This is a genomic window from Dermacoccus sp. SAI-028 (genome assembly GCF_004346775.1).
Classification (GTDB): domain Bacteria; phylum Actinomycetota; class Actinomycetes; order Actinomycetales; family Dermatophilaceae; genus Dermacoccus; species Dermacoccus nishinomiyaensis.
In genome coordinates this window covers 2,468,539-2,526,209 of record NZ_SMFS01000001.1, presented here as the reverse complement: position 1 = coordinate 2,526,209, position 57,671 = coordinate 2,468,539, and the positions used below count along the sequence as shown (strand labels likewise).

General features: G+C 70.0%; 49 protein-coding genes, 1 tRNA gene and 2 riboswitches (2 of these 52 only partly in view). Of the genes, 30 read left to right on the top strand and 20 right to left on the bottom strand.

The window, feature by feature from the left end:
- The 9 genes from EDC82_RS11455 to EDC82_RS11415 form a co-directional block, all read left to right on the top strand.
- Positions 1-297 carry the 3' portion of a CarD family transcriptional regulator gene (locus EDC82_RS11455; RefSeq protein ID WP_006946459.1) on the top strand. Its footprint begins 186 nt before the window's first position, so only the last 297 of its 483 coding nucleotides appear in the window; its start codon lies beyond the left edge, outside the window; its stop codon occupies positions 295-297.
- Positions 294-1,022 (top strand): 2-C-methyl-D-erythritol 4-phosphate cytidylyltransferase, encoded by a 729-nt coding sequence (gene ispD, locus EDC82_RS11450; protein WP_115297153.1) that lies wholly within the window; start codon positions 294-296, stop codon positions 1,020-1,022. Before EDC82_RS11455 ends, ispD begins: the two co-directional genes overlap by 4 nt.
- Complete coding sequence (gene ispF / locus EDC82_RS11445) at positions 1,019-1,549, top strand: 2-C-methyl-D-erythritol 2,4-cyclodiphosphate synthase (RefSeq protein ID WP_074045662.1); 531 nt, start codon at positions 1,019-1,021, stop codon at positions 1,547-1,549. The genes ispD and ispF overlap by 4 nt, the downstream gene beginning before the upstream one ends.
- Positions 1,550-1,747: 198 nt before the next feature.
- Positions 1,748-2,833 carry an S-(hydroxymethyl)mycothiol dehydrogenase gene (locus EDC82_RS11440; RefSeq protein WP_131941599.1) on the top strand — a complete coding sequence of 362 codons (1,086 nt, stop codon included), beginning with the start codon at positions 1,748-1,750 and terminating at the stop codon, positions 2,831-2,833.
- The gene (locus EDC82_RS11435; RefSeq protein ID WP_074040786.1) at positions 2,830-3,489 is read left to right on the top strand and encodes an MBL fold metallo-hydrolase; all 660 of its coding nucleotides are present in this window, start codon (positions 2,830-2,832) and stop codon (positions 3,487-3,489) included. Before EDC82_RS11440 ends, EDC82_RS11435 begins: the two co-directional genes overlap by 4 nt.
- A 10-nt stretch (positions 3,490-3,499) precedes the next feature.
- Positions 3,500-4,864: an Ig-like domain-containing protein gene (locus EDC82_RS11430; protein ID WP_074040787.1), complete on the top strand. Its 1,365-nt coding sequence runs from the start codon at positions 3,500-3,502 to the stop codon at positions 4,862-4,864.
- A gap of 86 nt (positions 4,865-4,950) precedes the next feature.
- Positions 4,951-6,402 carry a cysteine--tRNA ligase gene (cysS, locus tag EDC82_RS11425; protein ID WP_038569313.1) on the top strand — a complete coding sequence of 484 codons (1,452 nt, stop codon included), beginning with the start codon at positions 4,951-4,953 and terminating at the stop codon, positions 6,400-6,402.
- Entirely contained in the window at positions 6,402-7,376 is a 975-nt protein-coding gene (gene rlmB / locus EDC82_RS11420) for a 23S rRNA (guanosine(2251)-2'-O)-methyltransferase RlmB (RefSeq protein WP_062256400.1), read from the top strand. The genes cysS and rlmB overlap by 1 nt, the downstream gene beginning before the upstream one ends.
- A gap of 85 nt (positions 7,377-7,461) precedes the next feature.
- Complete coding sequence (locus EDC82_RS11415; protein ID WP_160126244.1) at positions 7,462-7,986, top strand: DUF4282 domain-containing protein; 525 nt, start codon at positions 7,462-7,464, stop codon at positions 7,984-7,986.
- Between the two features lie 98 nt (positions 7,987-8,084).
- Here EDC82_RS11415 and EDC82_RS11410 read toward each other — a convergent pair whose 3' ends face one another.
- The 4 genes from EDC82_RS11410 to EDC82_RS11395 all read right to left on the bottom strand — a co-directional run bounded on the left by EDC82_RS11410 (position 8,085) and on the right by EDC82_RS11395 (position 12,129).
- Positions 8,085-8,786, bottom strand: coding sequence for an RDD family protein (locus tag EDC82_RS11410; protein ID WP_062256405.1), 702 nt, complete (start codon positions 8,784-8,786; stop codon positions 8,085-8,087).
- Positions 8,787-8,827: 41 nt separating this feature from the next.
- A complete protein-coding gene (locus EDC82_RS15180) occupies positions 8,828-9,610 on the bottom strand; it encodes an RDD family protein (RefSeq protein WP_062256407.1) in 783 nt (260 codons plus the stop codon).
- A 50-nt stretch (positions 9,611-9,660) separates the two neighbouring features.
- A complete protein-coding gene (locus EDC82_RS11400) occupies positions 9,661-10,938 on the bottom strand; it encodes a DUF4032 domain-containing protein (protein ID WP_235006215.1) in 1,278 nt (425 codons plus the stop codon).
- A gap of 120 nt (positions 10,939-11,058) precedes the next feature.
- Positions 11,059-12,129, bottom strand: coding sequence for an ABC transporter ATP-binding protein (locus tag EDC82_RS11395; protein WP_006946417.1), 1,071 nt, complete (start codon positions 12,127-12,129; stop codon positions 11,059-11,061).
- Between the two features lie 328 nt (positions 12,130-12,457).
- Here EDC82_RS11395 and EDC82_RS11390 point away from each other — a divergent pair, with 328 nt between their 5' ends.
- From EDC82_RS11390 to EDC82_RS11375, 4 genes are all read left to right on the top strand, one after another.
- The gene (locus tag EDC82_RS11390) at positions 12,458-13,795 is read left to right on the top strand and encodes a maltose ABC transporter substrate-binding protein (protein WP_040014906.1); all 1,338 of its coding nucleotides are present in this window, start codon (positions 12,458-12,460) and stop codon (positions 13,793-13,795) included.
- A 178-nt stretch (positions 13,796-13,973) separates the two neighbouring features.
- The gene (locus EDC82_RS11385; RefSeq protein ID WP_131942082.1) at positions 13,974-15,551 is read left to right on the top strand and encodes an ABC transporter permease subunit; all 1,578 of its coding nucleotides are present in this window, start codon (positions 13,974-13,976) and stop codon (positions 15,549-15,551) included.
- Positions 15,551-16,495, top strand: coding sequence for a sugar ABC transporter permease (locus EDC82_RS11380; protein WP_006946432.1), 945 nt, complete (start codon positions 15,551-15,553; stop codon positions 16,493-16,495). The genes EDC82_RS11385 and EDC82_RS11380 overlap by 1 nt, the downstream gene beginning before the upstream one ends.
- A gap of 34 nt (positions 16,496-16,529) precedes the next feature.
- Complete coding sequence (locus EDC82_RS11375; protein ID WP_131941595.1) at positions 16,530-17,585, top strand: LacI family DNA-binding transcriptional regulator; 1,056 nt, start codon at positions 16,530-16,532, stop codon at positions 17,583-17,585.
- Here EDC82_RS11375 and otsB read toward each other — a convergent pair.
- Positions 17,560-18,444, bottom strand: coding sequence for a trehalose-phosphatase (gene otsB, locus EDC82_RS11370; protein ID WP_006943712.1), 885 nt, complete (start codon positions 18,442-18,444; stop codon positions 17,560-17,562). The two genes, EDC82_RS11375 and otsB, sit on opposite strands and share 26 nt — an antisense overlap.
- Positions 18,441-19,856 (bottom strand): trehalose-6-phosphate synthase, encoded by a 1,416-nt coding sequence (locus tag EDC82_RS11365; protein WP_006943725.1) that lies wholly within the window; start codon positions 19,854-19,856, stop codon positions 18,441-18,443. The genes otsB and EDC82_RS11365 overlap by 4 nt, the downstream gene beginning before the upstream one ends.
- Positions 19,857-20,029: 173 nt before the next feature.
- Here EDC82_RS11365 and EDC82_RS11360 point away from each other — a divergent pair, with 173 nt between their 5' ends.
- The 3 genes from EDC82_RS11360 (at position 20,030) to EDC82_RS15175 (ending at position 24,606) form a co-directional block, all read left to right on the top strand.
- A complete protein-coding gene (locus EDC82_RS11360; RefSeq protein WP_160126243.1) occupies positions 20,030-21,904 on the top strand; it encodes a serine/threonine-protein kinase in 1,875 nt (624 codons plus the stop codon).
- Between the two features lie 70 nt (positions 21,905-21,974).
- Entirely contained in the window at positions 21,975-23,522 is a 1,548-nt protein-coding gene (locus EDC82_RS11355; RefSeq protein ID WP_131941591.1) for a threonine/serine exporter ThrE family protein, read from the top strand.
- Between the two features lie 177 nt (positions 23,523-23,699).
- Positions 23,700-23,853: riboswitch (cyclic di-AMP (ydaO/yuaA leader) on the top strand.
- Positions 23,854-23,859: 6 nt separating this feature from the next.
- Positions 23,860-24,606, top strand: coding sequence for a transglycosylase family protein (locus EDC82_RS15175; RefSeq protein WP_006943724.1), 747 nt, complete (start codon positions 23,860-23,862; stop codon positions 24,604-24,606).
- Positions 24,607-24,702: 96 nt separating this feature from the next.
- On the opposite strand, the gene EDC82_RS11345 is transcribed toward EDC82_RS15175, so the two are convergent.
- Positions 24,703-24,775 (bottom strand) — tRNA-Thr (locus tag EDC82_RS11345).
- A gap of 85 nt (positions 24,776-24,860) precedes the next feature.
- Between EDC82_RS11345 and EDC82_RS11340 the strand changes: the two genes are divergently transcribed.
- Together EDC82_RS11340 and EDC82_RS11335 are read left to right on the top strand one after the other, a co-directional pair.
- A complete protein-coding gene (locus EDC82_RS11340) occupies positions 24,861-25,175 on the top strand; it encodes a hypothetical protein (protein ID WP_006943710.1) in 315 nt (104 codons plus the stop codon).
- Between the two features lie 90 nt (positions 25,176-25,265).
- Entirely contained in the window at positions 25,266-26,147 is an 882-nt protein-coding gene (locus EDC82_RS11335) for a phosphatase PAP2 family protein (RefSeq protein ID WP_050786425.1), read from the top strand.
- Here EDC82_RS11335 and EDC82_RS11330 read toward each other — a convergent pair.
- The 6 genes from EDC82_RS11330 to EDC82_RS11305 all read right to left on the bottom strand — a co-directional run bounded on the left by EDC82_RS11330 (position 26,107) and on the right by EDC82_RS11305 (position 31,465).
- Positions 26,107-26,898, bottom strand: coding sequence for an SDR family NAD(P)-dependent oxidoreductase (locus tag EDC82_RS11330; RefSeq protein WP_006943715.1), 792 nt, complete (start codon positions 26,896-26,898; stop codon positions 26,107-26,109). The two genes, EDC82_RS11335 and EDC82_RS11330, sit on opposite strands and share 41 nt — an antisense overlap.
- A gap of 221 nt (positions 26,899-27,119) precedes the next feature.
- Entirely contained in the window at positions 27,120-28,229 is a 1,110-nt protein-coding gene (locus EDC82_RS11325) for an ABC transporter ATP-binding protein (protein ID WP_235006213.1), read from the bottom strand.
- Positions 28,226-29,050, bottom strand: a complete 825-nt coding sequence (modB, locus tag EDC82_RS11320) for a molybdate ABC transporter permease subunit (RefSeq protein ID WP_313956482.1) — start codon at positions 29,048-29,050, stop codon at positions 28,226-28,228. The genes EDC82_RS11325 and modB overlap by 4 nt, the downstream gene beginning before the upstream one ends.
- A gap of 1 nt (position 29,051) precedes the next feature.
- The gene (gene modA / locus EDC82_RS11315) at positions 29,052-29,852 is read right to left on the bottom strand and encodes a molybdate ABC transporter substrate-binding protein (RefSeq protein WP_006943714.1); all 801 of its coding nucleotides are present in this window, start codon (positions 29,850-29,852) and stop codon (positions 29,052-29,054) included.
- A gap of 66 nt (positions 29,853-29,918) precedes the next feature.
- Entirely contained in the window at positions 29,919-30,794 is an 876-nt protein-coding gene (locus tag EDC82_RS11310) for an SGNH/GDSL hydrolase family protein (protein ID WP_131941589.1), read from the bottom strand.
- Positions 30,791-31,465 carry a uracil-DNA glycosylase gene (locus tag EDC82_RS11305; RefSeq protein WP_131941587.1) on the bottom strand — a complete coding sequence of 225 codons (675 nt, stop codon included), beginning with the start codon at positions 31,463-31,465 and terminating at the stop codon, positions 30,791-30,793. Before EDC82_RS11305 ends, EDC82_RS11310 begins: the two co-directional genes overlap by 4 nt.
- Positions 31,466-31,545: 80 nt before the next feature.
- Between EDC82_RS11305 and EDC82_RS11300 the strand changes: the two genes are divergently transcribed.
- The 4 genes from EDC82_RS11300 to EDC82_RS11285 all read left to right on the top strand — a co-directional run bounded on the left by EDC82_RS11300 (position 31,546) and on the right by EDC82_RS11285 (position 36,932).
- Positions 31,546-31,824: a DUF3263 domain-containing protein gene (locus EDC82_RS11300; RefSeq protein WP_006943707.1), complete on the top strand. Its 279-nt coding sequence runs from the start codon at positions 31,546-31,548 to the stop codon at positions 31,822-31,824.
- Positions 31,825-32,136: 312 nt separating this feature from the next.
- The gene (gene groL / locus EDC82_RS11295) at positions 32,137-33,774 is read left to right on the top strand and encodes a chaperonin GroEL (protein ID WP_006943711.1); all 1,638 of its coding nucleotides are present in this window, start codon (positions 32,137-32,139) and stop codon (positions 33,772-33,774) included.
- Between the two features lie 285 nt (positions 33,775-34,059).
- Positions 34,060-34,791, top strand: coding sequence for a PadR family transcriptional regulator (locus tag EDC82_RS11290; RefSeq protein WP_074040797.1), 732 nt, complete (start codon positions 34,060-34,062; stop codon positions 34,789-34,791).
- Entirely contained in the window at positions 34,788-36,932 is a 2,145-nt protein-coding gene (locus EDC82_RS11285; protein ID WP_006943702.1) for an NADPH-dependent 2,4-dienoyl-CoA reductase, read from the top strand. The genes EDC82_RS11290 and EDC82_RS11285 overlap by 4 nt, the downstream gene beginning before the upstream one ends.
- A 53-nt stretch (positions 36,933-36,985) precedes the next feature.
- On the opposite strand, the gene EDC82_RS11280 is transcribed toward EDC82_RS11285, so the two are convergent.
- Positions 36,986-37,282 (bottom strand): WXG100 family type VII secretion target, encoded by a 297-nt coding sequence (locus EDC82_RS11280; protein WP_006943722.1) that lies wholly within the window; start codon positions 37,280-37,282, stop codon positions 36,986-36,988.
- Positions 37,283-37,463: 181 nt separating this feature from the next.
- Here EDC82_RS11280 and EDC82_RS11275 point away from each other — a divergent pair, with 181 nt between their 5' ends.
- Both EDC82_RS11275 and EDC82_RS11270 read left to right on the top strand, forming a co-directional pair.
- On the top strand, positions 37,464-38,210 hold the full coding sequence (locus EDC82_RS11275; RefSeq protein WP_083803167.1) for an ABC transporter ATP-binding protein: 747 nt from the start codon (positions 37,464-37,466) through the stop codon (positions 38,208-38,210).
- 1 nt (position 38,211) lies between these two features.
- Positions 38,212-40,755 (top strand): ABC transporter permease, encoded by a 2,544-nt coding sequence (locus tag EDC82_RS11270; RefSeq protein WP_062258780.1) that lies wholly within the window; start codon positions 38,212-38,214, stop codon positions 40,753-40,755.
- Between the two features lie 12 nt (positions 40,756-40,767).
- Here the strand turns inward: EDC82_RS11270 and EDC82_RS11265 are convergent, their stop codons facing one another.
- From EDC82_RS11265 to EDC82_RS11250, 4 genes are all read right to left on the bottom strand, one after another.
- Positions 40,768-42,882, bottom strand: coding sequence for an AAA family ATPase (locus EDC82_RS11265; protein ID WP_235006212.1), 2,115 nt, complete (start codon positions 42,880-42,882; stop codon positions 40,768-40,770).
- Positions 42,883-42,953: 71 nt separating this feature from the next.
- Complete coding sequence (locus EDC82_RS11260; RefSeq protein WP_235006210.1) at positions 42,954-44,414, bottom strand: S1C family serine protease; 1,461 nt, start codon at positions 44,412-44,414, stop codon at positions 42,954-42,956.
- A 94-nt stretch (positions 44,415-44,508) separates the two neighbouring features.
- Entirely contained in the window at positions 44,509-45,972 is a 1,464-nt protein-coding gene (locus EDC82_RS11255) for a HAMP domain-containing sensor histidine kinase (RefSeq protein ID WP_131941585.1), read from the bottom strand.
- Positions 45,973-46,079: 107 nt separating this feature from the next.
- A complete protein-coding gene (locus EDC82_RS11250) occupies positions 46,080-46,784 on the bottom strand; it encodes a response regulator transcription factor (RefSeq protein ID WP_040014574.1) in 705 nt (234 codons plus the stop codon).
- Positions 46,785-46,894: 110 nt separating this feature from the next.
- On the opposite strand from EDC82_RS11250, the gene EDC82_RS11245 reads away from it, so the two are divergent.
- On the top strand, positions 46,895-47,557 hold the full coding sequence (locus tag EDC82_RS11245) for a hypothetical protein (RefSeq protein WP_006944997.1): 663 nt from the start codon (positions 46,895-46,897) through the stop codon (positions 47,555-47,557).
- A 94-nt stretch (positions 47,558-47,651) separates the two neighbouring features.
- Positions 47,652-48,893, top strand: a complete 1,242-nt coding sequence (locus EDC82_RS11240; protein WP_006944996.1) for an MFS transporter — start codon at positions 47,652-47,654, stop codon at positions 48,891-48,893.
- 107 nt (positions 48,894-49,000) lie between these two features.
- Here the strand turns inward: EDC82_RS11240 and pepN are convergent, their stop codons facing one another.
- Positions 49,001-51,574 (bottom strand): aminopeptidase N, encoded by a 2,574-nt coding sequence (gene pepN, locus EDC82_RS11235; RefSeq protein ID WP_006944989.1) that lies wholly within the window; start codon positions 51,572-51,574, stop codon positions 49,001-49,003.
- Between the two features lie 42 nt (positions 51,575-51,616).
- The gene (serC, locus tag EDC82_RS11230; protein WP_006944995.1) at positions 51,617-52,771 is read right to left on the bottom strand and encodes a phosphoserine transaminase; all 1,155 of its coding nucleotides are present in this window, start codon (positions 52,769-52,771) and stop codon (positions 51,617-51,619) included.
- Positions 52,772-53,308: 537 nt separating this feature from the next.
- On the opposite strand from serC, the gene pdxH reads away from it, so the two are divergent.
- The 4 genes from pdxH to EDC82_RS11210 all read left to right on the top strand — a co-directional run.
- A complete protein-coding gene (pdxH, locus tag EDC82_RS11225) occupies positions 53,309-53,986 on the top strand; it encodes a pyridoxamine 5'-phosphate oxidase (RefSeq protein ID WP_200829300.1) in 678 nt (225 codons plus the stop codon).
- 230 nt (positions 53,987-54,216) lie between these two features.
- Positions 54,217-55,818, top strand: coding sequence for a serine hydrolase (locus EDC82_RS11220; RefSeq protein ID WP_131941581.1), 1,602 nt, complete (start codon positions 54,217-54,219; stop codon positions 55,816-55,818).
- 412 nt (positions 55,819-56,230) lie between these two features.
- Positions 56,231-56,938: a metal-dependent transcriptional regulator gene (locus tag EDC82_RS11215; protein WP_040014453.1), complete on the top strand. Its 708-nt coding sequence runs from the start codon at positions 56,231-56,233 to the stop codon at positions 56,936-56,938.
- A gap of 185 nt (positions 56,939-57,123) precedes the next feature.
- Positions 57,124-57,336, top strand: a riboswitch (cyclic di-AMP (ydaO/yuaA leader).
- Between the two features lie 3 nt (positions 57,337-57,339).
- Positions 57,340-57,671: the 5' end (the start) of a C40 family peptidase gene (locus EDC82_RS11210; protein WP_131941580.1), read on the top strand. The gene runs 1,033 nt beyond the window's last position; only the first 332 of its 1,365 coding nucleotides appear in the window; the start codon lies at positions 57,340-57,342; its stop codon lies off the right edge, out of view.

Genomic DNA, 57,671 nt, shown 5'->3' with positions numbered 1-57,671 from the left:
GACAAGGCCGGCCTCGAGAAGGTGTTCGAGGTGCTGCGCGCCGAGCACACCGAGGAGCCGACCAACTGGTCGCGCCGGTACAAGGCAAATCTCGAGAAGCTCGCCTCCGGTGACGTCATCAAGGTCGCCGAGGTCGTGCGCGACCTGTGGCGCCGCGACCAGGATCGCGGCCTGTCCGCCGGCGAGAAGCGCATGCTCGCCAAGGCCCGCCAGATCCTCGTCTCCGAGCTGGCGCTCGCCGAGCACACGAACGAGGACAAGGCCGAAGCCACGCTCGACGAGGTCCTCGCGTCCTGAACGCCGGAGCCGTCGTCGTCGCCGCCGGGCTCGGCACCCGTCTCAAGGCGGGCCGACCCAAGGCGCTCGTGACGCTGAGGGGGGCTCCCCTCGTGACGCACGCCGTCCGCCGCATCCTCGCGGGGGGCGGCGTGTCGCACGTCGTCGTCGTCACTCCGGCGACGCACGAGAGCGACTTCGACGAGGCTCTCGCCGAGTTCGACCCCACCCTCGTCACGCGCGTCGGCGGCGGCGCGGAGCGCAGCGACTCGGTGCGGGCGGGCCTTGCCGCGCTCGATGCGTCGTGCGACGCCGTTCTCGTCCACGACGCAGCGCGGTGCCTTGCGCCGCCGTCGCTCGTGGCTCGGGTGCTGGCGGCCCTCGACGACGGCGCTGACGCGGTCGTGCCGGGCGTCGCCGTCGTCGACACGATCAAGCTCGTCGAGGCGCGGGAGGCACAGACGGTCGTCGCCTCGACTCCCGCACGCGCCGCGTTGCGCGCGATCCAGACACCGCAGGGCTTTCGGCGCTCGGCGCTGCTCGCGGCCCACGCCTGCGGCGCCGACGCCACCGACGACGCCGCGCTCGTCGAGCTCGCAGGAGCGGACGTCGTCGTCGTCGCCGGTGACGATCTCGCCCTCAAGGTGACGACGCCGCTCGACATGGTGCTGGCCGAGCACCTGCTCGCCGCGGACGATGCCGTCGCCGGTGAGGTCACCGACACCCACCCGAGAGGTCAGTCATGACGCACCCCGTCTCATCGTCCGATCAGCCTGCGTCGCCGGTGTCGATGTCGTTGCCGCGCACCGGGATCGGTGTCGACATCCACCCGCTCGCCGACGACGAGCGGGAGCTGTCCCTCGCAGGTCTGACATGGCCGGGGGAGCGTGGCATCGAAGGTCACTCGGACGGCGACGTCGCCTCGCACGCCCTGTGCGACGCGCTCTTCTCGGCTGCCGGGCTGGGCGACCTGGGGCAGCACTTCGGCGTTGACCGCCCCGAACTCGCCGGTGCCCGCGGCGCGACGCTGCTCGCCGAGGCGGCGCGCCTCGTGCGCGAGGCCGGGTACGAGATCGGCAACGTCGCCGTGCAGATCGTCGGAAACCGCCCCAAGATCGGATCGCGTCGCGACGAGGCACAGGCCGCGCTCTCGGATGCGCTCGGCGGCGCGGTCGTCTCGGTCAGCGGCACGACGAGCGACGGGCTCGGGCTGACGGGCCGAGGCGAGGGAATCGCAGCCATCGCGACCGCGCTCATCGTGCCGCGCGCCTGAGGCGTCACCCGTTCGAGCTGTGTCACGCCGTGACGGCGGTTTCCTGATTCCCCGCCTCGGGCGCTGAAACCCTTGTGATGACGGGGTTGTCAGCGCCGGGCACTACATTGGAACCAAAGTCGGGCACATGCGCCGAGGCCACCTCGAAGCGGTGCACCGACCCGTCGAGCCACCTTCCACACGAGGAGATCTTTCGATATGTGCCAGACGGTCAAGGGCGTCATCGCCCGCAGCAAGAACGCCCCGGTCGAGCTCGTCGACATCGTCGTGCCCGACCCCGGCCCCGGTGAGGTGGTCGTCGACGTCGAGGCGTGCGGCGTCTGCCACACCGACCTGTCGTACCGCGACGGCGGCATCAACGACGAGTTCCCGTTCCTGCTCGGCCACGAGGCGGCCGGGCGCGTCGAGAAGATCGGCGAGGGCGTGACGAACGTCGAGGTCGGCGACTTCGTCGTGCTCAACTGGCGCGCCGTGTGCGGCGAGTGCCGTGCGTGCAAGAAGGGTCAGCCCTGGTACTGCTTCGACACGGCCAACGCGACGCAGAAGATGACGCTGGCCGAGGACGGCACGGAGCTGACGCCCGCTCTCGGGATCGGCGCGTTCATCGACAAGACTCTCGTCGCCGCCGGCCAGTGCACGAAGGTCGAGGAGTCCGACGCAGCCGCGGTCGGCCTGCTCGGCTGTGGCGTCATGGCCGGGTTCGGTGCGGCCGCCAACACCGGCCAGGTCGAACGCGGTGAGTCCGTCGCCGTCATCGGCTGCGGTGGGGTGGGGTGCGCGGCCATCGCCGGTGCCGAGATCGCCGGTGCGGCGCGCATCATCGCCGTCGACATCGACGACGCGAAGCTCGAGACGGCGAAGAAGTTCGGCGCGACCCACACGATCAACTCGAAGAACGTCGACGCCGTCGAGAAGATCCGCGAACTCACCGGCGGGTTCGGCGCCGACGTCGTCATCGACGCCGTCGCACGCCCCGAGACGTACGAGCAGGCGTTCTACGCCCGTGACCTCGCCGGCCGCGTCGTCATGGTCGGCGTGCCGACGCCCGATCTGAAGATCGAACTGCCGATGATCGAGATCTTCGGTCGCGGTGGCGCGCTCAAGTCGAGCTGGTACGGCGACTGCCTGCCCGAGCGCGACTTCCCGGCGCTCGTGGCCCTCTACAAGCAGGGCCGCTTCGACCTCGACGCCTTCGTCACCGAGCGCATCGGCATCGACGCCGTCGAGTCGGCGTTCGAGAAGCTGCACGAGGGTTCGGTGCTGCGTTCGGTGGTGGAACTGTGAGCGCCCCCGCGGGCCCGGAAGTCGTCGTCGCCGACGGCGGTCTGCGCATCGAACGCGTCGTCACCTCCGGCACCTTCGAGCTCGACGGCGGTAAGTGGGACGTCGACAACAACGTCTGGCTCATCGGCGACGACGAGCAGGTGATCGTCGTCGACCCGGCTCACGAGGCGGCGCCCATCCTCGACGGCGTCGCGGGCCGCGAGGTCGTTGCCATCGTGTGCACGCACGCCCACAATGACCACATCACGGCCGCCGCCGACGTGCGCGCCGCGACAGGTGCGCCCGTCCACCTGCACCCGGGCGACCGCGTGCTGTGGGACATGACGTACGACTGGGCGCCCGACGAGTCGCTGAGCGACGGGGACGAGCTGCGGGTCGCAGGGGCCACCCTGCGCGTCATCCACACCCCGGGGCATGCGCCGGGCGCGTGTTGTCTGTACCTCGAGGCGCTCGACGTCGTGTTCACGGGCGACACGTTGTTCCAGGGCGGCCCCGGTGCGACCGGTCGGTCGTACTCGGACGAGGACACGCTGCTCGCCTCGATCCGCGCGTCGTTGTTCACGCTGCCGGGCCACACCACCGTCCTGACGGGCCACGGTGAAGCGACGAGCATCGCGGCCGAGGGCGCCACGATCGGAGCTGGGTCCGAGCAGTGAGCATCCGAGGGTGACCCGCGTGTTCCTGCGCGGTGGTTCGACGGACGTGGCGCAGACTGGGAGGATGCGTCGCCCATCGAGTCTGCCCCTCGCCCACACCCGCCCCGATCGTCGCCTCGTGCACACCGGGGCGATCCTGGTCGGCGTCATCACGCTGGGGGCCGTCGGCGCCGGATGCTCCTCGGACGCGAATCACTCGGCGCCCGCGGCGAACGTGTCGTCGGGCGCTGGGGGTTCGGCGTCGGGAACGCACTCGGGCGCTGAATCGCCCGGGTCGTCGACGAGTTCGTCGAGTGCCGCGCCTGCGGCGACCATCACCATCGCCTCGAACGTCGCCCAGGGCTCGCCCCTGGGGTTGTCGCAGCCGGTGACGGTGAGTGCGAAGGGCGCCGATTCGAGCCCGGCACAGGTCACGGACGTCACCGTCACCGACGCGGCGGGCAAGAGCGTCGAGGGCAACTACGACGCGAGCGCGGGCACCTGGACGCCGGCCGGCCTGTTGACCAAGAGCGGCTCGTACACCGTAACGGCCACGGCCGAGACCTCGGACGGGCAGAGCGCGACGAACTCGCGGACCCTCCTCGCCGCCGCAAACGGTGCGAGCACGACCGGCCTCTACGCCGTCACGCCGTTCAAGCGCTCGAACGTCGGCAACGCTCAGCCGGTCGTGCTGACGTTCAGCCAGGCCGTGCCGCAGGCGCAGCGCGCCGAGGTCGCCAAGCGGTTCACCGTGAAGGACACGGCGAACGTGGAGGGCGCGTGGCGTTGGGTCAGCCCGACGCGCCTCGACTACCGCCCGAAGAACAAGTGGCCGGTCGGCGACAGCGTCACCGTCACCGGCTCGATCCAGGGCATGCCGATCGGCCAGACCTGGGGCGCGGGCACGCTCGGTGACGTCGGCTTCGACGTCACCTCCGACCTCGAGGCGGTGTACGACCCCGCGACGCACGAGGTCACCGTCAGCGAGGGTGGCAAGGTCACCCGCGTCATGAAGTCGGGTGGTGGCAAGAAGGGCTTCGAGAGCCTCACCGGCAAGATGGTCGTGACGGGCAAGGAGCGGACGGTACGCATGACGTCGTGCAGCGTCGGCATCTCCTGCACGCCCGGCGAGGCGAACTACTACGACGAGCAGATCAACAACGCCGTTCAGGTCTCCGAATCGGGCACCTACCTGCACGCCGCACCCTGGGACGACCTCATCGGCAAGGCGGACACATCGCACGGATGCTTCCACCTGTCGGCCGCCGACGCGAAGTGGTTCTACGACAAGGTGCTGCCCGGCAACCTGTTCGTCTCCAAGGGCACGAACAACCCCGTCTCCGTGACGAACGGCGAGGGCGACTGGAACCTCACCTGGCAGCAGTGGATCTCCTGAGCCACTGATCGACGCTGCGCCGCTCGATGGTGGGCAGGCGCTCGGGCGGGGCGTCAGGGCTGCGCGTCGCCGATAGACTGTGCGGCGTGAGCCTGCAGATCTTCGACACCGCCACGCGCGAACTGCGCGACTTCGAACCAGTTGAGCCCGGCAAGGTCGGCATCTACATCTGTGGGCTGACGACGCAGGGTTCGCCGCACATCGGTCACCTGCGCTTCGCCGTCGCGTTCGACGTGCTGCGCAACTGGCTGACGCGCGGTCACGGCTACGACGTCACGCTCGTGCGCAACGTCACCGACATCGACGACAAGATCCTGCGCAAGTCCGCGGAGGCGGGGGAGCCCTGGTTCGCGTGGAGCTACCTTCACGAACGTGAGACGAGCGACGCGCTCGACATCCTCGGCGTTCAGCGACCGACGTACGAGCCGCGCGCGACAGGGCACGTCACCGACATGGTCGAACTCATGGAACTGCTCATCGAACGCGGCCATGCCTACCCGGCAGCCGACGGTTCGGGCGACGTCTACTTCGACGTCAAGAGCTTCGACGAGTACGGCGCGCTGACGCGGCAGAAGCTCGACGACATGGAAGACGCCGCTGACGCCGACCCGCGTGCGAAGCGCGACCCCCGCGACTTCGCGCTGTGGAAGGGCCGCAAGGCCGACGAGCCGGCGTCCGCGAACTGGCCGACGCCGTGGGGTGAGGGGCGCCCCGGCTGGCACCTCGAGTGCTCCGCGATGGCGCGTCGTTGGCTCGGTGACACGTTCGACATCCACGGCGGCGGCATCGACCTGCGCTTCCCGCACCACGAGAACGAGCAGGCGCAGTCACGCGCCGCAGGTCTCGGTTTCGCGCGCTACTGGATGCACAACGGCTGGGTGACGCTGAGCGGCGAGAAGATGAGCAAATCGCTCGGCAACACGCTGTCCGTCACGGAGCTGACGAAGACGGTGCGTCCGCTCGTGCTGCGCTACTACCTCGGCTCGGTGCACTACCGTTCGACGATCGAGTACACGTCCGATTCGCTGGCGGAAGCGAATGCCGCCGTCGAGCGCATCGAGGGCTTCCTGCGTCGCGCCCTCGGCGAGGACGCCGTCCTGACGAGCGCCGACCTCGCCGACGTCGAACTGCCCGAGGCGTTCGTCGCGACGATGGACGACGACCTCAACGTCTCCGGCGCGCTCGCAGCGTGCTTCGACGCCATCCGCGAGGGCAACACCGCCATCGACGAGGCCGATGTGCGGCGCGTCGAAGAGCTCGCGCTGCAGGTCGCCGCGATGACCGACGTCCTCGGCGTCAACCCGCTCGACCCGAAGTGGTCGGGCAACGGATCGGCCGGCGGTGACGAGACGAAGCGTGCGCTCGGCGCGCTCGTCGACGCTCTCGTCGAGCAACGCAAGACCGCACGTGCGGCGAAGGACTTCGCGACAGCAGACATCATCCGCGACCAGCTGGCCGACGCCGGCGTCGTGGTCGAAGACACCCCCGACGGCGCCCGCTGGAGCGTGGCGCGTACGGGTCGAAAGGACAACGACTGATGCCAGGCAACTCATCGCGCCGCGGTGCGATCCGCAAGGGAGCGTCGAAGAAGGGCGCGACGACCGGCAGCGGCGGTCAGCGCCGACGCGGGCTCGAGGGCAAGGGCCCGACGCCGCGCGCGGAGGAGCGCCCGAACCACAAGGCGTACAAGTCGGCGCAGCGCTCCGGCGCCGCCAAGAACGCGCCCAACGCGCGACGTTCGAGCGGTGCGCGCCGCGACCGGACGTCGAGCGAGATCATCGCCGGGCGCAACTCGGTGCTCGAGGCGTTGCGTGTCGGCGTGCCTGCCGCGACGCTGTACGTTGCGAGCCGCATCGACTCCGACGACCGCGTGCGCGAGACGCTCAAGATCGCGCAGGAGCAGGGCGTCGCGATGCTCGAGACGCCGCGCGGTGAACTTGATCGGCTCACGGACGGCGCGGTGCACCAGGGCCTCGCGCTGCAGGTGCCGCCGTACGAGTACGCGCACCCGAGCGACCTCATCGACCCCGAACTGCCCGGCACGCCGCTCGTCGTCGCGCTCGACGGCATCACCGATCCCCGCAACCTCGGCGCCATCGTGCGTTCGACGGCGGCGTTCGGCGGCCACGGCGTCGTCATCCCGCAGCGTCGCAGCGCGGGCATGACCGCGTCGGCGTGGAAGACGTCGGCGGGCGCCGCGGCACGCATCCCCGTCGCGCAGGCGAGCAACCTGACGGCCGCGCTCAAGGAGTTCAAGAAGGCGGGCTTCTTCGTCATCGGCCTCGACATGGACGGTGACGTCGACCTGCCCGGCCTCGAGCTCGCCGACCGGCCGCTCGTCGTCGTCGTCGGCTCCGAGGGCAAGGGCCTGTCGCGTCTCGTCAGCGAGACGTGCGACCAGCTCGTCTCGGTGCCGATGAGCTCCGCGGTCGAGTCGCTCAACGCCGGCATCGCGACGTCCGTGACGCTGTATCAGGTGGCCGTCAACCGCGGGCTGGGCTCGACGCGCTGAGCCCCCGGGGTCGGATGCGGGAGGCTCCCAGCCCCGTATCGTGGTACGTCCAGGCACCATAATGAACGAGAGGGAGACCTTCACCATGTCGAACCACGACTCCTACGACGGATACCAGCCCGGCGACGGCCAGAACCCCGGCCACTACGGTCAGCCGAACCAGTACGACCAGACCGGTGACCAGGGGCAGTACGGGCAGTACGGTCAGCCGCACCAGAGCCAGTCGAACCAGTACGGCGCCCACACGTCCTACGACAACCAGACGCAGGCCAACCCCACGGCCGGCGCCCAGGCGTACGGGCAGCAGGTGCCCGCTGATCAGTCCCTGTCGGGCGCCGGGTTCTTCAAGGCGCTGTTCGATTTCTCGTTCTCGACGTTCATCACGCCGAAGATCGTCAAGTTCGCCTACGCCATCTCCGTCGGCGCCCTGGGGCTGTTGTGGGTCTTCATGGTCATCGGCGGCTTCGCGGACAACGCGGCGTCGGGTTTGCTCGCTCTCATCATCGGCCCCGTCCTCATCTTGCTGTACCTCGTCTTCATCCGGATGACGCTCGAGTTCTACGTCGCGATCGTTCGCATGAGCGAGGACATCCACCAGCGTCTGCGCTGACGCGTGCCCTGACGTGAAACGGCCCGGTTCCCTCGGAGAGGGGAACCGGGCCGTTTCACGTCAGGCGAGCTCGAGGCTCGCCCGCGGTGGGGCGGGCGTCAGTCGCCGCGCACCACGATCGTGTGGACGATCTTGTCGTGCAGCGTCTGCTTGGTGTCATCCCACAGCGGCCACAGCAGGTCGACGATGAGCAGGAGTCCGCCGCTGATACCGCCGGCGACGGCTTCGAGCAGGTAACGCCCGAAGCCGACACCGGCGCCCGTCGGCTGACCCGTGCGCTCGTCGACGACCTTGAGGTGCAGCATCTTCTTGCCGAGGCTCTGGCCCGTCCTGCCCTGACGGATGGCGCGGTTCCAGAGGTTGAACAGCAACGCGACGAGCGGACCGAGCAGCGCCAACGCGACACCGCCGCCGGAGACGTTGTGCAGCGTCGAGTTGCCGTTGATGTCTTCCACCGAGTAGCTGTCCTTGAACGCCAGCCACAATCCGAGACCGGAGATGACGATCATCGGGACGGCCGACAGCAGGCTGTCGATGAGGTAGGCGCCCACGCGCGACCCCCACGAACCGTAGGGCGCGGACCCCAGCCGTCGAGCGGGCGCACCGTACTGCTGCCCCTGATAGGGCTGGTTCTGGTACGGCTGGCCGGGCTGCGGCGCACCCTGGTAGCCCTGCGGTTGGTACGGCTGGCCCTGGTACTGCTGATACTGGGGGCCCGGCTGCGACTGCGCGCCGCTGCCGTACCCCTGGGCGCCACCGTGCTCGGGCGGCGGAACGTAGGGGTCGTATCCGTTGCTCATGTCCGTTCCTTCTCGTCAGGCGCCGATGGCGGGTGGGCCGCTCAGGCCGTGCGGACGACGAGCGAGTGGACGGCCTTGTCGTGCCACGTCTGGTTCTTGTCGTCCCACAGCGGCCACAGGTAGTTGAGCAGGGGGATGAAGAACAGCAGCGGGATCAGCTGCGACGGCAGCGAGATCAGGATGTCGACGGCGAGGCGGCCGAGACCACGGCCGACACCCAGGTACTGGCCGGTCCGCTCGTTGATGACGCCGATCTTGAGCACCTTCTTGCCGATGCTCTGGCCTCGCTTGCCCTGCAGGTATCCCTCGTTCCAGAGACGGAACAGCAGACCGAGCAGCGTGCCCGCGCCCATGAACGCCCAGGCCCGGTCCGTGAAGGGATCGGTGGGGTCGGCGCCCGGCGCGTCCCAGCCGTCCTTGAGGAAATCTCCGGTGCCGAGCGCGATGCCGACGCAGATGATGGTCGGCAGGATCGTGATGAGCCAGTCCAGCAACGCCGCACCGACACGCGAACCCCAGCTCGCGAGGATCGGCATGTTCGGCGCGCCCTGACCGTACTGCTGGGCGTAGCCCGGTGCGCCGTAGGCGTCCGGCTGGCCGTAGCCGCCGCCGTACTGCTGGCCCTGCGCGCCGTACTGCGCGTCACCGTACTGCTGGGCAGGCTGGACGTACTGAGGCTGGCCGTAACCCTGCTGGTCATGGCTCGGCTGTCCATAAGCAGGCTGGCCCTGCGGCGCGCCGCCGTACTGGCCCGGCTGCGCGGCGGGGTCGTGCGGATTCTGACCGTACGGCTGGCTGCCGTATCCATTCGTGTTGTTGCTCATGGTGATCCCTCCTGTGTTCCTTCGCACACGAGGTTACCGGGGCGCCGCGCTCAGCGCGCGGTCATCTGCAGGGGCGTTGCGTCGGGGGCGATGACGTTCTGCTCGTCCGGTTTCGTCGGCAGGATGTTCTCGACGTAGTCGGCGACGGCTTCCTCGATCGTCACGTGACGCTGCAGACGCTCCGACATGTACCAGCGGTGCTCGAGCACCTCGTGGAACATCTCGGCCGGTTCGAGCTTCTGACGCAACTGCGGCGGTACCGTGCGGGTGATCGGTTCGTAGATCGTCGCGAGCCAGTCATGCGCGACGGCGCGTTCGTCGTCGCTCTGGCGGTTCTTGCTCGCCGTGAAGCTGACGAGGTCGTTGAGCAGTCGTCGCGCCTGGTTCTCGCCGACCTCGAGACCGGTGAGGTGACGCAGGCGGCGCGTGTGGTAGCCGGCCTCGACGATCTGGGGCTTGATCGACATCGTCGTGCCGTCGATGTCGGTCGTGATGTCGAGCTCGCCGACGTCGAATCCGAGGTCGTTCAGCGAGCGGATGCGCTGTTCGACGCGCCACGCGTCCGAGGCGTCGAAACGCTCGGCCTGCGTGAGTGCCTCCCACAGCTCGTGATAGCGCTCGACGATCGTGTTGCTCACCTCGATGGGGTCCATGTCGTCGGGCACCATGCCGCCGGCCTGCAGATCCATCAGCTCCCCGGCGATGTTGACCTGCGCGATGTCGAGGTCGTGCTCGCGCTGGCCCTTCGACAGCTTCTCGCGCAGCTCACCGGTCTCCGCGTCGACGAGGTAGGCGGCGAACTCGCCCGCGTCACGACGGAACAGGGCGTTCGACAGTGACACATCACCCCACCAGAAACCGACGAGGTGCACCTTGACGAGCAGGACCGCGAGGGCGTCGATGAGGCGGGTCGCCGCGTCCGGGCGCAGCGTCTGGCTGATCATCGCGCGGTACGGCAGCGAGAACTGCAGGTGCCGCGTCAGCAGGCACGCGTCGAGCGGTTCGCCGTGCACGTCGGTGCGTCCGGTGACGACGGCGATCGCCTCGACGCACGGCAGGTGCAGGCGCCGCAGCTGCTTGAGCATCGCGTACTCGCGCAGCGCGATGTCGGCCTTGATCTCCTTGACGGCGAGGATGCGGCCGTCGACCTTCGCGAAGCGGACGATGTGACGCGAGATGCCGCGCGGCAGTGCCGCGAGTTGATCCTCTGGCCACTGCTCGAGGGGCACGCTCCACGGCAGTGCGAACAGCGCGGGGTAGGGGCGTGCTGCCTTGATGTCGAGTGCCACCTCGTCATCCTCCCACCGCGCGGGGGCGGCTGCCTGCATCCGCGTGACGGTGTGTTTCACCCGAAACGGTGCGTCGGCCACCCGTCGATGCGTCGAGCGGACGATGTCCGCTCGCCATCGTCCGCTCGATCGTCATGTCAGCCCCTCGCGGGTGCGCGTTCAGTCGTTGATGCGCTCGCCGGTCTCGACGTCGAAGAGGTGGATGTGATCGGTCTTCGGCGCGAAGTACAGCGTGTCGCCCTTCATCGGGGGGCGGCGGCCGTCGACGCGGGCCATGACCTGCTGGTCCTCGCCCTCAACGGTCGTCTTGCCGTAGACGTACGCGTCGGCGCCGAGCTCCTCGACCATGACGACGTCGACCTCGAGACCCGCGTCGGACGGCGCGAGGTCCTCCGGGCGGATGCCGAGCGTGACACGGTTCGAACCGGGGCGGGCGTCCGCGGGCAGCGGAATCGACGCGGTACCGAGCAGCACCTTGTTGTCCTTGACCGGCACCTCGAACAGGTTCATCGCGGGGCTGCCGATGAAGCCCGCGACGAAGACGTTCTTCGGGTGGTCGTACATGTTGCGTGGCGTGTCGCACTGCTGCAGCAGACCGTCCTTGAGGACAGCGACGCGGTCACCCATCGTCATGGCCTCGACCTGATCGTGGGTGACGTAGACGGTCGTCACGCCGAGGCGACGCTGCAGGTCGGCGATCTGCGTGCGCGTCTGCACGCGCAGCTTGGCGTCGAGGTTCGACAGTGGCTCGTCCATGAGGAACACCTGCGGCTGACGCACGATTGCGCGACCCATCGCGACGCGCTGACGCTGGCCACCCGACAGGTCCTTCGGCTTGCGCTCGAGGTACTGCGTGAGGTCGAGGATCTGCGCGGCCTCCTCGACGCGCTTGCGGATCTCGCCCTTGTCGACGCCGGCGATCTTGAGCGCGAAGCCCATGTTGTCAGCGACGCTCATGTGCGGGTAGAGCGCGTAGTTCTGGAACACCATCGCGACGTCGCGATCCTTCGGCGACAGCGCCGTGACGTCGCGTCCGTCGATGAGGATGCGGCCGCTCGTCACCTCTTCCAGGCCGGCGAGCATGCGCAGCGAGGTCGACTTGCCGCAGCCCGACGGGCCGACGAGGACGAGGAACTCGCCGTCGGCGATCTCGATGTTGAGGTCGCTGACGCTGGGACGATCGGCCCCGGGGTAGGTGAGGGTGACGTTGTCGTACGTGACGGTTGCCATGGGGTTTTCCTTAGCGCTCACCGGCAGGAACGTGCCGGACGATCCGTTGTGAACGGGCGGCGCACGGATGTGACGCCGCACACAGCATGCCTGATGGGAGTGGCTCTTGACCAGCCCTTCTGCACATTTGTTTCAGTAGTGCTCATCTGAGCGTCCCGTCTCGAGGGGTAGGTGGGTCGATCTGCATGCTCGCTCGGCCCTGCCTATCACCCGGTCAACGCTCCTTGATCAAATCGTGACCATGAAAAACTTTGCAGACCCTGAGTACACGCTGCATGCTGTGAAGCAGGCCACACTCGAGGTGTGGCCCTGAACAATCGGAGTACTCATGACCAAGCGCAGTGTGGCTGTCGCATTCGCGGGCGTCCTCGCCCTCTCCGTCTCCGCGTGCGGCGGCGGCTCGTCCTCGTCCGACTCGTCGAAGAGCGACACCTCTGCGGCTTCGTCGAAGTCCGGCGACGCGAAGGCGTCGGGCAGTGCTGCCGCCGGCAGTGACGTCAACGCCAAGGACCCGAAGCGCGACGCCAACGCCGACCTCGTCATCTGGGCTGACGGCACCGCGGCCCCCGTCGTCTCCAAGCTCGCGAAGCAGTTCGCGGACGAGAATGACGTCAAGGTTTCCGTCCAGGTCTCGACGGACGTGCGCGGCAACTACGGCACGGCCTTCAAGGCGGGCCAGGCCCCGGACGTCATCGTCGGCGCTCACGACTGGATGGGTGAGCTCGTCTCCAACGGCTCCGTCGCGCCCGTGCAGATCCCCGCCAACGTCGCTTCCGGCTTCAACAAGGAGGCCATCGCCGCGACGAAGTACAACAACCAGTCCTACGGCGTGCCCTACGCCGTCGAGAACATGGCGCTCGTGCGCAACACCGACATGGTCAAGGACGCGCCGAAGACGATCGACGAGCTCGTCTCCACCGGTCAGAAGGTCGTCGACGAGAAGAAGGCGACGAACGTCCTCTCCCTCGAGATGGGCAAGCAGGGCGACGCCTACCACGGCATCCCGTTCCTCACCGGCTTCGGCGGCGGCATCTTCGGCACGAAGGCCAACGGCGACTACGACGCGAGCAAGCTGCTCGTCAACTCGCCCGAGAGCCTCAAGGGCGCCAACCTGCTCGCCGAGCTCGGCAAGAAGAAGGTGCTGTCGACCAACGTCGACAAGACCAACGCTGATGCCCTGTTCGCCGACAAGAAGGCGCCGTACATCGTCACCGGCCCGTGGTCGCTGCCGACGTTCGACAAGGCCGGCATCAAGTACGAGGTCTCCTCGCTGCCCACCGTCGCCGGTGGCGGAAAGATGACGCCGTTCCTCGGCGTGCAGATGTTCTACGTCAGCTCGAAGGCGAAGAATGCGACCGTCGCTCAGACGTTCACCGCGTCCTTCCTCACCACCGCCGCCGCGCAGAAGGCGCTGTTCGAGGTCGGCAAGCGTCCGCCGGCACTGACGGCGGCGTACGACGAGGTCATCAAGTCCAACCCCGACGTCGCGAAGTGGGCCGAGGCCGGCAAGGGCGCGAAGCTCATGCCGAACATCCCCGCGATGAATGCCGTCTGGGGCCCGATGGGTCAGGCGATGGCCGACGTCATCTCCGGCAAGGCAGCCCCCGACGCCCGCTTCAATGCGGCGCAGAAGGAGATCGAGGCCGCCATCAAGGCCGGCAGCTGACGATCCACCCACGTCGCACCCGTGAGCCGGTGACCACGTCGGTCGCCGGCTCACGGCGCGTCGAGCGTCGACGACGACGCCCATCACGACAGGCCTGACGGCGCCCGCGAGGCGCCTCACGCCCCAGGCTGGTGCGGTGAGCACCGGTGAACGAATTCCCCGAGCGATGGAGAAGGACATGGCGACCCTCGCCGCCCCCGAGCAGACGTCGGGTCTGCCGCCAGCCAAGAGCCCCGTGTGGGCGCCGATCCTCAAGTGGGCGCTCGTCGCGGCCGCCGTCATCCTCTGCATCTATCTCGCGACGCAGCTGGCCGACAAGGGGTACGGCCTCGCCGTCGTCGGTGTCGCGTTCGTCGCGATGGCCGTGCTCGTCGTGTACGGCACGCGCCGCAACGTGCCCGCGAAGTATCTGTTCCCGGGCCTGATCCTGCTGCTCGGGCTGCAGGTGTGGCCCATCGTGTACACGGCCGCGACGTCGTTCACGAACTACGGCCAGGGCCACCTCGTCTCCAAGGAGGAGGCGACGAAGCAGGACATCGCCTACTCCGTCCAGCAGGTCGCGGGGTCGCCGACGTACGGGCTGTCGATCGCCGTCAAGGACGGCCAGGATGTGACGTCCGCGCCGTTGCACTTCCTGCTGACCGACGAGAAGGGCAAGCACTTCGTCGGTGACGCCAAGGGGTTGCAGCCGCTCACGGGCAAGACGGAGATGGGCATCGGCCACCTCAAGTCGGCCGAGGGCTATCGCGTCCTCAAGCTCGGCGAGGCGAACAAGCGCAAGGACCTCGCCAACTTCGCGGTGCCGACGAGTGACGGCCACGGCATCAAGGCCAGTGGCGTCTCGCAGGCGTTCGAGGGCGCGCCGACGCTGAAGTGGGACAAGGCGAAGAACACCCTCACCGACTCCGCCACGGGCACGGTATATGTCGAGAAGGATGCACGCTGGGTGCCGCAGTCCGGCTCCGCGAGCCCGCTGCCGGTCGGGTGGAAGCAGGGCGTCGGGTTCAAGAACTACACCGACCTCGTGACGAACGACACGATTCGCAAGGGGTTCTTCGGCATCTTCGCGTGGAACATGGCGTTCGCCATCCTGTCGGTGCTGTCGACCTTCGTGCTCGGCATGCTGCTCGCGCTGCTGCTCAACGACCCGCGCATCAAGGGCCGCGCCATCTACCGCAGCCTGCTCATCCTGCCGTACGCCGTGCCCGTGTTCGTCTCCGCGCTCGTGTGGGCGTCGATGTTCAACCAGGACTACGGCCTCATCAACAACCTGACCGGCCTCGACATCGACTGGTTCGGCGACCCGTGGGCCGCGCGCGCCGCCATCCTGCTGACCAACCTGTGGCTGGGCTTCCCCTACATGTTCGTCGTGTGCACAGGCGCGCTGCAGTCGATCCCGGGTGACGTCATGGAGGCCGCACGCATCGACGGTGCCGGCCCGATCCGGACGCTGCGCTCCATCACGATGCCGCTGCTGCTCGTCGCGGTGGGCCCCCTGCTCATCGCGTCGTTCGCGTTCAACTTCAACAACTTCGGCCTCATCTACCTGCTGACCAAGGGCGGGCCGTTCGTCGGCGACAGCGCCCAGATCGGTTCGACCGACCTGCTCATCACCTACGCGTACCGTCTCGCGATCGACGGGACGAACCCGAACTTCGGTCTCGCATCCGCGGTCGCCGTCGTCATCTTCATCATCGTCGCGCTCCTGAGCTTCCCCGGCTTCCTGCGCAGCAAGGCCCTCGAGGAGGTCAACTGATGTCTGCCATGAACACCCCTGCGGCCGGCCTGCCCGAACCGGGAGCCGTGACCGGCGTGCCCGAAGCTGCTCCCGGTGGCACGCATGCTCGTGCGCCGCGCCTCGGTGGCGGCGTGTGGTGGCGCCACCTGCTCGCGCTGTGCGCGCTCGCCTTCGCGCTGTTCCCGATCCTGTTCCTGCTCTCGGCGGCACTCAACAAGGCGGGGACGCTGAGTTCTTCGACGCTGCTGCCGACGAGCTTCTCGCTCAACAACTTCTCCGACCTGTTCAGCAACGAGGCGCGACCGTTCGTCACCTGGTACAAGAACGCGCTGCTCATCGCGCTCGTCGGTTCGGTGTTCAGCGTCTTCATCGGCGCGTGCTCCGCGTTCGCGTTCTCGCGCCTGCGCTTCCGAGGCCGCCGGGCGATGCTGCTCGCGCTGCTGCTGCTGCAGATGTTTCCGGCGCTGCTCGCGTTCGTCGGCCTCTACATCACCTTCTCGAAGATCGGTGAGGTGATGCCCGCGTTCGGCCTCAACACCACGTGGGGGCTCATCCTCGTCTATCTGGGCGGCGCGATGGGATCGAACGTGTGGCTTCTCAAGGGTTACTTCGACACCGTTCCGAAGGAACTCGACGAGGCCGCGTTCGTCGACGGCGCCTCGCATGCCCGCGTGTTCTTCAGCCTGACGCTGCCGCTCGTGCGCCCGATCCTCGTCACGGTGTTCATGGTGTCGTTCGTCAGCCTGTTCGGCGAGTTCATGCTCGCGAGCATCTTCCTCACCGACGTCGACAAGCAGACCCTCGGCGTCGGCCTCTACGGCATGACGGTCGGCAACGACCGCAACGCCCTGTTCGGCCAGTTCTCGGCTGGTGCGCTGCTCAGCTCGATCCCGATCATGGCGCTGTACCTGGCCTTCCAGAAGCAGCTCATCGGTGGTCTCACCACCGGCTCGGTGAAGTGAACTCCTACCGTCGCGGCGCGACGGGAGCGGGCGCGTGAGCGCCACCGAGGACGCGGCGCTCAGGCGCGGCGGCGACGAATCGCCGCCGCGCCTGCAGCAGATCGCTGCTGCTGCGGGGGTCTCGCAGGCGACCGTCTCGCGCGTGCTCAACAACAAGGCCGGCGTCGCCGAGGCCACGCGCCGCAGCGTCCTCACCGCCGTCGACGTCCTCGGCTACGAACGCCCCGCGAGTCTGCGCCGCGCGGGGGCTGGCGCCATCGGCCTCGTCGTGCCCGAACTCGACAACCCGATCTTCCCCGCGCTCGCACAGGCCGTCACGACGCGGCTCGCGGCAGCGGGGTACACCGCCGTCCTGTGCCCGACGAGCGCCGGTGGGGTGCAGGAGGATGAGTACTTGTCGATGTTGCTGGAACGCGGCATCGCCGGGCTCATCCACGTCTCGGGGCGCCACGCCGACACGACGGCGTCGATCGCGCGCCATCAGGAACTCGTCGCGCAGGGCCTGCCCGTCGTCCTCGTCAACGGCCACCGCGACGACCTCGCCGTCACGTCGTTGTCGACGGACGACCACGTCGCGGTGCGCCTCGCCGTCAGCCACCTGCTGAGTCTGGGGCACCGCCGGCTCGGTCTGGCCGTCGGGCCGGCACGCTACACCCCGTCGATCCGCAAGCTGACGGCGTTCCGCGACGCCGCGGCCGAGTTCGGGTTCGAGGCGCTCGTCGAACACACGTGGTTCAGCGTCGAGGGCGGCGAACTCGCGGGAACGCAGCTCACCGCGCGGGGCGCGAGCGGCATCATCTGCGGCTCGGACCTCATGGCGCTCGGCGTCATCCGCGGAGCGCGTCACGCGGGCTTGGACGTGCCGAGGGAGCTCTCCGTCGTCGGTTTCGACGGCTCGGCGATGACGGAGCACACCTCGCCGCCGCTGACGACGGTGCGCCAGAACGTCCCCGCGCTCGCCGACGGCGCCGTCGACACGCTGCTCGACCAGATCCGTGGGCTCGCAGCGGCCGCGCCGTGCGCCCGTGAGCTGGTGCTCGCGCCCGACCTCGTCGTGCGCGCCTCTACCGGCCCGCCTCCGGTGCACTGACGGCGCCCTTACCGGCGTCGGCGTCGTCTCGGACGTCGGCGTCGTCTCGTGGCGCGTCGCGCCGCGCCTTCGTCAGCGCGCCGAGCAGAGCGTCGAGCAGCGGCGGGACGTCGGTGCAGCCGGGGACGCGGTGCGCTGCGGCGGTGTCGCCGTCGCCGACCTTGACGCCGATGTCGCTTCCCGCGCGCAGCGTCGTGAACACCGTTTCGTCGGTGACGTCGTCGCCCAGGTAGAACGTCGCACGCAGGTTGCGCTCGGCGGCGAGGGCCGCGAGTGCCGCGCCCTTCGACACGTCGAGCACCGACAGTTCGACGACGGCCTTGCCGCGCATCGCGTGGACGCCCGGGACATCCTGCGGGACGGCGAGCGCCGCGCAGGTCGCGCGCTCGGCCTCGTCCTCGTCCATGCCGCGGGTGTGCAGGACGACGCCGGCCGGCTTGTACTCGACGCGTGTCGCGGGCAGTCGTTCGGCGATCGTCTCGAGCGCGTGGGTGGCGCCGTCGAGGGCGGCGCGCTCGACGTCGCTCAGCGCGCTGCCGCCCGAGGCGGCGGAGCCGAGGGTGGTCGAGATCTCTGCGCCGTGGCTGCCGATGAGGACAATGGGGGAGGACTCGTCGATCCCCGTCAGCGCGCGCAGGGTGGCGAGGTCACGACCCGATGCGAGTGCGACGCTCACGCCCGGTAGCGCCGCCATCGCACTGAGTGCCTCGATCGTGCCCGGTTGCGGGCGGGCGCTCGCGGGGTCGAGGACGATCGGCGCGAGCACCCCGTCGAAGTCGGAGGCGACGAGCACGTCACCGCGGCGCGCGAAAGCACCCAGCTCCTCGCGTGACGGCGGCCGCAGCGGCGTCGCGGTCACGATGCGGCCTGCGTCGACGGCGCCTTCGGGGCGGCCTCGAGGCTCGCGAGGTAGTTCTTCGCCCACTGCTGCACCGAGTTCTCGCTCACGAGGGCACGCATCGAGTCCATCCGCTGACGACGCTGGGGCGCCGGCGCGTCGACGGCCTTCATGATCTGCTGCTTGAGACCCGCGATGTCGTGCGGGTTGCACAGGTAGGCGTCGCTCAGCTCCGTCGCGGCGCCGGTGAACTCGGACAACACGAGCGCCCCGTCGTCGGCGCAGCACGTCACGTACTCCTTCGCGACGAGATTCATGCCGTCGCGCAGCGGCGTGACGAGCATGATGTCGGCGGCCGCGAACATCGCCGCCATCTCCTCGCGGTCGAACGAGCGGTGCAGGTACGTGAGCGCCGTCGCGCCGATGCTCGAGAAGTCACCGTTGATACGCCCGACCGTCAGCTCGATCTGGTCGCGCAGATCCATGTACGCCTTGACGCGCTCGCGGCTCGGCGTCGCGACCTGGATGAGTTTGTGCTTGCTCGGGTCGAGCCGCTCGTCGGCGAGCAGTTCGCCGAACGCCTTGAGGCGGTGACGGATGCCCTTCGTGTAGTCGAGGCGATCGACGCCCAGCAGGATCTTCTCCGGGTTGCCGAGCTGCTCGCGGATCTCACGCGCCCGCGCCTGCACCGAATCCGACTCGACGATCTCGCGCAGCCCCTCGACGTCGATCGAGATCGGCACCGCGGCTGCGCGCACCTGACGTTCGCCGAGGTCGACGACGTCGCCCGTCACGTCGAGGTCGAGGTACTGACGCACCGCGCGCAGGAAGTTGCCCGCGTCCTCGGTGCGCTGGAAACCCAGGAAGTCGGCGCCGAGCAGCCCCTCGAGGATCTCCTCGCGCCCGGGCAGCTGCGCGAACAGCTCGACGGCGGGGAAGGGGATGTGGTTGAACCAGCCGATGCGCAGGTCGGGGCGCATCTCGCGCAGCATCTCCGGCACGAGCTGCAGCTGATAGTCGTGCACCCACACCGTCGCGCCCTGCGCGGCGACCTCGGCGCAGGCGTTCGCGAAGCGACGGTTGACGCGGCGATACACCGAACGCCAGCTGCGACGGAACGTCGGCGTGATGATGACGTCGTGGTAGACGGGCCACAATGTGTCGTTGCTGTGGCCCTCGTAGTAGTCGGCGACCTCCTGCTCCGACAGCGCGACCGGGTGCAGGTGCATGCCGCCGTCGTCGAACGGTTCGGGCGCCTCACCCGGCTCGCCCGCCCAGCCGACCCAGGCGCCGTCACGCCCACGCATGACGGCGTCCATCGCGGTGACGAGGCCGCCGGGGGAGCGGCGCCACTGCGACTCGCCGTCCGGCGTCGTCACGCGGTCGACGGGCAGCCGGTTGGCCGCGACGACGAAGTCGTAGGTCTCGCTCATCGGAAAGTTCCTTCGCTCATCGGTGCGCGGGACGAACAGGTGCGGCGTGCGCTCGAATTCGGCGGGGCGCCGGGGCCGTTCGCGTCTTCGTCACGAGCCTATCGCGGGCGGCGGGGGCGTGCCGGGCCGCGTCGATCCAGCACTTTGTCATGTGCGCGGCCTACCGTGGAGCCATGACGTCCCCGGAGCCTCCTGAGCCGACACGCGCCGGACACCGTCTGCCGCGGCGCACCCACCCGACGCCGTCGCCGACGCCCGAGCGTCACGACGACGCGACACAGGTGGCGCCGCAGGGCACGCGGACACGGCAGGGCTCGGGCGCTCACGCGGCCACCCCGGCCGACGGTGGGGACGTCGTCGGCCACTTCCGCATCCTCGACAAGATCGGCGAGGGCGGCATGGGCGTCGTCTACCGCGCGCTCGACACCCGAAGCTCGGACGGGCGGGAGGTCGCCGTCAAGGTGCTGCGCCCGCACATCGCCTACGACCCCGACGCGCGCACCCGCCTCGCGCGGGAGGTCGCGACGCTGGAACGCGTCCACACACCCGGCGTCGCCGCCGTCATCGCCGCGGAGCCGTACGGCGAGCGCCCGTACATCGCCACCGAGTACGTGCCCGGCATCCCCCTCGACGAGGTCGTCAAGCGCCGCGGGCCGTTCGAGCCCGACGCGCTGGCGCGCCTCGGGCGCGACCTGGCCGTCGCCATCCAGGCCATCCATGACGCCGGCGTCGTCCACCGCGACCTCAAGCCGGGCAACGTGCTCATGGTCGACGGGCGCCCCGTCGTCATCGACTTCGGCATCGCCCACATCGCCGACGACGCGCGCCTGACGTCGACCGGCGTCGTCATGGGCACCCCCGGCTACCTCTCGCCCGAGCTCGTCGAGGGTGCGCCCGTGTCGACGTCGACCGACTGGTGGGGCTGGGCCGCGACGCTCGCCTTCGCCGCGCAGGGTGAGCCGCCGTTCGGGCGCGGCCCGATGCCGGCGGTGCTCGACCGCGTGACGCGTGGTCAGGCCAACCTCGGCGGCGTCGACGCGCGGCTGCGGCCGCTGCTCGCCGCCGCGCTCAGCCCGGTGCCGCAGGAGCGACCGTCGGCCCGGCAGGTCATCGAACAGATGGAGCGGTACGCGCGCGGCGAACCGACGACGTACGTCCCGGTGCGACGCGCGGCAGAGCCGCGCGTGACTCGCCCCGAATCGCAGCAACCCCGCCCCGACGCGACGGCTGTGCTCGGCCGCCCGGACGCCACGCGCGTCGCGCCGGTGACGTCGCCGCCGCCGCTGAGTGCGGGGCCAACGGACGCCGAACGCGCTCAGCAGGGGGCCCCGGTGCGTCAGGGCGCCCAGGGGTATGCCAACCCGAGCCCATACGGCTCCGCGCCCGTTCCGTTCGCGCCGAAACCGCAGTCGCGCCCGGGCGAGCACGACCCGCGCATCAACCTGCCGCATCGATCGGGAACGCTGCAGGCGATCTTCGTCCTGTGGTTGGGCGTGACGGCGCTCGTGCCCGTCGTCGGGCTCGTGCTGCTCGTCGTGTGGAACCTCGCCGCGCGCTTCAGCGACTCCACGATCACCCAGACCGTCCTGCGACGCTACGAGGCCGGACGACGACGCAGCGACGGCGCCGTCGCCGTCGCGAGTGCGCCGTGGCACGCCTTGCGCGCGACGCTGTCGACGCTGTTCGCCCTCATCCTGCCGACAGTCGTCTTCGCCTGCGTCGCGGCGCTCGTCGGCATCGGTTGGGTGGCCGTGCGCGGCGGCGTGCCGCGCGTGTGGTGGGCGCTGCCGCTCGTGCTCGGCGCGGGCGCCGCGCAACTGGCGCTGTGGCGAGGCGCCGGTTCGGTCGGCTACCGACGCGGTTCGCGCTCGCTCGTGCGCGGCCTCGTGCCGCAGAACGCGACGCGCATCGTCGCGGGCATCGCCGTCGGCCTCGGCTTGTTCATGCTGGTCGGCTCGTTCCTGCAGCAGGGCGACATCTCGTGGTTCCCGTTGACGGGCGGCATCGACGACCCGCTGGCGCGGTACGCGCCGAGCGTGCAGCGCTGAGTCGATGCACCACAGCGCGTCCACAGCGCGCGCCGAGGGATCGTCACGTTCGGCGTCCTAGGATCAGGGAATGGGTCAGTACGGACGAGAGCACGGCACGACGGGGCCCAACCCGATCTCGGAGAACACGCAGCCGGTCCTGGCGCCGCGGATGCGGTTCCTGCGCAGCGAACCGGTCACCGAGCCGCTGCCCATCGCCGATGCGCTGAAGAACACTCCCTACCGCGACCCGAACGTCCTCGCGGGAGTCAGCGACGACTCGGCCCAGTACAAGGCGCTCGACATCGCCGTGCGCGTGGGGGAGTTGTTGCTGCGCTGCGGGGCGAGCACGCGTGACGTCGAGTCGAGCGTCGTCGCCGTCGCCGCATCGGCGGGGCTGCGCCGCCTCGAGGTCGACATCACGAACCAGGCGCTGCTGCTGCAGACGCCGTCACCGCATCCGGGCCATCCGCCGCTGACGATGCTGCGCGTCGCCCGTTCGTCGACGCGTGACTTCTCCCGACTGACGGCCGTGCACCAGTTCGTCGAGCGCCTCGTCGCGGGCGGCATGGATCTCGACGAGGCGACGAGGCAGTTGCGGCGCATCCAGCGGATGCCGCGGCTGTACCCGCGATGGCTCGTCTCGGTCGCGTTCGGTGGTCTCGCCGCGTCGGTCGCGACGATCCTCGGTGGTAGCTGGATGGCCGTCGCCGTCGCGTTCGTGTCGGCGATCATCGTCGACCGCATCGGGCGCGTGCTGAGCAACCTGGGGGTGCCGAGCTTCTACTCGGCGGCCGTCGGCGGACTCGCCTCGACGATGCTCGCGTGGCTCGCGTACATGTCGCACCAGAGTCATCTCGTCGGCGAGTTCGTCGCCACCCACCTGCCCGGCTCGATGACGATGGCCGACTTCGCGTACGCGATCTCGGGCGGCATCGTCGCGCTGCTGCCCGGTCGTCAGATGGCGTCCGCGGTCGAGGACGCCGTCACCGGCTATCCGGTCACCGCCTCCGGACGCGTGTTGACGGTGATCCTCGCCTGCGCGGGCATCACGGTCGGCGTCGGTGCGGGGTTGTCCTTGACGCTGAGTCTCGACAACGCCCTCGACCTCGGGCTCCAGTCGCCCGGGGTGCTGCGTTACGACTCGCCGTCGACGACTTTTCTGCTCCAGGTTGCCTGCGGTGCGCTCGGTGCGGTCTGCTCGGCCGTGACGATGCGTTCGCGTGTCCGGATGCTCGTGCCGACGGCTGTCATGGGCGCCCTGGGCGTGGGCGGCGTGACGTTCCTCGTCAGCTCCATCGGCCTCGGCGCGACGACGGCGACCGCGATGGCCGCGACGGCCGTAGGGTTCTGCGCGCGACTGCTCGCGCTGCGCCTGGGCGCCCCCGCGCTCGTGCTCGTCATGCCCGCGGTCTCGCCGATGCTGCCCGGCCTGCGCATCTTCCGCGGCATGTACGAGTCCGTGTCGGGTTCACTGCTCGGAGCGACGCGCGTGGCGCAGTCCGGGGTCGGGGTGACGACGATGCTCGGCGCCGTCGGGATCGCCCTCGCGCTGAGCACGGGGGCGCTTCTCGGGGACGTGCTGTCGGCGCCTTTCGACCGCCCGATCGTGCAGCGCCGCAGGGCTCGTCGCCGCTGACGGGCGGGGTGTTCTCGCGCGCGGCGACGGCGGGGGCCGCGGTGATTCACATTTTGTGACGTAGGTCGCGTAACGTTCTCCTCGCTGTGGCGATGTCGTGAGTGTCGCCCAAGCGGCTCACAACTCAACACACCAAGAATTCGCGGGCAGCGCCAACGCCAAACCTCGTCGGGCGCCGCTTCATTCGCACCGTGCGAACCGCAGACGAGGGTGGGGGACCCACTCGTGGCACTCGTTGAGTGCCTTGGGGTGAAGCCGGTCCCGAACCGGCCGAGCACCTGACCGCTCGAACCCGACAGCTCACCTCACCGGCGTCGTCAGGAAAGGAAACACCTCCATGGGTTACACCCCGAAGCACTCCGCTCCCTCCGACTCGACCATGGGTCGCAAGGCTGCGGGCGTCGCCCTCGTCGGTGCCGCCACCGTCGGCGCCGGCGTCACGAGCGCCACCACCGCCTCGGCCGCACCGGCCGGTTCGGTCTGGGACCGCGTCGCCGCCTGTGAAGCGGGCGGCAACTGGCACATCAACACGGGCAACGGCTTCTACGGCGGCCTGCAGTTCACGCAGCAGACGTGGGCCGGCTTCGGTGGCACGCAGTACGCCGCTCGCGCCGACCTCGCCACGCGCGAGCAGCAGATCGCGATCGCCCAGAAGACCCTCGCCGTCCAGGGCCCCGGCGCCTGGCCCGTGTGCTCCGTGCGCGGTGGCCTGACCCGCGCCAACGGTGGCAGCACCGCTGCGGCTCCTGCCGCTGCGGCCGCGAACACGCAGGTGTCGCGTTCCACCGCTCGTTCTGCCGTCAAGGCTCCCGCCGCGACGTCCGGCAAGCTCGCCGTCGACGGCATCCTCGGTCGCCAGACCGCTCGCTCGCTGCAGGCCTGGGTCGGCACGTACCGTGACGGCATCGTCGGCCCGCAGACGAAGATGGCCCTCCAGCGCACGGTCGGCACGACGCCCGACGGCATCATCGGCCCCCGCACGGTCGCCGCGCTGCAGTCGAAGCTCGGCATCTCCCAGGACGGCGCGACGTACCTCAACGCCCGCACCGTCCGCGCCCTGCAGGCGCACCTGAACAACCACTGATCGCGCGTCTGATCGCCTGATCGACGACGAGGGCCCCACCGCTTCGAAGCGGTGGGGCCCTCGTCGTGTGCCCTGGCCGGGCAGGCGGGCGGTGAGAGCTGGAGATGGGACTCGAACCCACAACCACCTGTTTACAAGACAGGTGCGCTACCGATTGCGCCACTCCAGCACACTGCCGGTATCGGCAGCCCTGTGATCTTATACGAGGCGGGTCGCGATGCCCGTCCCGTCGGGCGACGACCTACGATGAGGGCATGAATCTCAAGCCTGCAGCAGACGTCGAAACCGCACCCGTCGCCGCCCTCGGTCTCCTCGGCGGTTACCTCACCGCCCGTGAGACGGGCATCCGTCCGCTCGGGGGTGTCGTGCTCGCGCTCGCCGGTGGGTACGCGGGCCGCACGTGGCTCGCCAAGGGCGGCGCGGCCCAGACGGCGGCGCTGACCGCCGTGTACGTCGGCGGGTTCGGCGCCTCGCACCCGCTCGCGAAGAAGATCGGCGCGTGGCCGTCCGTCGTCGGGGTGGCGGCACTGTCGGCGGCGGCGTCGTACGTCCTGATCGACCGCCACTGAGCGGGCCCGCCCCCGAGGCTCGGCCTGCCCGAGTGCGCGGGGATACACTGACGTGTTTTGTTCGACGGCCGCGACGAGGTGAGGAGTGGCATGCCCGACTCCCTCACGCCTGCCGAGCGTTCGATGCGCGACCTGACGCCGTCGCGTGACGACTTCTCGCTGAGCACCACCGAGCCGCCGCCCCGCTTCGTGAGGGCGCTCGTGCGCCCGCTCGGTGGCCGCCCAGCGCTACTCATCGAGTTGTTCCTGTTCTGGATGTTCTTCCAGTACTTCACGTTCGCGCAGGAGCACATCCGCGGAGAGCACGACGAGTCGGTCCGGCATGCGCACCGCCTGTTCGACCTGGAGCAGTGGCTGCGCATCGACATCGAACGATGGCTCAACTCATCGCTCGCCGAGGTGCCCGTCCTCGCGCAGGGCGCCGGGTACTACTACGGCATGGTGCTCGCGACGGTGCCCATCGCGCTCGCGTGGGCCTGGTGGATGAACCCGGACGGGTTCCGGCGCCTCAGACGGTTGCTCATCGCGATGACGCTGCCCAGCCTGCTCGTGTTCTGGTTGCTGCCGATGGCCCCGCCCCGGTTCGCCGTCGACGGCATGATCGACGTCAACGCCGTCTACAACATCATGGGCGGTCGCCTCGCGCGTGACCCGTCGCAATCGGCCAACCTGTACGCCGCGATGCCGAGCCTGCACTGCGCCTGGTCCACCTGGGTCGCCTACGTCGTGTACGACACGTGGAAGCGGCGCCGGCCCGTGTGGGCCCGCGCCGCCTGGCTCTACCCGCTCGTCACGTACTGGGACGTCATGGCGACGGGCAACCACTTCGTCCTCGACGTCGTCGGTGGCATCGCACTCTTCTGTTTCGGTCTTCTGTACGTCAACCTGCTGCGCGGGGCCGAGGTGAAGATCTGGGACGAGGACCCGGGGTTCACTTCGGCGGCATACGCAGCGCACCGTCGAGACGAATGACCTCACCGTTGAGCAGCGGGTTCGCGACGATGTGCTCGACGAGTGCCGCGTACTCGCTCGGGCGGCCGAGGCGCGAGGGGTGCGGCACGACCTTGCCGAGCGATTCGCGCGCCGCTTCCGGCAGCCCCGCGAGCATCGGCGTCTCCATCGTGCCGGGCGCGATCGTCATGACGCGGATGTGGCTGTCGGCGAGGTCGCGCGCGGCGGGGAGCGTCAGCCCGACGATGCCGCCCTTGCTCGAGGCGTAGGCCGCCTGACCGATCTGGCCGTCGTAGGCGGCGGCGCTGGCCGTCATGACGATGACGCCGCGGTCACCGTGCGCGTCCGGTGCGCCGTCGTCGGTGGGGGAGGGCTCGTTCGCGACCATCGCCTCGGCGGCCAGACGCAGCAGGTTGAAGGTGCCGACGAGGTTGATGTCGATGACGGTGCGGTACTTCTCGAGCGCGTGGACGCCGTTCTTGCCGAGCACGCGCCCCGGGGTGCCGACCCCGGCGCAGGCGACGGCGATGCGCAGCTCACCGAGTTCGGCGGCGGCGTTGACGCCCTGGCGCACCTGCTCCTCGTCGCGCACGTCGGTGGGGACGAACAGGGCGCGCTCGCCCAGGTCGTCGGCGACGGCCTGGCCGTTCGAACTCGGTAGGTCGGCGATGACGACGGCCGCGCCGTCGGCGTGCAGGCGGCGGGCGGTGGCCTCGCCGAGGCCCGAGCCGGCACCGGAGATGAGAGCGACGGTGTGCTGCGTGATCTTCATGTGACGCACTCTAACGAGCGGTGCGAATGAAATGTGGGGTGGGTCACCCTCGTTCCCGCGGGGCCTGGCTCGTCGTGTCGCTCCGACGACGCGGCGGCCCCGCCTCCGTGCGCCCAGATGCACCTGCGTGCAAGAGCACCCGGGTGCATCTGGGCGCAACAGGGTCGGGCGAGGCCGTCGCGATGGTGCAGGAGGGCAGGAGGAGCTCGCGCGCTGAGGGGTCAGCGGTACAGCGTGACGTCGGTGGCCTTGACGCTCGCTGCGACGTGCGAGCCGCGGTGCAGGCCGAGTTCGGTGACGGCCTCGAGCGTCACGTCGGCCACGAGATCGGCCGCGACGCCTGCGTCACCCCGCAGGTGCACGCGGGCCGACGTCCCGGTGTGCTCGATCTGCTGCACGACGAGCGGCCAGGTGTTGCGAGGCGATCCGGCGGGCACCTCGCGCCACAGCGAGACCGCGGTCGGCGCGAAGGCCGCGAACGCCCGCTCGCCCGACGGCGGCACGTCGGCGGCCATGATGCGGGCGCCACCCGGTGTCGTGATGGCGCGACCGTCGCTCGTCCCTCGCCACAGGTTGAGGCCGACGACGCGGGCGGCGAACGCCGTGCGCGGATAGCGCACGACCTCCTGCGGCGGGGCGAGCTGCGTCACGCGCCCGGCTTCGAGGAACAGCAGCCGGTCGGCGAGCGTCAGTGCCTCCAGCGGGTCGTGGGTGACGAGCAGGGTGACGGCGTCGGTGCGCGCGAGGCGCTCGCCGAGCAGCGCGCGCAACTCGTCGCGGCCGCTCTGGTCGATGGCCGAGAGCGGCTCGTCGAGCAGCAGCACCCGAGGGGCGAGGGCCAGTGCACGGGCCAGAGCGACGCGTTGTGCCTGGCCTGACGACAACTCGTGCGGACGGCGGCTCGCGAGGTCGGCGATGCCCACCTGCTCGAGCTCCTGCCGCGCACGACGGCGCGCGGCGGAGCGCGATACGCCCCGCGCCCGCAGCCCGAACGCGACGTTCTCGAGGGCGTCGAGATGGCCGAAGATGTCGCCCGCCGCGGTCATGAGACCCACCTGACGGCGGCCGGGGGGCACGGCGTGACCGCGCCCGTCGTCCCAACAGGCTTCCCCGACGCGCAGCTCACCGCTCGTGAGATGTTCGAGGCCGCTGATGCCGGCCACGAGCGTCGACTTGCCGCTGCCGTTGGGGCCGAGCACCCCGAGCACCTCGCCCGGAGCGCACGTGAACGCGGCCTCGAGCTCGAACGAGCCGCGCCGCATCGTGCCGGCGAAGCTCAACCCCTCCGGTTCGGGCGTCTCAGGCGGTTCGGGCGAGAAAGACGGGTTCATCGCACACCGCTCCAGCGTCCGCGCAGCAAGGCGAGCACGACGAGGCAGATGCCGAGCATGAGGGCCGCGAGGGCGGTGGCGGCGTCCTGACTGATGTCGAGCGCCTGATACACCGCGAGGGGGCCCGTCTGGGTCGTGCCGGGGAAGCTGCCGGCGAAGGTCATCGTCGCACCGAACTCACCGAGAGCGCGTGCCCAGGAGAGCGTCAACCCCGCGAGCAGGCCGGGCGCCGCCATCGGGATGAGGACGCGGCGCAGCGTGTACCAGCGGCTCGCGCCGAGCACGGTGGCGGTGCGCGCCCACCGAGCGTCGATGCCGCGGAACGCGCCTTCGGCGGCGACGACGAAGAACGGCATCGCGACGAACGTCTCGGCCAGCACGACGCGCACCCACGAGTAGGGCAGCGACGTGCCGAAGCTGTCCTGCAGCACCGTGCCGATGAGGCCGCCGCGCCCCCACGCGTCGAGCAGGGCGACACCGGCGACGACGGGCGGCAGCACGAGGGGGACCGTGACGAGCGCCCGCAGCCACGCGGCGGCACGCCCCCGCAGGCGTGAGAGCCACCAGGCGAGAGGGGTGCCGAACAGTGCGGACAGGGCTGCCGTCGTCGTCGTGGTGCGAAGCGACAGCAGGAGAGCTTCGCGTGTGCCGGCGGTCTGCAGGTCGGCGGCGAAGTGCGACCAGCGCACCTCCAGCAGCAGCGCAACGAGCGGGACGACGACGAACGCGACCGCGACCGCTGCGAACACCCCGAGCACCACACCGCCGGCATCGGGGGCGCGGCGGGTGGGGCTCGTTCTGCTGGCGCTGGGGGCGCTCACGTCAGCTCGGCGAGCCGAACCCGGCGTCGCTCAGCACCTTGCGGCCCTCGGCGCCGGTGATGAGCTGCACGAACTGCTTGGCGTACTCGTTGTTGCTCCACGTCGCGATCGGCAGCGTCGTCTTGACGTTCGAGCCGGACGCGATATCGACGCCCGTCACCTTGTCACCGGCGGCCTTGACGTCCGTGCGGTACACGACCGCGGCGTCCGCGTCACCGGAGGAGACCTTCGCGAGCGTCGACTTGACGTTCTGCTCGTAACTGACGACGTGCGCGTGGACGTTCGCCTTCGCCAGCGCCTTGTCGGCGGCGCGCCCGCACGGCACGGTCTTGGCGCACAGCACGGTGCTGACCTTCGCGAGGCTCGCGAGGTCGGTGACGTGGCCCGGGTTGCCCTTGGGCGTCGCGATCTCGAGTTCGTTCGTCGCGAAGTCGGTCCAGGTCTTGCCCTGCGTGATGTCGGCCGGCATCGTCTTGGGCGTCGTCGTGTCGGCCATGGCGACGACGTCGGCCGGTGCACCACCCTTGAGTTGGCGCACGATGTCCTGGCTGCCTGCGAAGCTCATCTTGATCTCGACGCCGGGGTGGTTCTTCTCGAAGTCCTCGGCGAGCTTGGTGAAGCTCTCGGTGAGCGAGGCCGCGGCGAGGACGGTGATGGTCTTGCTCGAGCTCGCCGTGGCCGAGGAGCTGCCGGCGGCGTTCGAGCCCGACGAGTTCGTGCTGCTCGACCCGCCGCAGCCGGACAGACCCAGCACGGCGGCGGATGCGGTGGCGGCGGTCGCCGTCGTGAGGGAACGATTCATCCTCGTGGCCTTCTGTCTCTCGGTCGGCTGATCGGATCGGTTCTCGGGGCGAGGACGCCGGGGTGGTCAGGCCCGTCGGAACAGCTCGGCGGCGACGCTCGGGTCGATCGGCATCGGGTGGGGGCGTTTCGCCTCACGCCCGTCACCCGAGCTCGTGCCGCGCAGGCGGCGTTCGATCCACGGGCCGAAGTATTCCTTCGACCACTCGGCGTTCTCCGCCAGGCGCTGACGGGCTGGCTTCGGTTCGAGCGGCGGGAGCAGGTCGAGCCAGTCGCCCTCGGTCGGCAGGCCCAGCGTCCACGCCGCCTGCTGCGCGACACGGCGGTGGCCCTCGGGGGACAGGTGCAGGCGGTCGGCACCCCACATGCGCATGTCCCGCAGTGCACGCATGCCCCACACGTCGAGCACGTAGCAGTCGTGTCGCTGCGCGATGCCCCACAGGTTCGCGATGTGCCAGCTGATGCGCGGTCGCAAGCGGGTCATGATCTTCGAACCCGTGGGGTTGACCATCGTCGCGAGCATGACGTCGGCTCCGGCGTCCTTGAGGCGGACGACGGCGGCCTCGAGCTGATCGGCAACGTCGTCGAGGTCGACGTTCGGGCGCATGATGTTGTTGCCGCCGCCGACCATGCTGACGAGGTCGGGCTGCATCGCGAGCGCGGCGTCGAGCTGCGGGCCGACGACGTCGGCGAGCAGCTTGCCCCGGATCGCGAGGTTCGCGTACTCAAATGCGTGCCCCGCGCCGTCGGCGACCTGAGCGAGGTCGACGGCGAGCCGGTCGGCCCAGCCGAGGTAGGCGTCGTCCTGACGCGGGTCGGGGTCGCTCATGCCCTCGGTGAAGGAGTCACCGATGGCGACGTAGCGCCGCCACGTCCGCTCGTGGCCGCTGCGGGCCGCGGGCGCCTCGTCGGAGGTATGGGTGTCGGGGGTCGTGTCTGTCACGGGATGCGCCAATCGATCGTGTGCGTGCCGAGTTCTTCGAGCAGGGCGTTGGTGCGGCTGAACGGCTTGCTGCCGAAGAAGCCGCTGCGGGCCGACAACGGTGAGGGGTGGGCCGACTCGACGGTCGGCGTGTCGCCGAGATGCGGCGCGAGTGAGCGCGCGTCGCGCCCCCACAGGATGGCGACGAGGGGCTGCTCGCGCTCGACGAGCGCGTTGATCGCCGTCGCGGTGACGTGCTCCCAGCCCTTGCCGCGATGGCTCGCCGGCTTGCCGGGCTGCACCGTCAGGACGCGGTTGAGCAGCAGCACCCCCTGATCGGTCCACGCCGACAGGTCACCGTGCTCGGGTGGGGTGATATCGAGGTCGTCGTGCAGTTCGGTGTAGATGTTCGCGAGGCTGCGGGGGATGGGCCGCACGTCGGGTGCGACGGCGAAGCTCAGGCCGATCGGGTGCCCGGGCGTCGGGTACGGATCCTGGCCGACGACGAGGACGCGCACCTCGTCGAACGGCTGCGTGAACGCGCGCAGCACGGCGTCGCCCGCAGGCAGGTAGCCGCGCCCCGCGGCCACCTCGTCACGCAGGAACGCCCCCGCGGCGGCGATGTGCTCGGCGGCGGGCGCGAGGGGTTCGACCCAGCTCGGGTGGACGAGTTCGTCGTACGGACGAGGCATGTGTCCAACCTATCGCGCGGGTCTGACAACCCGCCCCGAGCGCGGTTGGAACGGGCCGGGCGGCCTCGTATCCTGAGCGGATGGCCATGATCGAGACCCCCGCGGGTGCCCACGTGCCCGGTGACGCCGACGCGCCCGGGCTGAGCGAGCGCGACCGTGCGATGCTCGCCTTCGAACGCGAGTGGTGGAAGCTGCCCGGCGCCAAGGAAGCGGCGATCAAGGAGCGCTTCGGGCTGACGAGCACGCAGTACTACCAGCAGCTCAACAAGCTCGCCGACACCGAGGCGGCGCTCGCCGCGGATCCGTTGCTCGTCAAGCGGATCCAGCGACGCCGCGCGGGGCGTCGACGCACCGTCTGAACCGCGGCTCAGCGCGCCGCCACGTCCCCGCATGTCGCCGCTCTCGTGGCGCCGCAGCCCATCTTGGCAGCCGCACGACAGACGTCGGGGTGCCGCTATGAGCGAACAACACGCGGGTGCGTGCGCGGAGGGTTTGCACTCGGTGGGGGCGAGTGCTAATCATGGGGTTAGCACTCTGATCGTGAGAGTGACAAAAGCCTGACTGCAGCAGTGAGGGTTCGGGGCGCGCCGACATGACCGGCGCGTGATCGGGCCCGTCCGTCGCGGGCGCTGATGTGGTCGATCCGAACGTCACGTGGAGGAACCACAGCCATGGCCAAGACCATTGCTTTCGACGAGGAGGCCCGTCGCGGCCTCGAGCGCGGCATGAACACGCTCGCCGACGCCGTGAAGGTGACCCTCGGCCCCAAGGGCCGCAACGTCGTGCTGGAGAAGAAGTGGGGCGCCCCCACGATCACCAACGACGGTGTCTCGATCGCCAAGGAGATCGAGCTCGAGGACCCGTACGAGAAGATCGGCGCCGAGCTCGTCAAGGAAGTTGCGAAGAAGACCGACGACGTCGCCGGTGACGGCACGACGACGGCCACCGTCCTCGCCCAGGCGATGGTGCGCGAGGGTCTGCGCAACGTCGCGGCCGGCGCGAACCCGATGGCGCTGAAGCGCGGCATCCAGACGGCCGTCGACGCCGTCAGCAAGCAGCTGCTCGAGCACGCCCAGGAGATCGAGACGAAGGAGCAGATCGCTGCGACCGCGTCCATCTCCGCCGCTGACCCGCAGATCGGTGAGCTCATCGCCGAGGCAATGGACAAGGTCGGCAAGGAAGGCGTCATCACGGTCGAGGAGTCGAACACGTTCGGCCTCGACCTCGAGCTGACCGAGGGCATGCGCTTCGACAAGGGCTACATCTCGGGCTACTTCGTCACCGACACCGAGCGCATGGAGGCCGTCCTCGACGACCCGTACATCCTCATCGTCAACTCGAAGATCTCGAACATCAAGGACCTGCTGCCCGTCCTGGAGAAGGTCATGCAGTCCGGCAAGCCCCTCGCGATCATCGCCGAGGACGTCGAGGGCGAGGCCCTGTCGACGCTCGTCGTCAACAAGATCCGCGGCACGTTCAAGGCCGTCGCCGTCAAGGCTCCCGGCTTCGGCGACCGCCGCAAGGCGATGCTCGGTGACATCGCTATCCTCACGGGCGGCCAGGTCGTCTCCGAGGAGGTCGGCCTCAAGCTCGAGTCGACCGAGCTCGACATGCTCGGCCGCGCCCGCAAGATCGTCGTGACGAAGGATGAGACGACGATCGTCGAAGGTGCTGGCGACGACGAGCAGATCAAGGGCCGCGTGGCGCAGATCCGCGCCGAGATCGAGAACTCCGACTCCGACTACGACCGCGAGAAGCTGCAGGAGCGCCTCGCGAAGCTCGCCGGCGGCGTCGCCGTCATCAAGGCGGGTGCCGCGACGGAGGTCGAGCTCAAGGAGCGCAAGCACCGCATCGAGGACGCTGTGCGCAACGCGAAGGCAGCCGTCGAGGAGGGCATCGTTGCCGGTGGTGGCGTCGCGCTCATCCAGGCGACGAAGGACGCCGAGTCGGCCTTCTCCGCTCTCGAGGGCGACGAGGCGACGGGTGCGAACATCGTTCGCGTCGCTGCCGAGGCTCCGCTCAAGCAGATCTCGACGAACGCGGGCCTCGAGCCGGGCGTCATCGTCGAGAAGGTGCGCTCGCTTCCCGCCGGTCAGGGTCTGAACGCTGCGAGCGGTGAGTACGTCGACATGATCGCCTCGGGCATTATCGACCCGGCGAAGGTGACGCGTTCGGCGCTGGAGAACGCTGCGTCCATCGCGGCGCTGTTCCTCACGACCGAGGCCGTCATCGCTGACAAGCCGGAGAAGAACGCCGGCGCTGACGCTGCGGCGGGCATGGACGGTGGCATGGGCGGTATGGGCTTCTGACAAAAGCACGTACGCCACGGCTGGCGCCCCCCGAGCGAATGCGAGGACGGGGGCCGGCCGGAGCGGAGTGTGAGGAAGAAGCCCGAGAGAGCATGGGCTTCTGAGAAAGCGCGCCTCCACGGGCTGACGCCCGCCTGAGTGAATGCTCGGGCGGGCGTCAGCCTTTTGTCGTCCAGGGAGCACTTCCTCTCGCGATGTTGCCCGGGATTCGGGGCGCCGCGCCTCGAATCGCGGGGCAACATCGAGGCGGTTGACATGCGCATCTGCGCATATGAAACTAAGTGCATGTCGTTGCAGCATGCGTTGCTCGTGTCCCTCGCCGAGCGCGAGGCGAGCGGGTATGACCTGACGCGGCGCTTCGACCGTTCGCTCGGGTTCTTCTGGAGCGCGACGCACCAGCAGATCTACCGCGTCCTCGCCAAGATGGCGGACGCAGGCCTCGTCGAGGTCCGCACCGAGGCGGGCGAGGGTCGCCCCGACCGTCGCGTCTACACGATCGCCCCGGCCGGTCGTGCGGAACTACTCGCGTGGACGCGCACACCCACCCCGAGCGAGACGCTGCGCTCCGAGTTCGCCGTCAAGGTGCGCGGCATGCGCTTCGGCGACGCAGACGCCGTCGTCGCCGACATCCGCCGTCATCGCGACGAGCACGCCGCCCAGCTCGCCTACTTCGAGGCCAACTGCGCGAGGCACTACCCCGATCCGTCATCCCTCAGCGACGAGGAGCGTCCGACCTACGCCGTCCTGCGCGGGGGAATCCGCACCGAACGCGCCATGCTCGAGTGGTGCGACGAGATGGTGGCGCTGCTGAGCGGCGAGACGCTGCCCACCCCCTGCGTGCAAGTGCATCCGGGTGCCCCTGCACGCAGGGGTGAGGACGGTGATGAGGACGGAAACCTGAACGTGGACGTCGACGGGAACCTCGCGGCGAGCGTCGCCGTGGACGACAGACCGCATGGCGTGAAAGACAGACCGCACGACAACGAACGCACCCCAGCACCCGGGAGAACACGATGAGTTACGAGCACCTGCTCAGCCCCCTCGACGTCGGCGGCATCACGCTGAAGAACCGCGTCATGATGGGCTCGATGCACACCGGCTTCGAGGACAAGGCTAAGGACTTCCCGCAGCTCGCGCGCTACTTCGCGGCACGTGCGGAGGGCGGCGTCGCGCTCATGGTGACGGGTGGTTTCGCGCCTAACATCACCGGCCAGCTCGGGCCGATGGGTTCAATGCTGACGGCGAAGCGGCAGCTCGGGCGGCACAAGCTCGTCACCGACGCCGTCCACGAGCACGACGGGCGCATCGTCATGCAAATCCTGCACGCGGGCCGCTACGGCTACACGCCCTGGAGCAAGAGCGCGTCGAACAAGAAGTCGCCGATCACGCCGTTCGGCACGCGCGCGATGAGCACGAAGGACGTCGAGAAGACGATCCGCGACTACGCGAACTCGGCGCGCCTCGCGAAGGAGGCCGGCTACGACGGCGTCGAGATCATGGGCTCCGAGGGCTACCTCATCAACCAGTTCCTCGCCGCCCGCACGAACGACCGGACCGACCGTTTCGGTGGCTCCGCCGAGAAGCGCATGACGCTGCCGCGCGAGATCGCGCGCGCCGTCCGCGATGCCGCCGGCGACGACTTCCTCGTCCTGTACCGCATCTCCGTGGCCGACCTCGTCGACAACTCCCAGACGTTCGAGGAGATCGCGACGCTCGCGCAGCACCTGCAGGGTGACGTGTCGATGTTCAACTCCGGCATCGGCTGGCACGAGGCGCGCATCCCGACGATCGTGACGTCGGTGCCGCGCGCCGCGTTCGCGTGGGCGACGGGCAAGCTGCGCGCCGAGGTCGACATCCCCGTCATCGCGAGCAACCGCATCAACACCCCCGAGGTGGGCGAGCAGATCATCGCGGACGGTCTCGCGGACATGGTCTCGATGGCGCGTCCGCTGCTCGCGGACCCCGACTTCGTCAAGAAGGCGCAGGCGGGCCGCGCCGACCTGATCAACACGTGCATCGCGTGCAACCAGGCGTGCCTCGACCACACGTTCAGCGGCAAGAAGGTGAGCTGCCTCGTCAACCCGCAGGCCGGACGCGAGGGCGAGCTCGTCCTGCTGCCCGTGCCGAAGCCGCGCGCCAAGCGCGTCGCCGTCGTCGGCGCGGGCCCCGCCGGGCTTGCCGCCGCGACGAACCTCGCCGAGCGCGGCCACGACGTCACCCTCTTCGAGGCACGCGACCACCTCGGCGGTCAGTTCCGTCTCGCGATGAACATCCCCGGCAAGGAGGAGTTCGCCGAGACGCTGCGCTACTTCATGACGCGGCTGGACGAGTTGAAGGTGGACGTCCGCCTCTCGACACGCGCCGACGCCGAAACGCTCGACGGTTACGACCACGTCGTCCTCGCCACGGGCGTGACGCCGCGTCGCCCCGCCATCGAGGGCATTGACCACGCGAAGGTCGTCATGTACGACGAGTTGTTGCGCGGTGAGAAGGTCGCCGGTGAGCGCGTCGCCGTCGTCGGTGCCGGTGGCATCGGCTTCGACGTCAGCGAGTACCTGCTGCACGAGCCGCACGAGAACCTCAAGCACTGGATGGAGCGCTGGGGCGTCACCGAGTCGGAGAACGTGCCCGGCAACATCGTCGAGAAGGTCACGGAGAGGCCGCGCCGCCAGGTCTACCTCGTGCAGCGCAAGCACACCGCGCTCGGCAAGGGCCTGGGCAAGACGAGCGGCTGGGTGCACCGTCAGACGCTCAAGGACTCGAAGGTCGAGTTCATCGGCGGCGCCACCTACGACAAGGTCGACGACGCCGGCCTGCACCTGACGATCACGCCCGCACCGCCGCGCGCCGTCGGGCCGCTGACGAAGGCGTCGAAGAAGACGGGCCTGCCCCTGACGATGGTGCCGCAGCTCAAGGCCCTCGACGCGAAGTACGCGAGCGTCCCCGCCGAGGCGAAGGCGAAGTTCGAGGGCCAGGAGCCGACCAAGCGCGTGCTCGACGTCGACACCGTCGTCATCTGCGCAGGTCAGGAGTCGGTGGCCGATACGTTCGGTCTCGACCCGGCGAAGGTCACCGTCATCGGCGGCGCCGACGTCGCCGCAGAGCTCGACGCGAAGCGCGCCATCAAGCAGGCCACGGAGCTTGCCGCGGCGCTGTGACGAACCGTCGGGCCCGACACGTCGTCGGGCCCGACGGCCGGGAGGTGCCGCGCTCAGGCGGTGACCCAACGGCGCACGTTGTTGTCCTCCGCCGTCGAGTACTCGCTGCTCGTGAGGTGCAGCGTCGAGCTGATCGTGTCGAGCGTCGACTTCAGCTTGTTCATGTCGGTGTTCCACGTCGTCATGAGCGAGGTGAAGTTCGTCTGCGCCGAACCCTTCCACTGCGTCTGCAGCGTCGTCAGCTTCGTGTTGAGGTTCGTCAGCGACGTCTCGAGGTCGGTGACGAGCGTCGCGGTGTCGGTGCCGTGAGCGGAGATCGCGTCGGAGTCGACGGTGTACTGCGATGCCATGATGTGCCTTTCGTGGGGCGCGCGGGCTGCTCCCGTGGCGCTTGCCTCCGACGGTAGGCCGACGGCGCCCACCCGTGCTTCGGGCCGTCCACAGAGCCACGCAGCCGTCACAGCTGTGGATGAACGAGCCTGTCTCGCGGCCCGGGGGACGGTTGTCGGAGTGGACAGCTACCTTGGCATCATGACGAAGCGTGTGGTGGCAGCCGAGGCCGACGGCCTGACGATGGCCTACGGCGAGGGTGACGCACGGGTGCTCGCCCTCGACGGGGTGAGCCTCGAGCTGTTCGAAGGGGAGTTCACCGCCGTCATGGGCCCGAGCGGCTCGGGCAAGTCGACGCTCATGCACTGCCTCGCGGCGCTGGAGACGCCGTCGTCGGGGCGGGTTTTCATCGGTGACATCGAGGTCAGCTCCCTCGACGACAAGCGCCTCACGCGCCTGCGGCGCGACCACATCGGCTTCATCTTCCAATCGTTCAACCTCGTGCCGACGCTGACGGCGCGCGAGAACATCATGCTGCCCGCCTCGATCGCGGGCAGAAAGGTCGATCAAGAGCTGTTCGACGACGTCATCGACGCCGTCGGCCTGCGCGAACGGCTCGGGCACCGTCCGAGCCAGCTGTCCGGCGGCCAGCAGCAGCGCGTCGCGTGCGCGCGGGCGCTCGTCACGCAGCCCGACATCATCTTCGCGGACGAACCGACCGGCAACCTCGACTCCCGCTCGGGCGAAGAGGTGCTGTCGTTCCTGCGCCGCAGCGTCGACCGACTCGGCCAGACCATCGTCATGGTGACGCACGACCCCGTCGCCGCGGGCTTCACCGACCGCGTCGTCTTCCTCGCGGACGGACGCGTCGTCGACGAGATGCGTGAGCCGACGTCCGAGCGCGTCCTCGATCGCATGAAGGCGTTCGACGCCGCCGCGAGGCGCTGACGTGCTCACCACCTCGCTCAAGGCCGTCTGGGCGCGCAAGCTGCGCCTGCTCATGAGCACGTTCGCGATCGTGCTCGGCGTCGCGTTCGTCGCCGGCTCGCTCATGTTCACCGACTCCCTCAACCGCGCGTTCAGCGGCATCATGAACGGCACCGTCGGCGACGCCACCGTGCGTGCCACCCAGGACGCCTCGCAGCACTCGCGCGGCGGCGACACGCGCACGATCGGCCCCGACGTCCTCGCCAAGGCGCGCTCGGCCAAGGGCGTCGCGCAGGTCGACGGCGTCGTCTCGTCGATGAGCGCCACCGTCCTCGCGAAGAACGGCAAGGTCATCGGCGGCCAGGGGGCGCCCGCGTTCGGGGTGAACTACCACGACGCACGCGCCGCCGACGGCGTGCCCGGGCTGCACATCACGCAGGGGCGGGCACCGACGTCGGCGAGGGAGATCGCGCTCGATGCGAAGACAGCCGAACGCGGCGGCTACCACCTGGGCGACACCGTCAGCATCCTGACTTCGGGCCAGACGCCGCGCTGGTCCGGCCGGCTCGTCGGGTACGCGAGCTACGCGAACGGCTCGATGGTGGGCTCGACGCTCGCGGTCGTCGACACGAAGACTGCGCAGCAGTTGTTCCTCGACGGCAAGGACGCCTACACCTCGTTGTGGGTCCAGGCGCGCCCCGGGGTGTCGCAGAGCACCGTCGTCGAGCAGATCAAACCGTTCGTGCCGAAGGGTTTCGAGGCGGTCACCGGCAAGCAGGCCTCCGACGAGGCCGCGAGCGGCATCAAGAAGGCGCTGTCGTTCATCACGACGTTCCTGCTCGTGTTCGCGGGCGTCGCGCTGCTCGTCGGCTCGTTCCTCATCGTCAACACCTTCGGCATCCTCGTCGCGCAACGCAGCCGCGAACTCGCGCTCCTGCGGGCACTCGGCGCGTCGTCACGCCAGGTCCTCGCCAGCGTGCTCGTCGAAGCGCTCGTCGTCGGCCTCGTGGGTTCACTCGTCGGCATCGGGGTCGGCGTGCTGCTTGCGAAGGGCATCTCGGCGCTGCTCTCAGCGCTGGGCGCCGACATCGACACCGGTGGGCTCGTCCTCGAACCGCGCACAGTGGCGGTGTCGCTGCTCGTCGGGCTCGGCGTGACGGCGCTCGCCGCCTGGCTGCCGGCGCGGCGAGCCTCGCGCATCTCACCGATCGCGGCGATGCGCGACGACCAGGTCGAACCCGAGCAGACGGTGCGCCGCCGCGCCGTCGTCGGCGCCCTCGTCTTCGTCGTCGGTGCAGCCCTGGCCGCCTGGAAGCTCGCGGCCGACACCTCGATCTGGGTGTTCGTCGCAGGCATGGTGCTCATGCTGTTCGGCACGATCTCGGCGACGCCGGTGCTCGCGCGTCCCGTCGTGCGTGCGATCGCCGCCGTGGCGCGCCCGCGCTCGGGAATCGTCGCACAGCTCGCGGCCGAGAACAGCCTGCGCAACCCGCGCCGCACCGCGGCGACCGCGTCGGCCCTCATGATCGGCATGGCGCTCGTGTCGATGATGACGGTGTTCGGCGCGTCCGCCTCGGGCAGCGTCGATGCGCTCATCGCGAAGAACTTCCGCGGCGACTACGTCGTCAGCGGGCAGTTCTCCGAGCCGATCTCCGCCTCCATCGCGACGCGGATGCGCAGCGTCGACGGCGTACAGACCGTCTCGCGCCTGCGTCTCGGTGACGGCACGTTCAACGATGCGCCCGCGACGATCGAAGGCGTCGACGCCGCCACGTTCCGTCAGGTCGCACCCGTCGAACTCGACTCCGGCAAGGACGCCCTCGACGATCGCTCCGTGCTCATCTCGTCGGAGAAGGCGAAGGCGTACGGCATCACGGTCGGAGACGTGACGCGCCTGACGATCGGCAGAGCGAACGTCAAGCGCCTCACCGTCATCGGCATCTTCGACCGTGACGCGAGCCCGCGCGCGGCGGACTACGTCGTCAGCATGCCGACGTTCGAGGCGGTGGGCGGCTCGACGAAGGACAACACCCTCTACGTGCTGCGCCGACCCGGCGCGGATGCGGCGAACGTCAAGAAGGGGCTCGACTCGGTCGTCGCCGATCTGCCGACCGTCACGGTCAAGGATCAGGCCGGCTACGCCGCCGAGCAGCGAGCCCCGATCGACACGATGCTCGTGCTCATCTACGGCCTGCTCGGTCTCGCCATCGTCATCGCGGTGCTCGGCATCATCAACACGCTCGCGCTGTCCGTCATCGAACGCACCCGCGAGATCGGCCTGCTGCGCGCCGTCGGCCTCGCCCGCTCGCAGTTGCGCTCCATGGTGCGCCTCGAGGCGGTGACGATCTCGCTCGTCGGCGCCGTCATCGGTGTCGTGCTCGGCACGATCTTCGGGGTGTTGTTCCAGCGCACGCAGGCGAACTCGGGCGTCGACGTGCTCGTCATCCCGTGGCTGCGGCTCGCGCTCTTCCTCCTGCTCGCCGCCCTCGTCGGCGTCCTCGCCGCCTGGTGGCCGGCGCGGCGCGCCGCGAAACTCAACGTTCTCGCCGCGATCAGCGCGCCGTGACCGGGTGCGCTCTCACGACGTCAGCGGCGCCGGGATCGGGCGCGCGTGGACGACACTCAGGGCGCTGACGGCGCGCGTCAGCACGACGTAGAGACGCCGCAGGCCGGTCGCCTCATCGGGTTCGGCGTCCGCGATGTCGGCGGGTTCGACGACGATGACGCGGTCGAACTCGAGGCCCTTCGCGACCTGCGCGGGCACGAGCTCGACCTGATGGTCGGCGTCGTCACCGTGATCCGCGCCGAGGCGCCCGAAGCCGATGCCGGCGTGTGCCAGCGCCTCCGCGATGTCGTCGAGCGCGCCGGGGACGGCGATGACGCCGACCGACCCGGGCGTCGTCGTCGCATGGCGCACCGCATCCGTGACGGCGGCCGCGAGCGCGTCGGGGCCAGTCTCGACGAGGTCGAGTTCGCCGCGGTTGCTGCGCACCGACTGCGGTGCGGCGAGGCCGGGCGCGATGACGGGCAGCAGCTGTGAGGCGTATTCGATGACGGCAGCGGGCACGCGAAAGCCCTGCAGCAGCTCCTCGAGGTGGAAGTCGCTCTTGCCGAGGTGTGACATCGTCGCAGTCCATGACCCCGGTGCCCACGGCGTCGTCGCCTGCGCGACGTCACCGAGCACCGTCGCCGAGCCCGTCGAGCAGCGGCGCCCGACGCCGCGCAGCTGCATCGCCGACAGATCCTGCGCCTCGTCGACGATGACGTGCCCGAGGCTCGTCGTGCGTTCGATGCAGTCGGCGGCCTCGTCGAGCAGCGCGAGGTCGGCCGGTGACCACTTCGCGGACCCCTTGGTGCGCGGCGGCTTCTCCCACACCGCGCTCGCCTCCTCGTGCGGGTCGAGGTCGCCGTCGGCGCACTCGTGGAGGAAGTCGGCGTCCGACAGGAGGCGGTGGACGACGCCGGCGGCGTCGAGCTGCGGCCACAGGGCCTTGACGTACGCCTTCACCGACGCGCTGCGGGCGATGGAATCCTGGACGCGATCGTCGGGGGAGTCGCCCGCGGCCTCGAGCTGCAGCATGACGCTGTGCGCGAGGCGCTGCGCCATCATCGCCCGCGCGGCCTCGTATCGCACGCCGCGCGAACGGAGTTCGGCGACGATCTCGGCCACCTCGTACGCGGGCACCCGCCAGCGTCGCGCGCCACGGGGGACGACGAGCGCCTCGTCGGGGTGCCCGACGTGGGCCCACACCGCGCGGTGGATGATGCCGGCCCACCGCGCAGCGCCCTTGAGGACGGCGACCTGCGCCTCGTCCGCGCCGCGCACGAGCCAGCGTCGGTTCTTCGGGGTGTCGTCGCGGTAGCTGCCGTCGAGGAGCGTCTCGATCGTCGCGTGGGCGACGCGCGCCTCGCCGAGCGACGGCAGCACCGCGGAGATGTGGTCGAGGAACGCCGCGTTCGGGCCGACGACGAGGACGCCGGCGCGATCGAGGCGGGCGCGGAACGAGTACAGCAGCCACGCCGCGCGGTGCAGGCCGACAGCCGTCTTGCCGGTGCCGGGCGCGCCCTGGATGCAGACGGTGGTCGCGACGTCGGCGCGCACGAGCGCATCCTGCTCGGGCTGGATCGTCGAGACGATGTCGCGCATCGGGCCCGAGCGGGGGCGTTCGATCTCGGCGGCGAGGATGTCGCTGCCCGCCCGATCGTCGGCGCCCGACTCGTCGGTGCCCCCAGGAGCATCGAGACGCTCGTCCTCGTACGCCGTCAGCTCGCCGCGTTCGACGCCGAAGCGCCGCCGCAGCGACACGCCCATCGGTTCGGCAGGGGAGGCGCGGTAGAACGCCGTCGACACGGGCGCCCGCCAGTCGATGACGAGCGGGTCGCCCGCCTCGTCGGAGACGTGGCGGCGCCCGACGTAGAGCTCCTCGAGGCGCGCGGCGTCACCCGCGGCCGGGTCGCGCCAGTCGATGCGGCCGAAGAAGAGCGTCGTCGACGGGTCGTCGGTCAGCGCCGCGACGCGGCGGGCGAGCGTCGCCCCGAGCGCCTCGCCGCTGACGGCGTCGCTGGCCCGCGACGCGTCGAGCGAGGCGGCCGAATCGCGCATGCGCGCGAGTTGGGCGCGTGCGGCGGCGAGGTGCGCGCGTTCGTGGTCGAGGACGGGGTCGAGCGCAGGCTCGAGCACGGGAGCGGGCAAGGCGAACCACCTTCGGGGGCAGTGGAGGCAGAATCCCTCACTCTACGCCTGGCACCCGTTGCGGGGAGCGCTCAATTCTTGACGTCGGACTGAGCTCCCAGCGTCACCGAGACCTCCTGCTGGCGACCGTCGCGGATGATCGTCAGCTTGACGGCGCTGCCGACGGTACGCGAGCGCACCTGACCGACGAGCGCGTTGGGCGAGGTGACGGGTTCGCCGTCGATCGCGGTGATCGCGTCGTCCTTGCGCAGCCCCGCCTTGGCGGCGCCGCTGCCGGGGGCGACGGACGCGACCTTCGCCGCCGTCAGCGTCGCGTTGCCGCTCTTGACCTCCGTCGGCGACGTGCCGATGCCGAGCAGCGCGTGCTCGGCCTTGCCCTTGGCGATGAGCTGGCCCGAGATGTTCTTCACGACGTTGCTCGGGATGGCGAAGCCGATGCCGATGTTGCCGCTCTGGCCGCCCGAGGCGCCGTTCGACAGCGACGCGATCGAGGAGTTGATGCCGATCAGCTTGCCGCTGCCGTTGACGAGCGCGCCACCCGAGTTGCCCGGGTTGATCGCGGCGCTCGTCTGGATCGCGTTCGTCACGACGGTCGAGGTCGACGTCGAGGAGCTGTCGGAGTCGCTCTCGCTCGTCGTCACCGGCCGGTCGAGGGCGGAGACGATGCCCGTCGTCACGGTGCCGGCGAGGCCGAGGGGGTTGCCGACAGCCATGACGGGCTGACCGACGACGAGCTTGCTGTCGTCGGCCATCTCGACGGGGTGCAGGTCCGGGACGTCCTTGATGCGGATGACGGCGAGGTCGGTGGACGGGTCGGTGCCGACGACGCTCGCTGGGTAGGTGCGGTTGTTGTTGAGCGTGACGGTGACGGTCGCGTTCGACCCGGCGCCGCTGACGACGTGGTTGTTCGTCACGATGTTGCCGCTCTTGTCGAGCACGACGCCGGAGCCCTCGCCGCCGCTGGAGCCGGAGCTGACGTCGATCGAGACGACGCTCGGGTTGACCTTCGCGGCCGTCGCCGACCAGTTGATCGCGCCGGCGTCGGCGAAGTCGGCCGGATCGGCCTTGATGACCGTCGAGTTGCCGCCGCCCGAGACGGCGCCGGTGTCGTCGCGCTGGACGACGGCGTACGTCCCGGCTGATGCGAGGGCCGCCGCGAGGAGCGAGGCCGCACCGATCTGCGCGAGACCGCGCCCGCCGCGTCCCGAACGCCCGCCACCGGCAGGCTGCGAGCCGACGCCGTACGCCGCGCCCGGCTGCTCGTATCCCGGCTGTTGCTGGACAGGCTGCGCGTGGCTCGGCTGCCCGTACCCCGGCTGTGCCCAGGGCTGTTGATAACCGGGCTGAGGCCCGGACGTCGGCGCGGGGGCGGACGCCGGCATCGCACCGGCGGGCGGGGCGTCGAGGCGGGCCGGTTCGGAGCGGATCACCTGCGTGTCGTCAGGGCGTGGAGCCTGGCCCGGCAGCTGGTGACGGCGGGCGCCGTCCGGTCGCTCGTCGGGGTTCGGGGCGCTGTCGGGCGTCTCGGTCATGGCACTGCTCCTGGTCTCGGATCGGCGCTGACGCGGGCTGCGTCGGTCGATGCGCTGAGGGGGCCTCTCGGGTCACGAGAGTAGTCAGTCGAGGCTATTCGACGTCATCAGTCTCGTCGGCAACGTGATGCGAGCTGTGCTGCGCCTGTGAATCCGGCGCGGCGAGCGGCAGACTGACGACGAACGTCGCGCCCCCGCCGGGGGTTTCGCGCACGTTCACCTCACCGTCGTGGGCGGCGACGATCGCGGCGACGATCGACAGGCCGAGGCCGGTGCTGCCGCTCGCGCGGTTGCGGGCGACGTCGGCACGGTAGAAGCGTTCGAAGATGCGGCCACGCATGTCGGCGGGGATGCCGGGGCCGTGGTCGGCGACCTCGACGACGGCGCGCCCGTCGACCGCACCGACGCCGACCTCGATGGGTTCGGTGCCCGGAGCGTAGCGTTCGGCGTTGCTCACGAGGTTCGTCATCACCTGGCGCAGGCGCTGCTCGTCTGCGCTGATGATGACGGGGCCCAGGCCGCCGCCGAGCCCGTGCAGTGCGAAGCGGCGCTCGCCGTCCCCGCGGGCCTCTGCGTCGCTCACGGCGTCCGCGGCGATGACGGTGAGGTCGACGTCGTGGTGGCGTCGCGGCGTGCCGGGCGCGGTGGCCCCGATCGTCGCGGCGCGCTGCTCCGTCTCGAGGCGAGAGAGCAGGAGCAGGTCGTCGACCATGGCGCTCATGCGTTTCGCCTCGTCCTCGATGCGGCGGAAGGCGGCGGCGACGTCGTCGGGGTCGCTCACCGCGCCCTGACGGTACAGCTCGGCGTAGCCGCGGACGGTGGCGAGGGGAGTGCGCAGCTCGTGCGAGGCGTCTGCGACGAAGGAGCGCATGCTCTCCTCGCTGCGGTCCTTGATCTCCATCGAGCGTTCGACCTGGCTGAGCATGACGTTGAGCGAGCGCGCAAGGCTCTCCATCTCGTCGGCGGAGTCGGGGTTGGGGACGCGGCGTGTCAGGTCGCCCGCGGCGATGGCGGCGGCGGTGTCCTCGATGGCTCGTAGTGGTCGCATCGCCCGCCGCACCGCCCACAGCGCCGCGAGCGTCGCGAACAGCAGTGCGATTGCGCTGACGCCGATGGTGAGCACCTGCATGCGTCGCACGACGGTGTCGACGTTCGCCATGCTGACGGCGACGGCGTACGGCTCGCCGGTGGTCTCGTCGATGCCTTCGACGACGCGCCACGACACGGTGCTCTCGCCCTGCGAATGGACGGTGTAGGGGTGCCCGCCGTGCGCGATGGCGCTGGCCTTCGTCACGTCGGGGAAGTCGGGGCGGGGCCCCGTGGCGGGGACGAAGTCGTTCGTCTCCTGCGCGCCGACGATGCGGACGGCGTACACGTTGACGGGCACGGCGCTCGTCACGCGCGCGTGCTCGGCCTGTTGCTGGATCGTCGAGGCGACGAGGGTGGGCGCGGCGGCGACGAGGTCGGCGTCCTCTCGTTGGACGAGGTAGCTCTGCAGCTGCCAGGACCCGGCAGTGCCGACGACGAACATCGCTGCGCCGAGCAGGCCGGCGAGCACGGCGACGATGCGGGCGCGCAGCGGCCAGCGGTGGACGCCGCGCCGCAGTCGCAGGTACTGCTGGCGCAGCGTGTAGCCGTCGGGGGAGACCAGGGGGATCGCCTACGTCAGCGCGGTTCGCGCAACACGTATCCGACGCCGCGTTTGGTGTGGATGAGCGGTTCGAGACCGTCGACGTCGATCTTGCGGCGCAGGTAGGAGATGTACGACTCGACGATGCCGGCCTCACCGCGGAAGTCGTAGTCCCACACGTGGTCGAGGATCTGGGCCTTGCTCACGACGCGACCGGCGTTGAGCATGAGGTAGCGCAGCAGCTTGAACTCGGTGGGGGAGACGTCGATGACGCGGCCCGCGCGGCGCACCTCGTGGCTGTCGTCGTCGAGCTCGAGGTCGCCGACGGTGACGGTGGGGCCGTCCGAGTCGTCGGCCTTCGTGCGGCGAAGGACGGCGCGGATGCGCGCGACGACCTCTTCGAGGCTGAACGGTTTCGTGATGTAGTCGTCGCCGCCGACGGTGAGGCCCTTGACGGTGTCGTCGACGGAGTCGCGCGCGGTGAGGAAGACGATCGGCAGTTCGCGTCCGCCCTCGCGCAGGCGGCTCGTGACGGCGAAGCCGTCCATGTCGGGAAGCATGACGTCGAGCACGGCGAGGTCGAACTCCTGCGTCGCGGCGAGGGCGAGCCCTTCGCTGCCGGTGCCGGCGACGGAGACGTCGAAACCGGCGAACTTCATGCTCGTGGCGAGCAGTTCGCGGATGTTGGTGTCGTCCTCGACGATGAGGATGCGTGCTTCGGGCGTGCTCATGCCTGTCATTCTCGCCCGCCCGACTGGACGTTCGCTGGAAGTCGGCTGGAGAAGGTGTCCCCTACGATGGGACGGCACGCAGCGGCACGCACCCGATCCTGATGGAGAGAAGGCACGTCATGGGGCTCAAGTTCTACGCCGATCGCGGTTCGCGCCGCACCCGTCAGATCGTGGCCGACGTGGCCCTCGCGCTGTGGTGCGTCCTCGCGATCTGGGCGGGCACCGTCGTTCACGACCGGGCGCTCGTGGCGCAGAGCGGCGCGCAGAAGCTCGAGCACGGCAGCTCCAGCCTGGCGCTCGACATGACGGACGCGGCGAATGCCGTCGCGAAGGTCCCGTTCGTCGGTTCCGAGGTGCGCACCCCGTTCGACAAGGCCGCCGGCACGGCGACGGACATGGCCGGCTCGGGGCACGACCTCGCGACGGGGCTGGGCCGCTTCGCCGTCCTGCTCGGGGTCCTGACGGCGGCGCTGCCGATCGTCCTCGCGCTCGTGCCGTGGCTGCTGACGCGCCTGCGCTACGCCGTCACCGCGGGGCGCCTCGCCCGCCTGCGTTCCATGCCGGGCGGACGCCGGTTGCTCGCGCTCGAAGCGCTGACGAGCGCCTCGCCACGTGCGCTCGCCGCCATCGACGACGACGTCGCCCGCGCCTGGCAGGACGACGACCCCGAGGCGACGCGCAAGCTCGCCGACCTCTCGCTCGCGACGTACGGGCTGCGGCTCAGGGACGACGTGCTCGAGGAGGACGTGCTCGACGGCTGCGCGACCGGCGCCGAAGAATGATCGAAAAGGAATATTCCGGACGGGGCAGGTGTTGACGAGACTGCCGTCAGCCATGTCGTCCTGAGGAGTCACCACGAGCCCCACCTTCGCCTCGTTGTCCATCCGCAACTATCGCCTCTACGCGAGCGGCGCGCTCGTGTCGAACGTCGGCACGTGGATCGGGCGCGTGACGCAGGACTGGGTCGTCCTCACCGAACTGACGCACCACGACGCCGCCGCGCTCGGCGCGATCACCGCGACGCAGTTCGCGCCCGTCGTCCTTCTCGCCCCGTTCGCCGGATCCCTCGCGGACGCCTACCCCAAGCGGCGTCTGCTCATGCTGAGCCAGAGCGCGCTCGCGGTGACGTCGCTCGTGCTCGCGAGGCTGCTGCTGACGGGCTCGGCGACGCTCGCGAGCGTCTTCGGCATCGCCCTCGTGCAGGGCATCGCGACGGCCCTCGACAACCCGACGCGTCAGGCGTTCGTCTCCGAACTCGTGCCCGAGGGGCACCTGACGAACGCCGTCGGTCTCAACTCGGCGTCGTTCAACGCGGCGCGCCTCATCGGCCCCGGCGTCGCGGGTCTGCTCATCGCGGGCATCGGCACGGGCTGGGCGATGGTGCTCAACGCGGCGTCGTTCGTCGCCGTCCTCGCCGCGCTGCTCGCGATGAATCCGCGCGAACTACGGCCGGCGCCCCGACGGCGTGGCCGCGGCGGGGTGCGCGAAGGTTTCGCCTACGTGAGTCGGCGGCGCGACCTGCAGCTCATCATGGGTCTCGTGTTCATGCTCGGCACGTTCGGCATGAACTTCCAGATCACGACGGCGCTCATGGCGACGAGCGTCTTCCACGCCGACGCGCGCGCCTACGGCATCATCTCGTCGGTGATGGCGGTGGGGTCGCTGGCCGCGGCGCTGCTCGCGGCCCGGCGCAAGTCGCCGTCACTGCGGCTTCTGCTCGCGGCGCTCGCCGGGTTCACGGTGTTCTCCGCACTCGCCGCGATGGCGCCGAACGTGTGGCTGTTCGGCGCGTTCCTCGTGCCCGTCGGGTTGTGTGCGCTGACGGCGTTGACGACGGCGAACGCGAGCGTCCAGCTCTCCGTCGACCCGCAGCTGCGCGGGCGCGTCATGGCGCTCTACATGGCGATCCTCATGGGCGGCACGCCCGTCGGCGCGCCGCTCATCGGGTGGATCGGCAACACCTTCGGCGCCCGCGCGACGATCGCGGTCGGCAGCGTCGCGGTCGGCGTCGCGACGCTCGTCGCCGGCCTCACCCTGATGCGGGTGCGGCACTACGCGGCGCGCGACGTCATCGCGATGCGGCCCACCCATCTCGCGGTGAGAGAATCGGCGACATGACCCCGAAGACCCGCCGACTCATCGTCATCATCGCCCTCGCCGCGTTCGTGCTCGTGCCGCTCGTGGCGCAGCTCGCGAACTGAGGCCCGGCCCTTCGGGTATGTGGCTCAGGGGCGCGAGCCGTCGCTGACGGCCTGCGCGCGGCGGCGACGCTGCAGCTGGTCGACCTCCTCGACGACGATCCGACGCAGTGCCCCCGGCGCGTCGGGATGCGAGGCGAGCCAGGCTTCTGCGGCTTCGGTGTTCGGCTGGGTGTCGAACAGAACGCGCACGAGGCGTGAGGCGATGACCTGGCTGCGCTCGCGCCACCACGTCTCGAGGTGATCGAGGTAGCTGTCGGCGTACGCGCCGGCCAGCTCGACGCTCGCGGGGTGGGTGAGCCCGGCGACGAGCGCGGCGACCTGCTCGTTCGTCAGCGACGCGTCGTCGACGCGCTGCCACGCGGCCTGCTTGGTGTCGTCGAGGCCGAGAGCTGCCGTCGCGCCGAGCGCCTGGGCCGCGCCGCGCTGCGTCGTGTCGCGCGTGCGTTCATCTGCGAGGCGGGCGTCGACGTCGCGACGGGCGTCGTCGTCACGGGTGTGCGCCGCGAGTGAGGTGAGGACGCTCCAGCGCTCGTCCTGGTCGGGCTCGAACGGGGTGTGCGCGTCGAGCAGGGCGCGCAGTTCATCGTCGACGCTCGGGGCGAGGGCCGCGACGAGGAGGGCCAGTCGGCGCCACACGCCCGGAAGATCGGTGCCCGTCGATGCGTCGGCCCGGTCGATCGCGACACGCCAGAACGCCTGCGCCCAGTCGGCGCGCGAGGCGGCGTCGGGCAGGTAGGACGTGATCGCGGCGATCGCGAACCGTCCCGCGCCGTCGACGATCGTCGCCGACGGTTCGTCCGCGAGCTGGGTCAGCCCGGCGCGCACGAACGTCTCGGCGGGCAGGCGCGCATCACGCGTGGCCTGCCACAGCTGCCCCCACGCCGTGGCGCGATGCGTCGCCGAGGCGAGGTGGCAGAGCTGCGTCGCGAACAGCTCGAGCGTCTCGGTGCTCGGCGCGATCTTCGCGTACGTCCAGTCCTCGTCGTCGACGAGGACGACCGCGCCACGCAGTTCGCCCGGCAGCTCGAGCGTGTCGCTCTCGCCTTCGAGGTCGAGCCACGCGTCGCCGGCGGCGTGCCAGGCGGCGGCTTCGGAGGCGTCGGGCGCCTCGACGTCGAATGCGGTGGCGTGGAAGCGGTGCGGGCGCGTGCGGTCGCCGCGGCGCGTGATGACGCCGCCGGCCACCTCGAGCGTGTCGGGGCCCGACGTCTGCAGCCAGGCCTGCGCCCACGCCGTCATGTCGCGTCCGCTCGCCTCGCCGAGGGCGTCGAGGAAGTCGTCGAGGGTCGCGTTCGTGAAGGCGTGACGTTCGAAGTACAGCGCCGCGCCCTCGTAGAACGCGTCCTCACCGGCGTACGCGACGAGCTGGCGCAGCACGGAGGCGCCCTTCGCGTAGGTGATGCCGTCGAAGTTGGCGCGCGCGGCTTCGACGTCGGGGATGTCGGCGACGATGGGGTGCGTCGTCGGCAGCTGGTCGGCGGAGTACGCCCACGCCTTGCGGCCCAGCCCGAACGTGGCCCACGCGTCGTCGAACTCGGTGACTTCGGACGCGGCCTGCGCGCCGATGAAGTCGGCGAACGATTCCTTGAGCCACAGGTCGTCCCACCACGGCATCGTGACGAGGTCGCCGAACCACATGTGCGCCATCTCGTGCAGCAGCGTCGTGGCGAGCGCTTCGCGTTCGCTGCGGGTCGCGTCGCCGCGCTTGAGGTAGTTCTCGTTGAACGTGACGAGGCCCGGGTTCTCCATCGCGCCGATGTTGTACTCGGGCACGAAGATCTGGTCGTAGGTGCCCCAGGGGTAGCTGCAGCCGAACTTGCGCTCGCACCACGGCAGCCCGGCCTTCGTCCAGCGCAGCATGTCCGCGCTGGGCAGGCTCGCGCGCATCGCCGGGCGGCACATGATCGACAGCGGCACGCGGCGTCCGTCGCTCAGCACCGCCTCGTCCTCGACCAGCGCGTATGGGCCCGCGATGACGCAGACGATGTACGTCGACTGCGGCATCGTCGGTGTGAACGTCGTGAGGGTGAGGTCGGTGGTGGTGTTGCCGTGCGTCTCGTCGCTCGCGGCGGCCGGTTCGGCGCTCTCGGGTGCGCCGTTGCTGCGCACGAGCCAGTGCGACGGGGCGGTGACGCTGATCGCGAAGTGTGTCTTGAGGTCGGGCTGGTCGAAGCAGGCGAAGACGCGGCGGGCGTCGGTCGGTTCGAAGTGGGTGAACAGGTACGTCTCGCCGTCCTGCGGGTCGCGGAAGCGGTGCAGGCCTTCGCCGGTGTGGCTGTAGTGGCACTCGGCGATGACGGTGACGACGTGCTCGCGCCCCGGCGTCAGGCCGCGGACGGTGACGAGAGAATCCTCGAAGCTCGTGGCGTTCGCGTCGAGTTCGACGCCGTCGAGCAGAACGCATGGGGCGGCATCGGCGACGAGGTCGATCGACACCGCACCTTCGGTGCAGGTGAGGCGCAGTGTCGACGTCGAGGTGAACGTCGCGGCCTCCGTCGGCGCGCCCGTCAGATCCAGGTGAATGGATTGGTCGCTCAATGTCACTGTGCGAGAACGGTGCTGGGCGGTTTCGCGAGTGAGGTTGTGAGCGAGGGGCACGCGGTGGGCCTTTCGTTGGAGCGGCCTGAGGTGACGGTGGCGTCAGAGCCGTTCGATGACGTGGTCGATGCAGTGGGTGAGCGCCGCCACATCGGTGGGTTCCACGGCAGGGTACATGCCGACGCGCAGCTGATTGCGTCCCAGCTTCCGGTAGGGCTCGACGTCGACGATGCCGTTAGCGCGCAGCGTCGCCGCGATCGCCGCCGCGTCGATGGCGTCGTCGAAGTCGATCGTGCCGACGACGAGGGAGCGGTGCGCCGGGTCAGTGACGAACGGTGTCGCGTGCGGGTGCGCGTCCGCCCACGTGTAGAGGGCCTTCGATGAGGCGCGGGTACGTTCGACGGCGAAGTCGAGGCCGCCGTTCGCGTTGAACCAGTCGAGTTGCGCCTTCATGAGGACGTACGTCGCGAGCGCCGGCGTGTTGTACGTCTGCGCCTGACGGCTGTTCGTGATGGCGGCGTCGAGGTCGAGGAACGGTGGGATCCAGCGGCCCGACGCCTTGATGCGCGCGACCCGCTCGATCGCGGCGGGGGACATGAACGCGAACCACAGGCCCCCGTCGCTCGCGAACGATTTCTGCGGCGCGAAGTAGTAGACGTCGCACTCGGTCAGGTCGACGGGCAGGCCGCCCGCGGCGGACGTGCCGTCGATGAGGACGAGCGTGTCGTCGTCGGTGTTTGCCGGGCGCGTGACGGGCGCCATCGCGCCTGTCGACGTCTCGTTGTGCGCCCACGCGTAAGTGTCGATGCCGGGCTTCGGCTGCGCCTCGGCGACGCTGCCCGCCGGGGCTTCGACAATGTCGGGCGCCTCGAGGAACGGCGCCGTCGCGGACGTCGCGAACTTGGCGGTGAACTCGCCGAAGACGAGGTTCTGCTGGCGGTGTTCGATCAGGCTGAACGCGGCCACGTCCCAGAACGCGTTCGACCCGCCGAGACCCATCACCGTCTCGTAGCCGTCAGGCAGGTCGTACATCTGCGCGAGGCCCTCTTGCACCTCGCGTACGAGGTTCTTCACCGGCGCCTGACGGTGTGACGTGCCGAGCAGCGGAGTTGCACCCTCGCCTGCAGCGGCGAGCGCTGCGAGTGCGTCGGGGCGGATCTTGCTCGGGCCGGCACCGAAGCGTCCGTCGCTCGGCTTGAGAGCGTCGGGGATGACGATGGCGGGGCTCTTCGCGTCATTGCTCTTCGCGTCAGTCACGTTGTCGACTCTAGGACGGGCGCTGCAGCCCGCGCCGCCCGTTTCGCATGGCGGGTACCGTTTCCGCAGGGCGGGTCGTGGGCTGGGCGCGGCCGAAATGGCGAGTCGACGGGGCCGTCCCGCGCGGGCCCGTCCCGCGCGGGCGCGGGGTTGCGCACCCGCTGGTGCTCGTCCTGACCAGACAGGCTGGCCGGGCGTGTTGATCATGTCGGGCCAGTGCGCGACCGGTGGCGGCGCCCGTCGACGCGTCGGGAGGGTGCCAAAGGCGATACGCCGCCTTCGTCTCGAGGTGCGCGGACCGAGCGCCCACGCTCCGTCAGGTTGTGACCCGTCAGGTCATCACCTGCCCGACGCGCCCGGCAGAAAACGTCAGTGTGACCGCCAACCAAGCGCCACGCCGGGCAGCCTCGAGAACCGTCACGGCGGAGGCGGCGAGAATCGTCGCTGAGCGCCTCCGGAACCGGGCCTGTCCGCTCGTCCCGAAGCAGGGTGCGCCCCGGCGCCCTGCGCAGCGGCCCGGGCGGGCAAGATGGGGGCATGACCGAGGTGCGCATGGATTACGACGGTGAAGGTCTCGACGAGTCGCAGTTGCCCGCGGCGCCGCTCGAGCTGATCGAGGCATGGGTGCGCGAGGCACGCGAACGCCAGAATGCCCAAGGCGACGTGCCCGAGCCAGAGGCCATCAGCATCGCGACGGCCGACGCCGCCGGCGCGCCGCACGTGCGGACCGTCCTCATGCGCTACCTCGGGGCCGACGGCCCCGGTTTCTACACGAGTCTCGAATCGGCCAAGGGCCGTGACATCGCCGAGAACGACCAGATCGCCGGGGCGCTCACGTGGCCGCTGATGTTTCGCGCGATCCGCTTCACCGGTAGCGCCGTCGAGCTGCCTCGTGACGTCGTGCGCGCCTACTTCGACTCGCGCCCGTATGGTTCGCGCGTCGGGGCGTGGGTGTCGAAGCAGTCGCGGCCGCTGACGAGCCGCGCCGAGCTCGAGACCGCCAACGCCGAGATGACGGCCCGTTACCCCGACACGGGCGGCGCCGACGACGTCCCCCTGCCCGACTTCTGGGGCGGCTACCGCATCAACTGCGACGAGATCGAGTTCTGGGCGGGGCGCCGTTCCCGTCTGCACGACCGCCTCGTCTACGTGCGCGTCGGCGACGGCGACCTCGACGACCCGTCAGCCTGGCGTATCGAACGTCGCTGGCCCTGAGCCGTCGACGTGTGCAAATCGCAGATGGGGACGCGATTCGCCGGGGTGGACGCCGTTCGCAGATGGGGCGAGATTCGCGAATGTGGACGAAAATCGCCGATGGATACGAGTGGGGCGTCGCCGGCATGGCGAGGCGGGGCGGCGCTGCGTCCCGCGCCCGCGAATCTGCTGTCGTTATTTCGCCGGCCCGCAAAACCGGAGCGGACGGCGTCACCACCTAGCGTGGAGGTATGACTGACTCGTCCACGCCGACACCCCACGACCCGTCGACCGATCGTGCCCTGGCAGCACTCGACGCGCAGGACGAAGGAGCTACCGCGACGCTCGACTCCCAGGCTGACGCTGCCGCGATGACGTCGGCCGCGCGGGACGTGCAGGCTGATCGTGCTGCCACGTCCGGCGTCACTCAGGTCGACGGGCGCGTCGAACCCTCGACGGCGACGCGGTTGTCGCGCGAGACGACGACGGCTCTCGACCGCATCGCCCTCGACGCTCAGCGCTCGGGTCGCGTGCCGGGCCTCGCCGCCGGGGTGGCGCGACGCGGGACGCTGCTGTGGCACAACGGTTTCGGGGCGGCGCACCTCGGCCGGAACGTCGGCGCGGAGCGCGTCGGGCAGACTGCGCCCGACGAGAACACGCGCTTCCAGATCGCGTCGAACACGAAGACGTTCGTGGCGGTGACGATCATGGCCCTGCGCGACGAGGGCAAGCTCGACATCGACGCTCCGGCACGCGACGTCATCGACACGATCGCCGCAGACTCGCCCCTTGCGCGCATGACGCCGCGTCAGTTCATGTCGCACAGCTCCGGCATCCAGCGCGAGGCCGTCGGCGACGTGTTCGACACGCTCGTCATGCCGGGGCGCGACGAGTTCCTCGCGAGCCTCGCCCACAGCGAACGCGTCTTGCCCGCTCACACGCGTTTCCACTACTCGAACCTCGGGTACGCGCTGCTCGGCGAGATGATCAATCGTCTCGACGGTGGCGACTGGTTCGCTAGCGTGCAGCGTCGGCTCCTCGACCCACTCGGCATGACGTCGACAACTCTCGGCCACCCGGGCGGCGTCGACACCGATCCGCATGCTGCGGGCACCTATTTCGTGCCGCCGTACAGCGACGTCCCCGTCGACGAACCCGTCTTCGACTCGCGCGCCATCGCGCCGGCCGCGGGCATGGTCTCGAGTGTGCGCGACATGGCGCGTTGGGGAGGTTTCGTCGCGAACCCCGACCCCGCGATCCTCTCCGCCGACACGCTCGAGGAGATGTGTCAGCCGCAGATCGTCGCCGACGTCGATCGCTGGGGCGCCGCATGGGGTCTCGGGTTCATGCTGCTGCGCCGTGACGATCGCATCTGGGTCGGCCACACCGGCGGTTGGCCGGGCGCGATCACCGGCGTCTTCACGCACCGCGAGAGCGCGACGACGGGCGTCGCTCTCATGAACGCGACGCACACCCCCGATCCCGCGGCCCTCGCCACGGACCTCGCGAGCGCCGTCCAGGAGCGCGAACCCGAGCTGCCCGCAGCCTGGACGCCCGGGATCACCGTGCCCCCGGAGTTCGTCCCGCTGCTCGGGGTGTGGTTCTCGGAGGGGACGCAGTTCACGTTCGTCGTCGAGGGCGGCACGCTCAAGGCTCGCGTCGAGGGGTTGCCCGAGTGGAAGGCGCCGGCCGTCTTCGAGCGCGTCGACGAAGACCGCTACCGCACCGTCGCGGGTCGCGAGCGCGGCGAATGGCTCGTCATCACCCGCGACGCCGACGGTTCCGTCACCCAACTCAACTGGGCCACATACCGCTTCACGCGCGAGCCGGCCGCGTTCGGCGAATGGCTCTGACAGCGCGTTGCGAAGCTCACAGCATCTTCACAGCCCTGGCTTCCCGATTTAACTTTCAATGATGGGGGGAGCGGGTGTAGCGTCTCGTCACGAAGCGCGCCGCACTCCCTCCCCCCTGGCGGCTGCGCTTCACCCCGAGGCCGCAGCGCTCTTCGTGAGCGCGCGCCTCGGGTTCTTCTCTTTCGGCCCCCTTGCCTTCGCGGCTCGCCCGGCCTCACCCCTGCCGACGTCGCTCCCTTGACGAACATCGCTCTGACGAACACCTCCGAGGCACTGCCCGTCGCGCCTGCTCATTCCGGCGGTCCGCTCGAGGCGATCCGTTCGCGCGACTGATGCTCCGAGCCTCGCCCCACCGACGCCGGTATCGCGAGCACCCGTGCGCGGCGGCGCCGGAGGTGGCACTCTTGTCGTCGTGACTGACCTGATCGACACCACCGAGATGTATCTGCGCACCATCTATGACCTCGAAGAAGAGGGCATCCCCCCGTTGCGCGCCCGCATCGCGGAGCGCCTCGGCCACTCCGGGCCCACGGTGTCGCAGACGGTCGCGCGCATGGAGCGCGACGGTCTGCTCCACGTCGCGAACTCCCGGCGCATCGAACTGACACCCGAGGGGCGCCTGCTCGCGACTCGCGTCATGCGCAAGCATCGCCTCGCGGAGCGGTTGCTCGTCGACGTCATCGGCCTCGAGCTCGAGTACGTCCACGACGAGGCGTGCCGGTGGGAGCACGTCATGAGCGAGCGCGTCGAGCGCAAGATCCTCGAGCTCATCGTCGACAAGGGCCTGTCCCCGTACGGCAACCCGATTCCCGGGCTGGACGAGCTCGGCTGGGGCGAGGCGCCGGAGGGTTTCCGTGACGGCGTGCAGTCGCTCGTCGAGGTGGCCGGCAGCGAGTCGCTGCGCGTGGTGGTGCGCCGCATCGGCGAGCCCGCGCAAGCGGACGCCGAGTCTCTCGCGGTGCTGACGAGCGTCGGGCTGAGCCCCGGGGTGGCCCTCGACGTGCGTGCTGACGGCGACCGCGTCCACGCGGCCGTCGCCGATCGGCCTGACGACGCCGTGTCGCTGCCCGAGGACATCGCCTCGCACGTATTCGTGTCCGTGACGGGTCAGCAGGCCTGAGGTTGCATGTGATGTTCATCACGAGCACACTCTGTAACGGATTCTGAACCTCCGCTGGTGGCGCGACGAACGGGGCCTGAGACGGGTGCTCGATGCCGAAATGACGCCTATCTCGCCGGTTCCTGATTCACCGTCGTCGTGACTGATTCGTTACCGTCTTACCTGGTTCGACAACGAACACTCGCGTGCCGAACACGCCGAGCCCTGCCTGCGGCGCGCGAGTCATGTCAGCTACACCACCTGGCAGGGGTGGGGGACCCACTTCTTCGTTCCTGATCCGCGAAGCGCAGATCAAGAACTCGGGGTGAAGCTCGCGTCGCACGCACGAAGCGCCGAGAGCCGGGCCGAGCAACAGGTCCGAACCCGACAGCTCACCTCACAGGCGTTCGAGAGGTTGCACATTGTCCATCAAGAACACGCCGGGCCCGCTGCGTCCTGTGAAGCAGACGCGCACCCTGGCCATGCTCACCACGACCGTCGCCGTCTCCGGTGGTCTGGTCGCTGGTCTCGGCATCACGCAGAGCGCCGGTGCGGCCCCTGAGTCGGGCGCCGTTCACGAGGCCGCGGCTGCCGCCACGACACCCCTCGAGCTCAAGACCGTCACGCCGGCCAAGAAGCTCGTCGTCGCCCCGAAGGCCGCCCCGAAGCCCGCCGCCAAGGCCGCCCCGAAGCCCGCCGCCAAGGCCGCCGCGAAGCCCGCCGCCGCGAAGAAGTCGACGCGCGCGACGTCGCA

Bases quoted from the DNA above. Each gene is read 5' to 3' on its own strand.
- EDC82_RS11410 (WP_062256405.1), bottom strand. From the start codon at position 8,786: ATGAGCAACGGATACGACCCCTACGTTCCGCCGCCCGAGCACGGTGGC.
- EDC82_RS11355 (WP_131941591.1), top strand. From the start codon at position 21,975: ATGGGTCAGTACGGACGAGAGCACGGCACGACGGGGCCCAACCCGATC.
- EDC82_RS11390 (WP_040014906.1), top strand. From the start codon at position 12,458: ATGACCAAGCGCAGTGTGGCTGTCGCATTCGCGGGCGTCCTCGCCCTC.
- modA (WP_006943714.1), bottom strand. From the start codon at position 29,852: ATGAATCGTTCCCTCACGACGGCGACCGCCGCCACCGCATCCGCCGCC.
- EDC82_RS11260 (WP_235006210.1), bottom strand. From the start codon at position 44,414: ATGACCGAGACGCCCGACAGCGCCCCGAACCCCGACGAGCGACCGGAC.
- EDC82_RS11250 (WP_040014574.1), bottom strand. From the start codon at position 46,784: ATGACAGGCATGAGCACGCCCGAAGCACGCATCCTCATCGTCGAGGAC.
- EDC82_RS11415 (WP_160126244.1), top strand. From the start codon at position 7,462: ATGTCGAACCACGACTCCTACGACGGATACCAGCCCGGCGACGGCCAG.
- EDC82_RS11290 (WP_074040797.1), top strand. From the start codon at position 34,060: ATGTCGTTGCAGCATGCGTTGCTCGTGTCCCTCGCCGAGCGCGAGGCG.
- EDC82_RS11335 (WP_050786425.1), top strand. From the start codon at position 25,266: ATGCCCGACTCCCTCACGCCTGCCGAGCGTTCGATGCGCGACCTGACG.
- EDC82_RS11340 (WP_006943710.1), top strand. From the start codon at position 24,861: ATGAATCTCAAGCCTGCAGCAGACGTCGAAACCGCACCCGTCGCCGCC.
- EDC82_RS11220 (WP_131941581.1), top strand. From the start codon at position 54,217: ATGACTGACTCGTCCACGCCGACACCCCACGACCCGTCGACCGATCGT.
- EDC82_RS11440 (WP_131941599.1), top strand. From the start codon at position 1,748: ATGTGCCAGACGGTCAAGGGCGTCATCGCCCGCAGCAAGAACGCCCCG.
- EDC82_RS11280 (WP_006943722.1), bottom strand. From the start codon at position 37,282: ATGGCATCGCAGTACACCGTCGACTCCGACGCGATCTCCGCTCACGGC.
- EDC82_RS11360 (WP_160126243.1), top strand. From the start codon at position 20,030: ATGACGTCCCCGGAGCCTCCTGAGCCGACACGCGCCGGACACCGTCTG.
- EDC82_RS11395 (WP_006946417.1), bottom strand. From the start codon at position 12,129: ATGGCAACCGTCACGTACGACAACGTCACCCTCACCTACCCCGGGGCC.
- EDC82_RS11365 (WP_006943725.1), bottom strand. From the start codon at position 19,856: ATGAGCGAGACCTACGACTTCGTCGTCGCGGCCAACCGGCTGCCCGTC.
- EDC82_RS11330 (WP_006943715.1), bottom strand. From the start codon at position 26,898: ATGAAGATCACGCAGCACACCGTCGCTCTCATCTCCGGTGCCGGCTCG.
- EDC82_RS11285 (WP_006943702.1), top strand. From the start codon at position 34,788: ATGAGTTACGAGCACCTGCTCAGCCCCCTCGACGTCGGCGGCATCACG.
- ispF (WP_074045662.1), top strand. From the start codon at position 1,019: ATGACGCACCCCGTCTCATCGTCCGATCAGCCTGCGTCGCCGGTGTCG.
- EDC82_RS15180 (WP_062256407.1), bottom strand. From the start codon at position 9,610: ATGAGCAACAACACGAATGGATACGGCAGCCAGCCGTACGGTCAGAAT.
- rlmB (WP_062256400.1), top strand. From the start codon at position 6,402: ATGCCAGGCAACTCATCGCGCCGCGGTGCGATCCGCAAGGGAGCGTCG.
- EDC82_RS11380 (WP_006946432.1), top strand. From the start codon at position 15,551: ATGTCTGCCATGAACACCCCTGCGGCCGGCCTGCCCGAACCGGGAGCC.
- EDC82_RS11300 (WP_006943707.1), top strand. From the start codon at position 31,546: ATGGCCATGATCGAGACCCCCGCGGGTGCCCACGTGCCCGGTGACGCC.
- EDC82_RS11305 (WP_131941587.1), bottom strand. From the start codon at position 31,465: ATGCCTCGTCCGTACGACGAACTCGTCCACCCGAGCTGGGTCGAACCC.
- EDC82_RS11245 (WP_006944997.1), top strand. From the start codon at position 46,895: ATGGGGCTCAAGTTCTACGCCGATCGCGGTTCGCGCCGCACCCGTCAG.
- EDC82_RS11400 (WP_235006215.1), bottom strand. From the start codon at position 10,938: ATGCAGGCAGCCGCCCCCGCGCGGTGGGAGGATGACGAGGTGGCACTC.
- pdxH (WP_200829300.1), top strand. From the start codon at position 53,309: ATGACCGAGGTGCGCATGGATTACGACGGTGAAGGTCTCGACGAGTCG.
- EDC82_RS11385 (WP_131942082.1), top strand. From the start codon at position 13,974: ATGGCGACCCTCGCCGCCCCCGAGCAGACGTCGGGTCTGCCGCCAGCC.
- EDC82_RS11275 (WP_083803167.1), top strand. From the start codon at position 37,464: ATGACGAAGCGTGTGGTGGCAGCCGAGGCCGACGGCCTGACGATGGCC.
- groL (WP_006943711.1), top strand. From the start codon at position 32,137: ATGGCCAAGACCATTGCTTTCGACGAGGAGGCCCGTCGCGGCCTCGAG.
- EDC82_RS15175 (WP_006943724.1), top strand. From the start codon at position 23,860: ATGGGTTACACCCCGAAGCACTCCGCTCCCTCCGACTCGACCATGGGT.
- EDC82_RS11325 (WP_235006213.1), bottom strand. From the start codon at position 28,229: ATGAACCCGTCTTTCTCGCCCGAACCGCCTGAGACGCCCGAACCGGAG.